Origin of the sequence: Homoserinimonas sedimenticola, from assembly GCF_026094475.1 — a bacterium.
Taxonomy (GTDB): domain Bacteria; phylum Actinomycetota; class Actinomycetes; order Actinomycetales; family Microbacteriaceae; genus Homoserinimonas; species Homoserinimonas sedimenticola.
The window spans coordinates 882,365-931,831 of record NZ_JAPELL010000001.1; the positions used below are offsets into that span (position 1 = coordinate 882,365).

General features: G+C 68.5%; 49 protein-coding genes and 1 tRNA gene (1 of these 50 running past the window's edge). 22 read left to right on the top strand and 28 right to left on the bottom strand.

The genetic code is table 11. The features are described 5' to 3' along the window. The 8 genes from mnhG to OH146_RS04135 form a co-directional block, all read right to left on the bottom strand. Positions 1-205, bottom strand: the 5' portion of a protein-coding gene (gene mnhG, locus OH146_RS04100; protein WP_265157617.1) for a monovalent cation/H(+) antiporter subunit G. The gene continues 182 nt to the left of window position 1, outside the view; the window shows 205 of its 387 coding nt (coding positions 1-205); the start codon lies at positions 203-205; the stop codon falls past the left edge of the window. Then, a complete protein-coding gene (locus OH146_RS04105; protein WP_265160648.1) occupies positions 202-501 on the bottom strand; it encodes an MrpF/PhaF family protein in 300 nt (99 codons plus the stop codon). The genes mnhG and OH146_RS04105 overlap by 4 nt, the downstream gene beginning before the upstream one ends. A 5-nt stretch (positions 502-506) precedes the next feature. Further along, entirely contained in the window at positions 507-1,076 is a 570-nt protein-coding gene (locus OH146_RS04110) for a Na+/H+ antiporter subunit E (RefSeq protein ID WP_265157619.1), read from the bottom strand. Then, positions 1,073-2,671, bottom strand: a complete 1,599-nt coding sequence (locus tag OH146_RS04115; RefSeq protein ID WP_265157621.1) for a Na+/H+ antiporter subunit D — start codon at positions 2,669-2,671, stop codon at positions 1,073-1,075. The genes OH146_RS04110 and OH146_RS04115 overlap by 4 nt, the downstream gene beginning before the upstream one ends. Next, positions 2,668-3,141: a Na(+)/H(+) antiporter subunit C gene (locus tag OH146_RS04120; RefSeq protein WP_265157624.1), complete on the bottom strand. Its 474-nt coding sequence runs from the start codon at positions 3,139-3,141 to the stop codon at positions 2,668-2,670. Before OH146_RS04120 ends, OH146_RS04115 begins: the two co-directional genes overlap by 4 nt. Continuing rightward, positions 3,138-6,059, bottom strand: coding sequence for a Na+/H+ antiporter subunit A (locus OH146_RS04125; protein ID WP_265157626.1), 2,922 nt, complete (start codon positions 6,057-6,059; stop codon positions 3,138-3,140). The genes OH146_RS04120 and OH146_RS04125 overlap by 4 nt, the downstream gene beginning before the upstream one ends. A 103-nt stretch (positions 6,060-6,162) precedes the next feature. Next, complete coding sequence (gene otsB, locus OH146_RS04130; RefSeq protein ID WP_265157628.1) at positions 6,163-6,945, bottom strand: trehalose-phosphatase; 783 nt, start codon at positions 6,943-6,945, stop codon at positions 6,163-6,165. Next, positions 6,942-8,414: an alpha,alpha-trehalose-phosphate synthase (UDP-forming) gene (locus OH146_RS04135; RefSeq protein WP_265157630.1), complete on the bottom strand. Its 1,473-nt coding sequence runs from the start codon at positions 8,412-8,414 to the stop codon at positions 6,942-6,944. The genes otsB and OH146_RS04135 overlap by 4 nt, the downstream gene beginning before the upstream one ends. 150 nt (positions 8,415-8,564) lie before the next feature. Between OH146_RS04135 and OH146_RS04140 the strand changes: the two genes are divergently transcribed. From OH146_RS04140 to OH146_RS04165, 6 genes are all read left to right on the top strand, one after another. After that, positions 8,565-8,753, top strand: coding sequence for a hypothetical protein (locus OH146_RS04140; RefSeq protein WP_265157632.1), 189 nt, complete (start codon positions 8,565-8,567; stop codon positions 8,751-8,753). A gap of 2 nt (positions 8,754-8,755) precedes the next feature. Beyond that, complete coding sequence (locus tag OH146_RS04145; RefSeq protein WP_265157634.1) at positions 8,756-9,115, top strand: hypothetical protein; 360 nt, start codon at positions 8,756-8,758, stop codon at positions 9,113-9,115. Beyond that, entirely contained in the window at positions 9,112-10,110 is a 999-nt protein-coding gene (locus tag OH146_RS04150; RefSeq protein WP_265157636.1) for an aldo/keto reductase, read from the top strand. Before OH146_RS04145 ends, OH146_RS04150 begins: the two co-directional genes overlap by 4 nt. Before the next feature lie 138 nt (positions 10,111-10,248). After that, positions 10,249-10,845: a flavin reductase family protein gene (locus OH146_RS04155; RefSeq protein ID WP_265157638.1), complete on the top strand. Its 597-nt coding sequence runs from the start codon at positions 10,249-10,251 to the stop codon at positions 10,843-10,845. A gap of 46 nt (positions 10,846-10,891) precedes the next feature. Continuing rightward, positions 10,892-11,794 carry a TerC family protein gene (locus tag OH146_RS04160; protein WP_265157640.1) on the top strand — a complete coding sequence of 301 codons (903 nt, stop codon included), beginning with the start codon at positions 10,892-10,894 and terminating at the stop codon, positions 11,792-11,794. A 215-nt stretch (positions 11,795-12,009) separates the two neighbouring features. Continuing rightward, positions 12,010-12,636 (top strand): hypothetical protein, encoded by a 627-nt coding sequence (locus OH146_RS04165; protein WP_265157642.1) that lies wholly within the window; start codon positions 12,010-12,012, stop codon positions 12,634-12,636. Here OH146_RS04165 and OH146_RS04170 read toward each other — a convergent pair. After that, the gene (locus OH146_RS04170) at positions 12,633-13,292 is read right to left on the bottom strand and encodes a DedA family protein (protein ID WP_265157644.1); all 660 of its coding nucleotides are present in this window, start codon (positions 13,290-13,292) and stop codon (positions 12,633-12,635) included. The two genes, OH146_RS04165 and OH146_RS04170, sit on opposite strands and share 4 nt — an antisense overlap. A 118-nt stretch (positions 13,293-13,410) precedes the next feature. Here OH146_RS04170 and OH146_RS04175 point away from each other — a divergent pair, with 118 nt between their 5' ends. Continuing rightward, on the top strand, positions 13,411-14,313 hold the full coding sequence (locus OH146_RS04175) for an SDR family oxidoreductase (protein ID WP_265157646.1): 903 nt from the start codon (positions 13,411-13,413) through the stop codon (positions 14,311-14,313). A gap of 7 nt (positions 14,314-14,320) precedes the next feature. On the opposite strand, the gene OH146_RS13880 is transcribed toward OH146_RS04175, so the two are convergent. Together OH146_RS13880 and OH146_RS04185 are read right to left on the bottom strand one after the other, a co-directional pair. Beyond that, positions 14,321-16,117: a sensor histidine kinase gene (locus OH146_RS13880; protein WP_265157648.1), complete on the bottom strand. Its 1,797-nt coding sequence runs from the start codon at positions 16,115-16,117 to the stop codon at positions 14,321-14,323. A 162-nt stretch (positions 16,118-16,279) separates the two neighbouring features. Next, positions 16,280-16,352 (bottom strand) — tRNA-Lys (locus OH146_RS04185). A gap of 103 nt (positions 16,353-16,455) precedes the next feature. Between OH146_RS04185 and bcp the strand changes: the two genes are divergently transcribed. Next, positions 16,456-16,926: a thioredoxin-dependent thiol peroxidase gene (gene bcp, locus OH146_RS04190; RefSeq protein ID WP_265157650.1), complete on the top strand. Its 471-nt coding sequence runs from the start codon at positions 16,456-16,458 to the stop codon at positions 16,924-16,926. A gap of 50 nt (positions 16,927-16,976) precedes the next feature. Here the strand turns inward: bcp and OH146_RS04195 are convergent, their stop codons facing one another. Then, entirely contained in the window at positions 16,977-17,369 is a 393-nt protein-coding gene (locus tag OH146_RS04195) for a hypothetical protein (protein WP_265157652.1), read from the bottom strand. Between the two features lie 233 nt (positions 17,370-17,602). Between OH146_RS04195 and OH146_RS04200 the strand changes: the two genes are divergently transcribed. Next, on the top strand, positions 17,603-17,851 hold the full coding sequence (locus tag OH146_RS04200; RefSeq protein ID WP_265157654.1) for a WhiB family transcriptional regulator: 249 nt from the start codon (positions 17,603-17,605) through the stop codon (positions 17,849-17,851). Between the two features lie 100 nt (positions 17,852-17,951). Here OH146_RS04200 and OH146_RS04205 read toward each other — a convergent pair whose 3' ends face one another. Genes OH146_RS04205 through OH146_RS04220 form a run of 4 tightly spaced genes read right to left on the bottom strand, consistent with a single transcriptional unit; the run spans position 17,952 to position 22,853 of the window. Further along, on the bottom strand, positions 17,952-19,445 hold the full coding sequence (locus tag OH146_RS04205; RefSeq protein ID WP_265157656.1) for a sensor histidine kinase: 1,494 nt from the start codon (positions 19,443-19,445) through the stop codon (positions 17,952-17,954). A gap of 4 nt (positions 19,446-19,449) precedes the next feature. Then, positions 19,450-20,739, bottom strand: coding sequence for a DUF6716 putative glycosyltransferase (locus tag OH146_RS04210; RefSeq protein ID WP_265157658.1), 1,290 nt, complete (start codon positions 20,737-20,739; stop codon positions 19,450-19,452). A gap of 3 nt (positions 20,740-20,742) precedes the next feature. Continuing rightward, positions 20,743-21,645 (bottom strand): N-acetylneuraminate synthase family protein, encoded by a 903-nt coding sequence (locus OH146_RS04215; RefSeq protein ID WP_265157660.1) that lies wholly within the window; start codon positions 21,643-21,645, stop codon positions 20,743-20,745. Then, positions 21,642-22,853, bottom strand: a complete 1,212-nt coding sequence (locus OH146_RS04220; RefSeq protein ID WP_265157662.1) for an acylneuraminate cytidylyltransferase — start codon at positions 22,851-22,853, stop codon at positions 21,642-21,644. Before OH146_RS04220 ends, OH146_RS04215 begins: the two co-directional genes overlap by 4 nt. 128 nt (positions 22,854-22,981) lie before the next feature. Here OH146_RS04220 and OH146_RS04225 point away from each other — a divergent pair, with 128 nt between their 5' ends. After that, on the top strand, positions 22,982-23,440 hold the full coding sequence (locus OH146_RS04225) for a hypothetical protein (RefSeq protein WP_265157664.1): 459 nt from the start codon (positions 22,982-22,984) through the stop codon (positions 23,438-23,440). Next, positions 23,440-25,086 (top strand): DUF5671 domain-containing protein, encoded by a 1,647-nt coding sequence (locus OH146_RS04230; protein ID WP_265157666.1) that lies wholly within the window; start codon positions 23,440-23,442, stop codon positions 25,084-25,086. Before OH146_RS04225 ends, OH146_RS04230 begins: the two co-directional genes overlap by 1 nt. A 76-nt stretch (positions 25,087-25,162) precedes the next feature. On the opposite strand, the gene OH146_RS04235 is transcribed toward OH146_RS04230, so the two are convergent. Continuing rightward, positions 25,163-26,428, bottom strand: coding sequence for a CpaE/TadZ family protein (locus tag OH146_RS04235; protein ID WP_265157669.1), 1,266 nt, complete (start codon positions 26,426-26,428; stop codon positions 25,163-25,165). A gap of 1 nt (position 26,429) precedes the next feature. Further along, positions 26,430-27,071 (bottom strand): hypothetical protein, encoded by a 642-nt coding sequence (locus OH146_RS04240; RefSeq protein WP_265157671.1) that lies wholly within the window; start codon positions 27,069-27,071, stop codon positions 26,430-26,432. A gap of 112 nt (positions 27,072-27,183) precedes the next feature. Here OH146_RS04240 and OH146_RS04245 point away from each other — a divergent pair, with 112 nt between their 5' ends. Next, a complete protein-coding gene (locus OH146_RS04245; protein WP_265157673.1) occupies positions 27,184-27,465 on the top strand; it encodes a helix-turn-helix domain-containing protein in 282 nt (93 codons plus the stop codon). A 64-nt stretch (positions 27,466-27,529) separates the two neighbouring features. Here OH146_RS04245 and OH146_RS04250 read toward each other — a convergent pair whose 3' ends face one another. Continuing rightward, positions 27,530-28,123 (bottom strand): hypothetical protein, encoded by a 594-nt coding sequence (locus OH146_RS04250; protein ID WP_265157675.1) that lies wholly within the window; start codon positions 28,121-28,123, stop codon positions 27,530-27,532. Positions 28,124-28,297: 174 nt separating this feature from the next. On the opposite strand from OH146_RS04250, the gene OH146_RS04255 reads away from it, so the two are divergent. Next, on the top strand, positions 28,298-28,804 hold the full coding sequence (locus tag OH146_RS04255) for an Rv3235 family protein (protein ID WP_265157677.1): 507 nt from the start codon (positions 28,298-28,300) through the stop codon (positions 28,802-28,804). Between the two features lie 158 nt (positions 28,805-28,962). On the opposite strand, the gene OH146_RS04260 is transcribed toward OH146_RS04255, so the two are convergent. The 7 genes from OH146_RS04260 to mtrA all read right to left on the bottom strand — a co-directional run bounded on the left by OH146_RS04260 (position 28,963) and on the right by mtrA (position 38,369). Continuing rightward, a complete protein-coding gene (locus OH146_RS04260) occupies positions 28,963-29,715 on the bottom strand; it encodes a hypothetical protein (RefSeq protein ID WP_265157679.1) in 753 nt (250 codons plus the stop codon). Positions 29,716-29,726: 11 nt separating this feature from the next. Continuing rightward, entirely contained in the window at positions 29,727-32,585 is a 2,859-nt protein-coding gene (secA, locus tag OH146_RS04265) for a preprotein translocase subunit SecA (RefSeq protein WP_265157681.1), read from the bottom strand. 193 nt (positions 32,586-32,778) lie between these two features. Then, entirely contained in the window at positions 32,779-33,459 is a 681-nt protein-coding gene (gene hpf, locus OH146_RS04270) for a ribosome hibernation-promoting factor, HPF/YfiA family (RefSeq protein WP_265157683.1), read from the bottom strand. A 105-nt stretch (positions 33,460-33,564) separates the two neighbouring features. Then, positions 33,565-34,269 (bottom strand): ComF family protein, encoded by a 705-nt coding sequence (locus OH146_RS04275; protein ID WP_265157686.1) that lies wholly within the window; start codon positions 34,267-34,269, stop codon positions 33,565-33,567. A gap of 108 nt (positions 34,270-34,377) precedes the next feature. After that, a complete protein-coding gene (locus OH146_RS04280; RefSeq protein WP_265157688.1) occupies positions 34,378-36,078 on the bottom strand; it encodes an LpqB family beta-propeller domain-containing protein in 1,701 nt (566 codons plus the stop codon). Continuing rightward, positions 36,071-37,702, bottom strand: coding sequence for an MtrAB system histidine kinase MtrB (gene mtrB / locus OH146_RS04285; protein ID WP_265157691.1), 1,632 nt, complete (start codon positions 37,700-37,702; stop codon positions 36,071-36,073). The genes OH146_RS04280 and mtrB overlap by 8 nt, the downstream gene beginning before the upstream one ends. Beyond that, positions 37,689-38,369, bottom strand: a complete 681-nt coding sequence (gene mtrA, locus OH146_RS04290) for an MtrAB system response regulator MtrA (protein WP_265157694.1) — start codon at positions 38,367-38,369, stop codon at positions 37,689-37,691. Before mtrA ends, mtrB begins: the two co-directional genes overlap by 14 nt. A 137-nt stretch (positions 38,370-38,506) precedes the next feature. Here mtrA and OH146_RS04295 point away from each other — a divergent pair, with 137 nt between their 5' ends. The 7 genes from OH146_RS04295 (at position 38,507) to OH146_RS04325 (ending at position 46,155) form a co-directional block, all read left to right on the top strand. Next, complete coding sequence (locus tag OH146_RS04295; protein WP_265157697.1) at positions 38,507-39,667, top strand: hypothetical protein; 1,161 nt, start codon at positions 38,507-38,509, stop codon at positions 39,665-39,667. Positions 39,668-39,671: 4 nt separating this feature from the next. After that, entirely contained in the window at positions 39,672-40,373 is a 702-nt protein-coding gene (locus OH146_RS04300; RefSeq protein ID WP_265157700.1) for a DUF4129 domain-containing protein, read from the top strand. Then, positions 40,370-41,521 (top strand): DUF4350 domain-containing protein, encoded by a 1,152-nt coding sequence (locus OH146_RS04305; protein ID WP_265157703.1) that lies wholly within the window; start codon positions 40,370-40,372, stop codon positions 41,519-41,521. The genes OH146_RS04300 and OH146_RS04305 overlap by 4 nt, the downstream gene beginning before the upstream one ends. Positions 41,522-41,564: 43 nt before the next feature. Then, a complete protein-coding gene (locus OH146_RS04310) occupies positions 41,565-42,563 on the top strand; it encodes an AAA family ATPase (protein ID WP_265157706.1) in 999 nt (332 codons plus the stop codon). Positions 42,564-42,579: 16 nt separating this feature from the next. Beyond that, complete coding sequence (locus OH146_RS04315) at positions 42,580-43,920, top strand: DUF58 domain-containing protein (RefSeq protein WP_265157709.1); 1,341 nt, start codon at positions 42,580-42,582, stop codon at positions 43,918-43,920. 100 nt (positions 43,921-44,020) lie between these two features. Beyond that, positions 44,021-45,478: a sensor histidine kinase gene (locus OH146_RS04320; protein WP_265157712.1), complete on the top strand. Its 1,458-nt coding sequence runs from the start codon at positions 44,021-44,023 to the stop codon at positions 45,476-45,478. Beyond that, complete coding sequence (locus tag OH146_RS04325) at positions 45,478-46,155, top strand: response regulator transcription factor (RefSeq protein WP_265157714.1); 678 nt, start codon at positions 45,478-45,480, stop codon at positions 46,153-46,155. The genes OH146_RS04320 and OH146_RS04325 overlap by 1 nt, the downstream gene beginning before the upstream one ends. Positions 46,156-46,238: 83 nt before the next feature. Here the strand turns inward: OH146_RS04325 and OH146_RS04330 are convergent, their stop codons facing one another. Beyond that, positions 46,239-47,213, bottom strand: a complete 975-nt coding sequence (locus OH146_RS04330) for a hypothetical protein (protein ID WP_265157716.1) — start codon at positions 47,211-47,213, stop codon at positions 46,239-46,241. A 144-nt stretch (positions 47,214-47,357) separates the two neighbouring features. After that, positions 47,358-48,353: a stage II sporulation protein M gene (locus tag OH146_RS04335; protein ID WP_265157718.1), complete on the bottom strand. Its 996-nt coding sequence runs from the start codon at positions 48,351-48,353 to the stop codon at positions 47,358-47,360. 16 nt (positions 48,354-48,369) lie between these two features. On the opposite strand from OH146_RS04335, the gene OH146_RS04340 reads away from it, so the two are divergent. Further along, positions 48,370-49,227 (top strand): RDD family protein, encoded by an 858-nt coding sequence (locus OH146_RS04340; protein WP_265157720.1) that lies wholly within the window; start codon positions 48,370-48,372, stop codon positions 49,225-49,227. A gap of 40 nt (positions 49,228-49,267) precedes the next feature. Continuing rightward, on the top strand, positions 49,268-49,467 hold a 200-nt coding region (locus OH146_RS04345), incomplete at its 3' end, for a hypothetical protein (protein ID WP_265157722.1).

Here is a 49,467-nt window from a genome sequence, read left to right on the forward strand (position 1 = left end):
TCAGAAGCACTGCCCAGCTGCGCTGCGAGATCGCGATCGCGCTCAGCACGAGCATGAGACCGAGCACCTGGGGCTTGGTCGCCGCGTGCATTCGCGCGAGCACGTCCGGGAAGCGCACGAGGCCAACGCCTGCTGCGAGGGAGAAGAGACCTCCCACGATGAGGAAGACCGCGGCGAGCACATCGAGCACGGAGTCGAGCGTCATCGTCTCTTCTCCCGTGCCGCGGGATTGTGACCGGGCGAGCGGCGTTCAGCGGTCTGCTTCGACACATAGCGCGCCACCGTGATGCTCGCGAAGACCGCGATGAGGGCCAAGACGACCATGATGGGCACCGTCCGGGTGTGGTGGTTGTAGACCATATCGACCCCCAGCACGCAGATGATCGTGGTCACCAGCATGTCGCACGCGATCATGCGGTCGAGGATGGCGGGCCCGCGCACGATCCGGTAGACGGATGCGAGGGCCGCGAGAAGGAAGAGGATGCCGATGGCGGCGAACATGATCGTCACGCTGACTCCTCCGCTCGCTCGCAGCGCATGAGCTCCTCCTTGGATCCGATGACGCGCAGGATCCGGCGCTCCGCCCGGTGCACGATCTGTTTCGCCCTCGTGATCGAGTCTGCGTCGTGGACATCGAGGGAGTGGATGTAGAGCACGGCTCGGTAGCGGTCTGCCTCGATCACGAGCGAGCCGGGCACGAGGGAGATGTTGAGCGAGACAAGCAGCATCACGAGGTCGGATCGGCTCTGCAACTGCACTGCGACGACGGAGCTGTCGGGCGTGCGGCGCGGGTTCACGGCGATCCACGCGACGTGGAAGGAACCCTTGACGACATCCCAGATGAAGGTCACGACGAAGACGAGGGCCCACCATGGGTTGAAACGCCCGGAGAGCTCGACCGGGGGCAGATAGAAGAGGCGCGTCACGATGACCGCGATGAGGATGCCCGTGACGATCGTCAGCGCAGAGAGCGAGCCCCACAGCAGCATCCACAGGACCACCAGCCAGACGAGAAGGGGAAGCTGGCTGACGAGATTGCGGCGCCCCGAGCCGCGCGAGGGGTTCTCGGCCGTCATGGTTGCCCGCTCCCCTCGCTCACGTCGATTTGCGACTCGTCGACGACGTTGGGGAAGACGAGGCTCGTATAAGTGCGCGGGTTCCCCAGGTTCTCGCCGGCTCGCGCGGAGACACCGTAGAGCGGCCCCGCGAAGATCGTCAACGAGACCGTGACGGCGACCATCCCCGCAGTCGACCACGTCATGAGGGCGGGCGAGTTGCGACTCTCCTGCTGCTGCGCTGGTCCGGGCGCCTCACTCAGCTGATCGAGGAGAGACGACTGGTAGGTCTCGACTTCCGACTCCTGGCGCCAGAACGCCATGTTCCAAACGCGAGCGAGCGCGTACAGGGTGAGGAGGGAGGTGAGGGTCCCGCCCGCGATGACGACCCAGATGAGCACGTCGGGCGTCTCGGCACCCGCTCGGAAGAGGGCGAGCTTGCCGATGAAGCCGGAGAACGGGGGGATGCCGCCGAGATTCAGGGCGGGGATGAAGAACAGCACGGCAATGACGGGAGCAGATCGGAGCAGCCCGCCCAACCGATTGATCGAGGTCGAGCCGCCCTGGCGTTCGACCAGCCCGGCCGCAAGGAAGAGGGTCGTCTGCACCGTGATGTGGTGGACGATGTAGAAGATCGTCGCCCCCACACCCGCCACGGTGCCCATCGCGATGCCGAAGATCATGTAGCCGATGTGGCTCACGAGCGTGAAGGAGAGCAGTCGCTTGATATCCGCCTGGGCGACAGCACCGAGGATGCCGACCACCATCGTGAGGAGCGAGACGACCATGAGCGCCTCGTTGATGTCGCTGTCGGCGAAGAGGATCGTCTCGGTGCGGATGATCGCGTAGACGCCGACCTTCGTCAGCAGGCCCGCGAACACCGCCGTGACCGGAGCCGGAGCAGTCGGATACGAGTCCGGCAGCCAGAACGACAGTGGGAACACGGCCGCCTTGATGCCGAAGGCGATGAGCAGCATGACGTGCAGGATGAGCTGGATGTCGGACGGCAGGTCCTGCATCCGGAGCGAGATGTGCGCGATGTTGACCGTGCCGAGCGCCCCATAGATCAGAGCGATCGCGGCGAGGAACAGCACGGAGGAGACGAGGCTCACGATGATGTAGGTCACGCCCGCCCGGATGCGCGCCCCCGTGCCACCCAGGGTGATGAGCACGTAGCTTGCTACCAGAAGGATCTCGAAGCCGACGTAGAGATTGAAGAGGTCGCCGGCGATGAAGGCGTTGAAGACGCCCGCGGCGAGCACCATATAGGTCGGGTGGTAGATGGAGACAGGAGTCTCATCGTCGCCGTCGGCCATGCCCTGTCCCACGGAGAACACAAGCACCGCGAGGAGCACGATCGCGGAGATGATCAGCATGAGCGCCGAGAGCCTGTCGACCACGAGCGAGATGCCAAAGGGTGGCTCCCAGCCGCCGACCGTCATGACGAGCGCGCCCTGGCGGTCGACCTCGATGAGGAGCGCGACGCTGACGGCGAGCACGGCGACGAGGGCGGCCACCGTGACCAGCCGTTGCAGCCGGGTGTGCCGGCCCGCGATGAGGGCGCCGGCCGCCCCAAGGAGCGGCAAGATCACGACGAGGGGAACGAGAGCGGTCACTGCTTCTCCTCCTCGCCTGTCTCGGCCAGGTCGTGCGCGGCGCTGAGCTCGTCCAGGTGATCGACCTCCTGGTCCTGATGGTCCGGGTCGAGGAGTTCCGCCTCGACGTTGGCGTCGCGCTGGGCGATCGCAAGGTCCTCGGCGTCGTCGATGACCTCATCCGCCTTCGAGAGTCGCCACGACCGATAGATCAGGGCCATGAGGAATGCCGACACCCCGAAGGTGATGACGATCGCCGTGAGCACGAACACCTGTGGCAGCGGGTCGGCGATCTGGGATATCTCGGTGCCGTTGTCGAGCACGGGGGCCAGGCCATCCGGGCCCGCCATGATGAGCAGGAGGAGGCTCGTGGCATTGGCGACGAGCAGGAACCCGAGCAGCACGCGCGTGAGGCTCCTCTCAAGCAGGAGATACACGCCCGTGGCATAGAGCACCGCCATCACGATGACGAGGGTGAGGGACGCGGTCATGCGTCGGCCCTCCCCTCGAGCCGCTCATGCGGCGTGCGCGGGTCCTCTTCCTCCTGCTGGCGGTCGACCTCGCCGCCCAGACTTCGGAGCACGTCCAGCACGAGACCGATCACGATGAGGTAGACGCCGACATCGAAGATGGTCGAGGTGATGAACTCGACGTGGCCGAAGAGTGGAAGCTCCCCCTCGATGAACGCCGAGGTGAGAGCATCCGCTCCGAAGAGCAGTGGGACGGCGGCGGAGCCGACCGCGAGCACGAGACCTGAGCCGAGGAGCCGGCCGGCGTCGATCGTCACGGCGGCGCCCAGTTCGTAGCGTCCTCCCGCCAAGTAGCGCGCGACGAGCGCCATGCCGGCTACGAGACCCGCGGCGAATCCGCCGCCGGGTGCGTTGTGACCGCTGAACAGCACGAAGAGCGACACCACCATGATCGAGTGGAAGACGAGCCTGACCGTGATCTCAAGCAGGATCGACCGGTTCTCTGGGGCCAACGTACGCCCCGCGAGGAGCCAGGCAAGGCGCTTCTCGCCCGTCTCGGCGAGAGCGCGAGAGCGGCCGATGGGACGCGAGGGTTCCGTGATGGGGCGCTGCCGCAGGAGCCCCCGCCTGCCACGTGTGAGCCGTGGGCGCACGAGATCGTCAGTGCGGCGGTCGAGGAAGACGAGGCTCGCGACGCCGTTCGCCGCCACAATGATGACCGAGAGCTCCCCCATCGTGTCCCAGGCGCGAACGTCGACGAGGGCGACGTTGACGACGTTGACCCCGTGTCCCAGGGTGCGCGCGAGCTCTGCGAACTCGGGATAGATCGGCTCCGTCGAGCGGGCGGCGAGCGCCGTGACGGCGACGATCGACATCGTGAGCGCGACGACGACCGCGAGTGCTGCCCTCACGGCACGGTGCCGCGGCCTCCCGTGGGCGACGCCGATGCGACGGGGAAGCCTGCGCAGTACGAGCACGAAGGCGACGAGCGTCACCGTCTCGACGAGGAGTTGCGTGAACGCCAGATCGGGCGCCCCCTGCAGCACGAAGAGGGTCGCGAGGCCGTAACCTGTCACGCCCACGAGCACGACGGCGGTGAAGCGCTTGTCGGCTCGGACAGCGGCGACGGCGGCGATCACCATGATGAGCCCCACGGCCGCCTGGGAGGGGAAGTCCCACAGGCGCCACGACGTCGGCCAGGTTTCGTTGAGCACGAGCGAGGTGCCTGCCGTCGCAACGAGTACCAGGAGGATTACCCCGAGATAGAAGGGTAGCGAGCCGCGCTGCGTCGTGGAGGTGACGCGGGCCGCCGTGCGGTCGATGAAGCGCAGAACCTTCCAGTACCCGTCCGCCGCGTTGACCGTCGCGGGCACCATCGCCTGCAGGCGGGCAACGCGCTCGCGCTTCCAGAACAGGGCGGTGCCCAGCAGCAGGGTGAGGGCAGAGAGCCCGAGAGCCGGCTCGAGGCCGTGCCAGAGAGCCAGATGATACTCGTGTCCACCAGCGGGGAACGCGACAGCGTAACCCGCCAAGACAGGATCTGCGACGGATGCCACCAGGCCGAGCCCTATCCCACCCGCGGCCAAGAGCGCGGGCGAGACGAGGGCGTCCCACCGGTCGCGATGCACCTCGGTGTCTTCCACACCCTCCTTGCGGGCGAACGCCCCCCAGAGGAAACGTGCGCTGTAGGCGACCGTGAACACCGAGCCCGTGACCACGCCGAGCAACGCGAGGATGCCGAGAGCATCGCCCTCGAGCAGCGCCGTGAAGACGGCCTCCTTGGCGACGAATCCAAAGGTCGGCGGCAAACCCACCATGGATGCCACGGCGAGGGTCGCGACGATGGCGAGCACGGGGCGCTGCCTGCCCAAGCCGCTCAGGCGCCGCAGGTCTCGCGTGCCCGTCGAGTGGTCGATGAGACCGACGACGAGGAAGAGGGTCGCTTTGAAGAGGGCGTGGGCGAGAAGCAGGGCGAGAGCGGCAAGTGCCGCCGTGCGCGAGCCGAAGCCTGCAATGACGGTCAGGAAGCCGAGCTGGCTGACCGTGCCGTAGGCGAGCAGCAGCTTGATGTCGGTCTGCCGCAGCGAGCGCCAGCCGCCCACGAGCATCGTCACGACCCCCAGTGCGACGAGCGACTCGCTCCAACCGGGAATGTTCGCGAACCCCGGTGTGAGCGCGGCGATGAGGTAGATGCCCGCCTTGACCATGGCAGCCGCGTGCAGGTAGGCGCTCACAGGCGTGGGTGCTGCCATCGCTGCCGGCAGCCAGAAATGGAAGGGGACGAGTGCCGACTTGGACACAGCGCCCACGAGGATGAGGAACACTGCCGTCATCACCGCGCCGCCCTCGGGAGGCGATGCGACGATCTCGCTCAGGCTTGTCGACTCGGCAGCTGCCGCGAGGACGATGAGCCCCACGAACATCGTGAGCCCACCGCCCGTCGTGACGAGCAGGGCCTGCAGGGCCGCCCCGCGGCTCGCCTTCCGATCCGTGTAGTGGGCGATCAACAGGTAGGAGAAGACGGTCGTCGCCTCCCAGAACATGAAGAGCAGGAAGATGTCATCACTGACCACGAGCCCGTACATGGTTCCGCTGAAGGCGATGAAGAAGCCAGCGAAGCGCCCGAGTCCGGGTTCATCTGGGGCGAAGTAGCGCTCGCAGTAGACGAGCACGAGGGCTCCCACGCCTAGCACGACGATCGTCATCACCCAGGAGAGCGTGTCGAGGCGGAAAGAAAGCGCGAGTTCGAGGTGCTGCACCCAGATGAGCGACTCGCGAACGATCTCCCCCTCGAAAACTCGAGGAGCCGCAGACACGGAGACGGCCAGCGCGCCGAGGGGCACGAGCGCGAGCAGCCAGAAGACGCGCGGCCCCAATACTCGGGCGAGCACGGGAGCAAGCAGCGCCGCGAGCGCAAAGAAGGCCAGTGATATCAGCACGTGACCTCCGTCTCTCAGGGCGGGCGGCGCGCGTACGCAAGGAACGTGGCGAGCGGCGAAAGTGCATCCATCCTACAGACGTGGATGCCGTGAGGATTCCGAATCAGGAATATTGGGTCGCGCGCTCCTCCGCGAGAAGGGCCAGGACTCGGGCCACGCCGGACGGGTCCTCGACGCGGAACTCGGCGGAGGTGTCACCGCCGCCGCACTTGAGCGACAGGTCGCCATCGCCGAGTGCGCGGAAACCGTCCTCGTCCGTCACGTCGTCGCCCGCGAACAGCACGGCCGTCGCGCGGGAGAACTCGCGCAGCATCCGCACGGCGTCGCCCTTCGTCGTCGAGCGCACCGAGAACTCGAGCACGTTGCTGCCGTGGCGTTCCGTCGTGTCGGGAAGCTCGGCGACCACGCGCTCGTGGGCGCTCGCGTTGGCGGAGGCCGCGACATCCGCCGCCACCCCGCGGCTGTGCAGTGCGAAGCCAGCGGGCTTGACCTCGACCCAGGTGCCCGGATGCTCGGCCGCGACTCCCTCGAGAATCTCCCGCAGGCGCAGCACGCCAGCCCTCTCCTGCTCGGTCAGCTCGACGCCCGGCTCTGCGTCGAGCCTGGTCTCGACGCCGTGGGACCCACTCAGCAGGGCGGATGCCGGCGGCGCAGCCACCTCAAGGAGGCTCGCCATCGCGCGCCCCGAGATGAAGGCGACACGCGTCTCCGGCAGCGCCGCGAGCCGCTCGACGGCGTCCCTCGCCTCGGGGAGGGCGCGAGCATCCTCGGGCCGGTCGACGAGCGGGGCGAGGGTGCCGTCGAAATCGAGAGCGACCAGCAGCCGCTCGCTGCGCGCCAGCTGGCGAATGGCGGAAGCGAGTCCGGACGAAATGTCGCCGCTCACGACCCGCCCTTGCGTCCGTTCGCCATGAGCACCTCGAGGAAGTCGGAAGACCACTTCGAGACATCGTGATCGAAGACCCGCTTGCGCATCGACCGCATTCGGGTTCTACGCTCCGCCCGCGGCATCTGGATGGCGCGAAGAATCGTCTGCTTGAGGCCGTCGATGTCGTGCGGGTTGATGAGCAGGGCCCGCTTGAGCTCGTCGGAGGCGCCCGCGAACTCGCTCAGCACCAGCACGCCGTCGTCATCGATCCGCGTCGCCGCATACTCCTTCGCGACAAGGTTCATACCGTCGCGTAGTGCGGTGACGAGCATGACGTCGGCCGCCAGATAGAGGGCGATCATCTCCTCGCGCGGGTAGCTCGTGTGGTGGTAGCTGATGGGAGCGTGGCCGATGTGGCCGTAGTCGCCGTTGATGCGACCGACCATGAGCTCGATCTCGTCGCGCAGCTGGCGATAGGCCTCGACGCGCTCTCGGCTGGGGCTCGCGACCTGCACGAGCGTGACATCCTCCACCTCGACGCGACCGTCGGCGATGAGCTCACCGAAGGCCTTCAGCCTGTGGCCGATGCCCTTCGTGTAGTCGAGGCGGTCGACACCCAGGATGACCTTCTTGGGGTTGCCGAGCTCCTCGCGGATCTCCTTCGCCCGGGCCTGGATGTCGGGGCGGCGGGCGAGCTCCTCAAAACCGAGCGCGTCGATCGAGATGGGGAACTGCCGCGCGATGACCGTGCGGAAGGGCTTGCCGCCCGCGATGGGACCGTGCGCCCGCACTCCGGGAGACTCGTCGACGAGGGGGACGTCGATCGTCGAACCCCGTGTGGGGAAGCCCTTGAGCCGGCGCACGGCGCGCGAGAAGTTGTTGGCGTCGGCGAGCCGCTGGAAGCCGATGACATCGGCACCGAGAAGCCCCTCGATGATCTGCGTGCGCCACGGCAGCTGCGAATAGATCCCGTACGGCGGGAAGGGGATGTGGTTGAAGAAGCCGATCGTGAGGTCGGGGCGCGTCTCGCGCAGCATCTTGGGCACGAGCTGCAGTTGGTAGTCCTGCACCCACACCGTCGCGCCCTGCTCGCTGGTCGCGGCCGCGGCATCCGCGAATCGCCGATTGACGCGCACGTAGGCGTCCCACCACTCGCGGTGATACTGCGGATGCGCGATCACGTCGTGGTACAGCGGCCAGAGCGTGTCGTTGGAGAAGCCCTCGTAGTAGAGGCGCACGTCCTCGCGTGACAGGGGCACGGGGACGATGCTGATGCCGTCGCTCTCGAAGGGCTCGATGTCGAGATCGGGCTGGCCCGCCCAACCGACCCACGCCCCATCCATGCGCTGCATGACGGGCTCAAGCGCCGTGACGAGGCCACCCGGGGAGTGCTGCCAGCGGGCCGAACCGTCAGGCTCGATGACCCGATCGACGGGAAGCCGGTTCGAGACGACGACAAAGGTATGGCGTTCGGCTGGGGCAGTCATTAAGGCGTGCTCCGTGTCTGTGACTTGTGTTCCTCGCTCTGGAGGATGAGGACGTGTCCTCCCTGTCAGGGTACCCCCATTGCTGGTCACGGGCTGGGCACTCGGGAGCACCGGGGGTAGCGTGGTCGGCGACCAGAGATGGGAGACCCAATGCGCAAGTTCCTCTTCAGCGGCAGCGTCATCTCCGCCCTCTTCGGCGGCGTGAGCGTCATCAAGCACACGAAAGACGGCCCATACGACTGGCGGCTCATCCTCATCTGGGTGCACTGGCTGGCGGCCGTCGGGATCGCCGTCGGCACCGTGATCCAGAATGAGAAGTCACGCGAACTGGAGCATTGAGCATGGACCGATGGAACGTGGGCCACTACGCGGCGGGGCTGGCACAGCTTTTCATCGCCTTCGTGGCCTTCAGCGTCTTCGCGCTCCTCGTATTCCTGCTCGTGCGCTTCCTGCTCGTCGCCACGAAGGCGGCCCAGATCTATGTGAACCGCCACGAGCCGCACGGCGGGCAGCCCACGAACGGCTACGGGGCGCCCACCCCCGGCCCGGCACCGGATGTCACGTCGGAACCGGCCCCTAAAGCCCCCGAGTCCGACTCTCCCCCGAGTTCCTCCGGCTCCGCCGACGCCTCGAAGCCGTCAACGGCCCCCGTCGCGAAGCCTCCGGCCAAGCCGCGCACGCCCAAGAAGTCGGCGGAGTGAGCCAGCAGAGCACCGAGGCCGCGCTGCGCCTCGACCCCGTCGGCTATGGGGCGATGTCGCTCGGGGGTGCGTACGGACCGATCGACGAAGCATCCGCCCAACACCTTCTCGCCGCCGTGCTCGACGCGGGTGTCTCGCACATCGACACCGCCAACATCTACGGTGACGGCTCGAGCGAGGAGATCATCGGCCGCTTCCTCCGCGGGCGCGACCGCGAGCAGGTCTTCCTGGCATCCAAGACCGGGCTCTCGATGGGGGCAGGTGTCGGCAGTCGCACCATCAGCGGTCGCAGGGAGACCATCCTCGCCAACATCGACGACTCCCTGCGTCGTCTCGGCACCGACCACCTCGATCTCTACTACCAGCACAGGGTCGACCCCGAGGTGCCCATCGAGGACACGGTGGGCGCCTTCGCCGAACTCGTGCAGGCGGGCAAAGTTCGCCATATCGGCCTTTCCGAGGCGACCGGTGAGGAACTGCGGCGGGCGCACGCCGTGCACCCCATCGCCGCCGTGCAGTCCGAGTGGAGCATCGTCAGTCGCGACATCGAGGTGCACGTCGTGCCGACCGCGGTCGAACTCGGCATCGCGGTCGTGCCCTACTCCTCCGTCTCACGCGGCCTCCTGACCGATTCCTTTGATGCGGATGCCGCGGCGCACGACATGCGCAAGGCATTCCCGCGCTTCCACCCCGAGAACCTGCCCGCCAACATCGCCCTCGCGCGGGAGGTCCGGTCGGTCGCGCGACGCCTTGGCCGCGCGACGGAGGAGGTGGCGATCGCGTGGCTTCTTGCCAAGGGGCGCTCCTTTGGCGCGACCGTCTCGGTCATTCCCGGCACCAGGAGCCCCGAGCATCTCGCCAGTAACCTCAGGGCAGCGACGCTCGAGCTCGGCCCCGATGACCTTGCAACGCTCGACTCGATCTCCGCGCGCGTGCGGGGTGCCCGGAGCGGTTCGCCCCAGTGGGTCTCGGGCGGGCGCGAAGGGCTTCTCTGAGCCGGAATGGCACCGAGCCGGCAGAGAAACGCAGCCGGGAATGTCACACAGCGCAACACCGTTAATCCCTTTCAGGCTATGGGGTGAGACTGGGGAGGAACCACGGCACCGCCACCGACTTCAGCAAGGGACGTCAGGATGACTCAGTACTCGGCAAGCAGGACCCACTCGGTCGGCGCCCACGCCGTCTCGCGTATCACCGGTGCCCGGCACGGCGAGGTGGGTGAGCTTGCGGCATCCGATGGTCTGAGCGCGGAGGAGTTCAAGGCAGTCTTCCGCAACCACCCCGCTGGCGTCGCCGTCATCACGGCGGATGCGGGCGAGGGTCCTGTCGGCCTCACCGCGACATCCGTCTTCTCGGTCAGTGCCGAGCCGCCACTGCTGGTGTTCTCGGTCTCGTCACAGTCGTCAGCGACGCCCACCATCCTGCGAGCCGACACCCTCGTGGTGCATCTGCTCGGTGTCGACCAGCTCGATCTCGCGCGTCTGTGCTCCACGAGCGGAATCGACCGTTTCGCTGATCGCTCGCGCTGGGATCGCCTCATCACGGGCGAGCCCTACTACCTCGGCACCGACAGCTGGATCCGCGGTCGCGTCGTGCAGCACATGGAGGCGGGCAATTCGACCGTCATCGCTGTGCACGCCCTGCAGTCTCACCGGGCCGAGGAGCCATCAGCGCCACTCGTGTACCACAACCGCACGTGGCACGGCCTCGGGGATCACTCCACCGTCTGAGCACGGCGGGCGCCTCTTTGAAAGTCGTCCCGCTAGCATCTGGACCGTGGACTTCTCATTCGACTTCACCCCAGAGCTCCTCGTCGCGTTCCTGACGCTCTTCGTACTGGAGATCGTGCTGGGGGTCGACAACGTCATCTTCATCTCGATCCTCGCGAGCAAGCTGCCCGTGGAGCAGCAGGCGAAGGCTCGCAACCTGGGCCTCACCCTCGCGATGGTGACCCGCATCGGCCTTCTCTTCGCCGCCGGCTGGATCATCTCGCTCACCGCCACTCTCTTCGAGGTCTTCGGCAACGAGATCTCGGGGCGCGACCTCGTGCTGATCCTCGGCGGGCTCTTCCTCGTCTACAAGGCGGTCACCGAGATCCACGAGAAGCTTGAGGGCAAGGAGTCGCACGGTGCGGGCCGCGTGAAGACCGTGACCTTCGGGGCTGTGCTCGCGCAGATCCTCCTACTCGACATCGTCTTCTCCTTCGACTCCGTCATCACGGCTGTCGGCATGGTCGACAACATGGTCGTGATCATCGCCGCGGTCGTGCTCTCCTTCGGCCTCATGCTCTTCGCGGCCAAGTACATCTTCGGCTTCGTCAACCGCCACCCCACCGTCAAGATGCTCGCGCTCGCGTTCCTCATCCTCATCGGCGCGTTCCTCATCGCCGACGGCCTCGACGTGCACATCGACAAGGCGCTCATCTACGGCCCCATGGCATTCGCGGTCGGTGTCGAGGTGCTCAATCTGCTCTACCGTCGCCGCCAGGCGAAGCTCGCAGGCGAGGAGACCGAGCCGGTGCACCTGCGGCACAGCTACTCGAAGGCGGACCCGACGGATGCTGTTGCCGCAGCATCCACTCGGTCACCCGATGCCGGTGCAGTCGGTCTCTCCCGCAAGCCGATCACGGTGCATGGGACACTCAGAGACACGACGAAGGACATTGGCGGCGCCGGTTAGTTCGCGGAGGCTGCCTGGCTCTCGATGGCCTTTCATTTGCGGATTCGATTGAGGGGAGGATGCTCGTGAACGCACTGGCGAGAGCGCAACGAACCCAGCCCGGCTCTGTTGTGCGCTGGGATCGCATCGAGCGCGAGGCGTTCGCCGCGCATCCGCACGTTCTTGATGGCGAGCCACAGAGGAAGCGGACGCGCACTCTGCCTTGGTGGCATTGGGTGTACGTAGTCCCGATCTCGGTGATCGCGGCCGTCGTGCTCGGCTCGCCGATCTGGGGGTACGTTGCGATTGCGGCTGACGGGTCTCGCTTTGCCACTGCGGCACCCGACTCCGACCCCGCTGCGACCATACCCGTGGCCGGAAGCATGTTCCTGGCAACCTTCCTTTCCCTTGCGATCCTGGCGATCGCTTGGCTCGTTGGAGGACGCCGTTTCGATGGCTTCACCTTCGGGTATTCGCTGGTCGCGCTCGTACTCGCCCTCATGGCATCGTTGTCGATCTCCGCGCGGGGACGCGCTGCCGAAGTCGCGTCGTGGGAGTTCTGGGTCATCCCTCCGATCGCGTCGGCCGCCCTTGGCGCCCTGCTTGCCCTCGTGATGTTCGTGCTGAGATTGCGGCACCAGGCGAGCGACTCACTGTCGTTCAAGGCCGCCAACCTCCTCGCCGACCGGAGGGATCGACTCGCCAGCATCAGCGCCGATGAGACGGCGCGGATACGCTCCGACCTCGAGGCGGCGATCGCCGACTTGGAGCAGCGCGGTGTCATCACCCCTGCAACGGCAGCGCGGGCCCGTGAGATCGAGCTAGGCGGGCTCGGATTACGGATGCCGCGCAAGGCCCGCTAGTCACCCTGTTGTGCGCGCCGGCGCCGGATGCGCCGGATCACGAGCCATCCGACGACGCCGACCAGCGCCGCGACGACAGCCGCGTCAAGCACCCAGGAGTACTGGTCGATCAGCTGATACTGCGTGCCGAGTAAGGCTCCTAGCCCGACAAGGAGCCCGTTCCACAGTGCAGTGCCCGCGATCGTGAACAGGCTGAAGCTCGCGACCCCCATCTTCTCAGCACCGGCAGGCAGAGAAATGAGGCTGCGCACGCCCGGAAGAAGCCGCCCGAAGAACACGGCGGGCCGCCCGTGCCTCTGGAACCAGCGCGAGGCCTTCTCGAAGTCCTCACGGTCGACGAGAGGGAGCTTCGATAGGAGGCGGATGGAGCGCTCCTCCCCGATGCGCCGCCCCAGAGCGTAGAGCGCCAGCGCGCCGAGGTAACCGCCTGCCGTCGCGGCGATGAGAACGAAGACGAAGTTCATGCGCCCCTGCTGGGCGAGGAAGCCCGCGAGCGGGAGCACAACCTCGCTCGGAATGGGCGGAAACACCGTTTCTACGAGGGTGAGCACACCCACGCCGACCTCACCGAGCGTCTCGAGCACGGTTGCGGCGGCACCGACGAGACCGCCGAGGTCGGTTGCTGACTCACCTTCGGCCTGGAGTGCAGTCATCATGTGGCCGCAGGCTACCTCGGAATCCTAGGCCCGCTTTCACCCACCACTCGGGCTTGCGGGCTACCGTGCCTGGCTACGTGATCCCTCATCGAGACCACACGATCAAGAGGAGACGAGAATGGCACCCACACCAGACCAGCTGACCTTCACCGATCCGGTGACCCGCTACCCCAAGGTGGAGCCACCCAAGCAGGATCAACCCGAGCCGGGCCTCGACGCCGATCTGACGCCGCAGGTCGACCACGGTGAGAGCACCTATCGCGGGACGGGTCGCCTCGAGGGGCGCCGCGCACTTGTCACCGGTGCGGATTCGGGCATCGGCGCGGCCGTCGCAATCGCCTTCGCCCGCGAGGGCGCGAATGTCGCCATGTCGTTCCTTCCCGAAGAGGAGGAGGATGCTCGGCACGTCGCATCCGTCATCGAGGAGTCCGGCCGCACCGCCGTGCTCATCCCTGGGGACATCTCCGATTCGGCCTTCTGCCGTGAGCTCGTGGCCCAGGCCGTCGACGGGCTCGGTGGACTCGACATCCTCGTCAACAACGCGGGACGGCAGATCTTCTGCGAGAAGCTCGAGGACCTCAGCGACGAGCAGTTCGACAACACCTTCAAGACCAACGTCTACGCGATGTTCTGGATCACGAAAGCAGCGCTGCCGCACCTTCCTGCCGGATCCTCCATCATCAACACGACGTCGATCGAGGCGTACATGCCGGCACCGATCCTCATCGACTACGCGACGACGAAGGCGTCGATCAACGCCTTCACGAAGGGTCTCGCCCAGCAGTTGGCGCCCCGCGGCATCCGAGTGAATGGTGTCGCCCCCGGGCCCATCTGGACGCCCCTGCAGGTCACCGAGGGACAGCCGAAGGAGAAGCTGCCGGAGTTCGGCTCGTCGACCCCGCTCGGTCGCGCCGGGCAACCCGCCGAGCTCGCGCCCGCCTATGTGTTCCTCGCCTCGCCCGAGTCGAGCTATGTCATGGGCGAGACGCTGAACGTGAACGGCGGTATGCCCTCACCGTGAGAGGCGGCTATTCCGCCAGTTGAGCCGCGAGGGGCTCGGAAGGCGTCGGCGTCGCGGCACTGACGGGCAGTGTGATGTAGAAGGTGGTGCCCTCGCCGACCGTCGACGTGACGGCGATGTCTCCGTCGTGAGACTGCACAATCTCACGCACGATCGAGAGACCCAGCCCCGTGCCGGGCACGATGTTCTCTCGTGCGGTCGAGGCTCGGAAGAAGCGCTCGAACAGGCGCGGCAGCTCGTCGGCGGGGATGCCGATACCCGTGTCGGCGATCGTGATCGTGACCGCGCGCATGCCCTCATGAAGCACTCCGACCATGACCTCGACGTGCACCGTGCCGTTCGCCGGGCTGAACTTCACGGCGTTCTCCATGACGTTCGTGAAGACGCGCTCCAGCTGGCCCTCATCGCCCTCCACGATCACGAGGTCGTCACAGTCGATATCGATGCCCACGCCGCGAGAGGCCGACAGCGGCCTCAGCGCCAGGGCGGCGCGCCTGAGCATCGGACCGACCTCGACGGCGGCGAGAGCAGGGGCGGCCTTGCCCGCCTCCATGCGCGCCATCATGAGCATGTTGCCGACGAGGTTCTCGAGCCGACGCGCGCTGCGTTCGGCGACGCGCAGCAGGTCTTTCGCCTCACCAGGGATGGGCCCCCCAGAACCGTCCAGCACGAGCTCGAGAAAGCCGAGGATTGACGTTAGCGGCGTGCGCATCTCGTGGCTGACAGTGCCGATGATGTCACTCTTGGACTTGTCGAGTTCCTTCAACCGCTCGACGACCTGCTCCTGCCCTTCGATGAGACGCGCAAGAGCCGCCTGCCGGAACATGACGGGGATCGCGGCGAGCGCGACAGTGGCTGCCGCGAGAACGAGAGCGACCGCGGGCACAGTCACCTGGGTGCCGAGCACGAGGACCCCGAGACCGGCCAGCACTGCGAGAGCGGGAATGGGGAGCACCCGCACCATCGAGGCCTTCGCGCGAGGCTGAGGTTCGCATTGGCCGACGCCGATGACCCACCATGCCGCGAACGTCACGGCGGCGCACCAGAACACGTCGAGAGGCGTCCCTCCCAGATAGGCGTCGTTGTAGTCGAGCAGCGCGTAGGCGATATCGGCCCCGGTGAAGAGCAGAAGGCCGACAACGAGGAACAGCCAGCGGGGCCCCATCCGGAGCACAGGCGAGGCGGAGACCGCCACAATGACGGCGATGAGCAGGATGTCGAAGAGGGGGTACGCCGCGGTGATCGCCCCCTCGAGGAATGACCCCCCAGTCACCGCATACTCGAAGAGTGGAGAGAGAATGACGGCGAGCACCGCGGATGCCCCGAGCACGGCGATGAGACTGTCGAAGGCCACGGAAGCAGTCGCCTTGCGCGACTGGCGCCGCACGAGCACGACGAGGGCCGCGAGCGTGAGCGGGTAGTAGAACAGGTAGCCGATGTCGGCGAGTGCGGGAGATGGCAGGTACCCCGTCTCATCCATCGCCAGCATGTAGTGGGTCTCGCCCAGGCTGTTGAAGGTGATGCCGATCGCCGCCAGGGTCACGTCCCATCGCGCGAACCTGGTCTGCACGGCGACGATCCAGAAGATCGCTGTCGCAAACCACTCAATCGTCAGGGTCAGGATGATGTCGACCGAGGCCGGCTGCGGTGCGCCGGGCAGCAGAAGCACAGCGAGATAGCCGACGTTGGCCACAATCGCGACGCCCATGAGGGCACGGATGACGCGGTCAAGCGCCCCCGCGGCGCGCGGCTGATTCTTCGCGGGTGGCCGCGAGGCGTCCACACCGGTCGTAGCTGAACGCACCGCATTGGCATGAGGCATTTTTCCCCCGAACTAGTAACTCCCCATTGTTGCTCAAGTCGGAGAAGCCGTTGTACCCCAGTTCAGGTGGCGTTTTGTACCCCACCCAGGGAAAGGCGGGAAAGAAGAAGCCCCACGCTTCACGAGAAGCGCGGGGCTTTGCTGTACACCCCCCGGGACTTGAACCCGGAACCCACTGATTAAGAGTCAGTTGCTCTGCCAATTGAGCTAGAGGTGCATGGCGGCGAAGCGAGCTTCAGCGCCGAGGAACAAGATTAGCATGAGTAGCGGGCGTCGTCGAAACCGCCCCCTCCCCCGATCATTCCCCCGCAAGGAGAACCATGCCCGAGACCCTGCCCGCCGTCGGAGACACCGCCCCCACCTTCACCCTTCCCGACCAGGACGGTTCCGAGGTATCGCTCTCCGATTTCGCCGGCCGCAGGGTCATCGTGTACTTCTACCCTGCCGCGAGCACGCCGGGCTGCACGACGCAGGCGTGCGACTTCCGCGACAGCTTGAGCTCGCTGGCATCCGCCGGCTACGCCGTGCTGGGCGTCTCGAAGGATGAGCCCGCCAAGCTGCAGAAGTTCCGCGATGCCGAGGGCCTCACCTTCCCTCTCCTCAGCGATCCCGGACTCGAGGTGCACAAGGCCTACGGCGCGTGGGGCGAGAAGCAGAATTACGGCAAAACGATCGAGGGCACGATCCGCTCGACCTTCGTCATCGGGGAGGACGGCACGATCGAGCACGCCCTGCGCAACGTCAAGGCCACGGGGCACGTCGCCCGCATCCGCAAGCTCCTCGAGGTCTGACCGTGGAGATGCGACCCCGGAGACGTGAGCCGGGGGGCGGATGCTTCGCCCTACGCCGGGCGGGCGGTTGCCGCCAGCACGGGCCGCGTGAAGGCGAGCACGATCGCGACGATCGAGGGGGCCAGTAGAGCCCACGCCAGGTCGGGACGCGCCGTCTCCCCCTGCAGCAGCCCCACTGCCACTGCGATCTGAAGCAGCTGCCAGACGACGACGCCTGCGCGCACCCAGGGCGCCCCGCGGAGCGTGTTCAGCGTGAGCGCGAAGAGCCAGGCCGTGGCGATGAGGGCAATGACGAGCAGGGCGATCGCGGAGGCGTAGGACGTCGGGACCTCGACGACCAGCTCGATGATGAGAAACACCGAGATCCCCCCCAGAAGGAGGCACTCGAGACCGACTATGAACGCGAGCAGGAGGAGCGCGAAGGGCCGACGACCAGCGTTCACCGGGGGTTCATCGCCTAGCACATCAATATTTCGCTCTGCGTTCACAGTGTTTCCTTAGGGAAAAAATCGTTGATCTTCGACAACCGATATGAGAGTCTATTGGAGGCAAATTTCAGCCCTCACAGAGCAGTGAGCAGTTGCCGAGAAACCCAATTCTCCCCCTTTTCACCCGAGGTTTTTCTGTATCGCTGCGCGATCTGTGAAGGGTCGCGCTCACCTAAGGAGCAACACGCATGGATTGGCGCGATTCCGCCGCATGTCTCACGGCTGACCCCGAGCTCTTCTTCCCGGTCGGCAACACCGGTCCCGCCGTGGACCAGATCGAGAAGGCAAAGTCGGTCTGCGCTCGCTGCAGCGTGACCGAGATGTGCCTTCAGTACGCCCTCGAGACCAACCAGGACTCGGGAGTCTGGGGCGGCCTCAGCGAGGACGAGCGCCGCGCGCTCAAGCGCCGCGCCGCTCGCGCCCGCCGCGCCTCCTAGACGCAACACTCTCCACACACGAACACCGGCCCACTAGAGATGGTGGGCCGGTGTTTTGCGTCTGGTTCGAAGTCCTGCGCCCCGCGGTCGCGCCCGCCGGTCAGTCTCGCTCGATCCAGCCGAGCGGGATCTCGATCGTCACCTCGGTTCCACTGCCCATAAGGGTGTGCCAGTCGATCGTTCCGCTCAGCTCGCCCTGGATGAGGGTGCGGACAATCTGCGTGCCGAGGCCGGCACCCACTCGGCCCTCGGGGAGGCCGCTTCCGTTGTCGCGCACGCGCACCCGAAGCATCTCGAGCGTGCGCTCGACGACGATCTCGACCTGCCCCTCACGGTCGGCGAGACCGTGCTCGACGGCATTCGTCACGAGCTCGGTGAGGGCGAGGGCGAGCGGCGTCGCATAGGCGCTCGGCAGCTCGCCGAAGCTCCCGTCGAACTTCGCGGTCGCCTTCGTGCCGTGGTTGGAGGCGACCTCCGCGATGAGGCGCAACACGCGCTCGAAGACAACGTCGAAGTTGACGTTCTGGGTCAGGCCCTCGCTGAGGGTGTCATGCACGACCGCGATCGCTTCGACGCGGCGCATCGCCTGGCTCAGAGACTCCCGCGCCTCCTCGCTGTGCGAGCGACGCGCTTGGATGCGCAGCAGGGACGCCACGGTCTGCAGGTTGTTCTTGACCCGGTGGTGGATCTCGCGGATCGTGGCATCCTTCGTGATCAGTTCACGCTCCTGATGCCGGAGCTCCGTGACGTCACGGCAGAGCACGATCGCGCCGACGCGCTCGCCCCGCTCTCGGATAGGAATGGCGCGCAGGGTCACGGTGACTCCGCGCGCCTCGATGTCGGTGCGCCAGGGTGCGCGGCCCGTGACGACGAGCGGCAGTGATTCGTCGACGATGAGCTTGCCCGCCAGCAGTTGCGTCGTCACCTCGGCGAGGGACTCCCCCTCGAGCTCTCCCGAGAAGCCCATGCGGTTGAAGGCAGAGAGGCCGTTGGGGCTCGCGAAGGTCACGTCACCATCGACGTCGAGACGCACGAGACCGTCGGATGCTCGGGGTGCGCCCCGGCGCGGCCCCGCCGGCGCGGCCAGATCGGGGAAATCGCCGCTCGCGATCATGCGGAACAACTCGTTGGCGCATTCATTGAACGTCAGCTCCTGCCGACTCGGGGTGCGCGCCTCGCTCAGATTCGTGTGCTTCGAGATGACGGCGATCGGATGCTCGGTCGTCTCGGGTGCGCTCGCCGAAAGCCTGCGGAAGACAGGTACAGCCCGCACCCGCGTGGGCGTCTCCTCATACCAGTCGGGTGCCGAGGAGTCGACGATCTGCCCGCTCTCGAAGGCATCCGTCACCTGCTTCTTCCACTCAGGCTTGACCGGCTGCCCCACGAAGTCGCGGTAGAACAGCGTGGCAGAGCTCGAGGGTCTCGCGTGCGACACGGCGATGAAGCCGCCATCGGCCGAGGGCACCCAGAGCACGATGTCGGCGAAGGCGAGGTCGGCCAGCAGCTGCCAGTCCCCGATGAGCAGGTGGAGCCACTCGATGTCCGCCTCACTGAGGCGACCCTGGGCACTGACGAGATCGGAGAGCGTCGACACGCTTCTAGGGTAGTCGGCGCGCGAGCTCTGGCTGACGCGCCTGGGGAGGGGCGGATGCCGCATCCGCTGGTGACCGCAGCAGTCTCGCGATCTTGCGCCACCGCCGTACCAGCCAGCGGGCAGGGGTGCCGATCGCGACCGCGACCACACCCGACAGGGATCGGTCAAACTCGCCGAGGGCACGGCGCCGGTCCCAGGCGTGGCGGAGGGCACCGCCGAGCACCCGCTCGCGCGGGATCCGCCACGGGAGCTCTCCGCGATCCCTCGCCGCCACAAGCTCCTCGACCCTCTCGAACCAATCGTCGAACTCGCGCCCGTGCAGGTAGTTGTCGTGCACCCAGCTCTCGTCGGCACGGCGGAAACGTGCCGCCACGAGGTCGTCGCTGCCGGCGAGCAGGCCACTCCCCTCGAAGACCGTGTTGATGAGTCCGGGCATCACCCCGAAGTCGTCGACCAGCAGCACGGGGATGCCTGCGGCAACCGCCTCGACGGCGGCCGTCGAGCTGACCGTGACGAGGGCGCTCGCCCCGGCCAGGTGCGCCGACATGGGGCCGCCCGCGACGACGAGGTTGTCGGGAGCCGGCGGCGACAGCTCCCCCATGATGGATGCGAAGTCGTGCTCCTCCGCGTGCGTCTGCGCCTCCCCCGGCGCCGCCCGCACCTTCACGACGACACGCCGCTCGGGATGCCGGCGTGCGCACTCCGCGAGCCACCCGAGCAGAAGCATCCGGTCGTCGCGCTCGCGCGGCACGATCGCCTGGGCCGCGAAGATGATGTCGCCCCCGGGGTCGCCCGGGGCGGGGTTGTCGGGCACGAAGGGCAGCGTCGAGAGGGCGAAGCGCTGCGGATGCCCCATCTTTCGAGCAAGCTCCGTGAAGTCGCGCACCTCGCGCCTGCTGTGCAGCACGATGAGGTCGGCATGCGCCCGGTAGACGATGGCCTTGCGGGCGGCGGGAATCGTGATTCCGGGCAGGCCCGTGATGAAGACGGGCCGCCACAGGGCCCGGCGCACGGCGCGGGCGATGACCCGCACGACGGGGCCGCGCACCGCCGCGAGCACCACATCGGGGCCGCGCTCGTCGATCAGGGCGGTCAGCTGTGCGAGATCCGCGAAGGTCACATCGGCGGGGGCGAAATCGGTGCCAACGAGAGCCGTCTCGAGCTGTGCGTCGCTCGGCTGGACGGGCGAACGCAGCACGACGAGCTCACGACGCCACGCGGCAGGCAGCCGCGATGCCAGGGCGGCCCCCCATTTGACGTAGGAGTCGGAGTCGCCGATGACGAGCATCCTCATGCGTCAGCCTGTCACGGAGGCGACGGGGGCGTCCTGCGGCACGACGCGGCGCAGCTTCGCGAGGGGCGCGAGCTCACCCGGGAAGACTCGCTTGACGCCGTCGCCCATCGCCTGCTCGATCACACGGATGTCGCGCACAAGGTGCTCAAGGCCCTGCGGCTCGAGGGACGCGGCGTGGTCGGAGCCCCACATGGTGCGATCGAGCGTGATGTGCCGCTCGACGACGGTGGCGCCCAGCGCGACCGCCGCGAGAGAGATCTGCAGCCCCCGCTCATGCCCCGAGTAACCGATCGGCACGCCCGGATAGCGACGGCGGAGCGTCTCGATCGTGCGAAGGTTCGCCTCCTCAGGCGGCATGGGATACGTCGAGGTCGCGTGCAGGAGAACGAGCTTCTCGCGGTCGAAGTGCGAGACGGCGTCGTCGATCTCGTCGATCGTGGACATGCCGGTCGACAGGATGATCGGCTTGCCCGTCGCGGCGAGGGCGGCCAGCAGCTCGTGATCAGTCACGGAGGCGGAGGCCACCTTGTGTGCGACAACTCCGAGGTCCTCCAGGAAGGTGACGGAAGGCACGTCCCACGGCGAGGCGAACCAGTGCAGGCCCCGCATGGTCGCGTAATCTCCCAGCTCGATGTACTGCTCGCGATCGAACTCCACGCGGTAGCGGTACTCCAGGTAGGTCATGGTGCCCCAGGGGGTCTCCCGCGGCATCGACTTCATGTGCTCGGGCGTCGAGATCTCGGGCGTGCGCTTCTGGAACTTCACCGCCTGCGCGCCCGCGTCGGCCGCGACATCGATGAGCCGCTTGGCGAGCTCGACGTCCCCGTTGTGGTTCAAGCCGATCTCGCCGATCACATAGACGGGCGATTCGGGGCCGACGGGGGTTCCTGCAATCGTGACGGTCACGGTGTCTCCTGGAGGTGATCGGATGCTGCGGGGCGCGAGACCCCGTGCATGCTCGCCTCGCGGCGCTCCGCCGCGAGGAGGACAAGATCGGCGAGCTCGCGCACGGCCCCGTGCCCACCGCGCGAGGTGAGAACGAGCCGCGCGGCCGCGAGCACGTCGGGGTGGGAATCGGCGACCGCGACGGGCCAGCCGACGGAGGCGAGGCATCCGAGGTCGTTGACGTCGTTGCCGAGGTAGGCGACGCGCTCAGGGTCGAGCCCGCGCGCGCTGATCCACTCCCAGAGCGCGACAACCTTGTCGCGGGCCCCCTGCACGACGTCCACGTCGAGCTTGCGGGCGCGGGCACTCACGACAGCGTTGCGCTCGGTCGAGAGGATGAGCACGGGAACACCTGCGCGGCGGAGGAGATCGACGCCCATGCCGTCGGTGCGGGTGACCGTGACCCGCTCGACACCATCGGCGGAGATCACGACCCGGTCATCCGTGTGCACGCCGTCGAAGTCGGTCACGACAGCATCCACGTCGATGGGAAGGGACGGGTGGCTCTCCCACACGGGCGCGATTGCGCACGCGAGATCGAGCTCTTCGACCGTATCGATCTCGAGGGCGCCCCTCGCGTCAACGGGCACGATGCCGATCCTCCCGAAGAAGCGGTGGCGCGCCTCGATGAAGCCGCTGCCTCGCATGGCGTAGAAGGCGCCGGACTCGCGATACTCCGGCTCGCGCTGTTGGCGGGGAAGCCGCACGAGCGCGTCGTGGTTGACGCCCTCCGCCCCGCCGCCTCGAATCCGCCAAAGAAACTCGTGCGTCTCGACTCCCGAGAAGACGCAGTCGCGGTAGCCGCTCATGACCTCCGCGACGGCGGCGTCGAGGTCTCCGGGGTCGATGAAGGGCGAGGTCGCCTGCACCATGACGAGCACGTCGGGCACCTCGCCCAGGGACTCGATCACGTGCAGCAGCGCCGACTCCGAGCTCGCGGTGTCGCCCGCGATCTCAGCGGGCCGGTCGATGACCTCGGCGCCCGCCGCCGACGCGACGCGGTCGATCTCATCGTCGTCCGTCGTGACGATCACGCGGTCGATGCGTTGGGCGGCGCGCGCCGCCAGCACGGCCCTGGCGACGAGAGGGACCCCGCCCACCTTGCGCAGGTTCTTGCCGGGGATTCCCTTCGAGCCGCCCCGCGCCGGCACCACCGCGATGACGCTCACAGGCCGCCTCCTCGTCTCATTCAGTGGACGCTATGTCCCGTGAGCGACGCCGCCGTTGCCGCGAAGTGAACGCCGGGCGGCGAGCGGATGTCGTGACGCCGCCGCATGCGGTGAGCCATGATTGGCCCATGGATGCTGCCCGCCGCTACGATCCCGTGCTCCTCTCGATCCTCGGGATCATCGCTCTTCTCGTCGTCCTCGCCATCGCCGCGGTGCTCCTGCGCGGCGGCGAGGACTCCCTCGAACCCGGATCCCCCGAGGGTGTCGTGCAGGAGTTCGCCTCGGCCATGATCGACGGCGACCGAGAGCGCGCCCGCGCCCTGGTCAGTGACGAGGCCTTCGATGACTGCGGCGGCTTCGGCGGACCGCTTCCCGAGCCGGGCACGCGGGTGACCCTGCGCGGCGTCAGCACGGGCGAATCCTCGGCGAGCGTGCGCGTCGGCATCAGCACCGGCTCCAGCGGGGACGTCTTCGGCGGCAGCTACGAGGAGAGCGGCGAATTTGTGCTCGTCCGCGACGGATCGCAGTGGCAGGTGAGCCAGACGCCGTGGCGCTTCGACCTCTGCAGCCTGGAGGAGGTCGAGTGATGCCGCAGCGAGCCGACCGGGCGCCTGGAGGCATCCACACTTTGCGCCGCGTCATCATGCTGCTGCTGCTTGCGATCCTTGTGAGCGTCGCCGCGGCGGGAGCAACCGGTCTGCTCGGGATCGTGCTCGACCCCGGCACGGTGCTCGAGGACAACGGCTACTTCCTCGCGCAGTCGGTCGCCTCGGTCGTGATCGCGGCCCCGCTCGGCGCCCTCGTCTACTGGCTCACCCTGCGGTGGCTCGCGCGGTTCGACGACCGCCGCTCCGTGCTGTGGCCCGTCTATCTCGCGGTCGTCGGCACGGTTGCATTGCTCGTAGGACTCACCGCCATGCTGGCAACACTCGCGGACGCCGTGAGCGGCGAGTGGCGGCCGGACTCCTTCGCTCTCGGTCTCGTGTGGCTCGCGGTCTGGGCGTGGCATGCGTGGATGTGGCACAGCCCCCGTCATGCTCCGACTCGACTCGCCGCAGTCAGCCCCTCCCTCGCGGTGCTCGTCGGCATCGGCTTTGCGATCGCCGGCGTAGTCTCCGCTCTCGGCGTGCTCTTCCGATCCGCCCTCCTGGGCTCGACCAGCCTCCTCGTCGGAGCGGACCACTGGTGGATGCCCGTGCTGCAGCAGCTGGTCTGGGCGGCGGGCGGAGCTCTCGTGTGGGCTTGGCACTGGTGGGGTCGCGGCATCCGCAGATCCTCCGCCGCTTTCGCCCGCTTCACCCTCGTCGTCGTCTCCGGGTTCCTCGCGGCGGCCGTGACTCTCGGTGGCCTGGCGAGCCTTGCCTATTGCGTGCTCGCGCTCACGCTCGGCGTCGACGGCTCTGCCTTCGCCATGGCGCGCGAGTCCCGCGACCTGCTCGACCAACTCGCCACCGCCGTCGCGGCAGCCGTGAGCGGCGTGCTCGTGTGGGCCATGCATCGAGCAGCAGTTGCGGATGCCACGACCTCCGTGCGCTGGTCGGCCCGGCTCGTCGCCTCAGGGGTCGCGCTCGCCTTCGCGGCATCCGGTTTCGGCGTTGTTGTCAACGCGGGACTTGCCGCCCTCTCCGGCTCCCTCGCGGGGGACGAACGCTCGCTCCTCTTCGGCGGCCTCGCCGCCCTCGTTGTCGGGGCGCTCGCCTGGGTCGTGCTCTGGCGCCCGCACGATCCGGGCGACGAAACACCGGGCGAGAGCTGGACGGCCTTCGCAGGCCGCCGCGCCTACCTTGTCATCGTCTTCGGCGTGAGCGCCCTCGTGGCAGTCGTGACCCTGCTCGTGATCGCCTACGGCATCGTCCAGTCCGTCATCGGGGTGCCGTGGTCGGAGAGCATCATCGAATCCATTCGGCAGCCGCTCGGCCTGCTCACCGCGACCGCCCTCGTGGCTGTCTATCATTTCGTCGTCTGGCGCAGGAGCGCCCCTTACCCGGGTCTTGAGCGTGCAGCCGCACGCATCGAGCACGTCACTCTCGTCGCCGCGGGGGTGACCGATGCGCTCGTCGAGCAACTGCGCACGGCAACCGGTGCGAAGATCACCGTTTGGGCGCCCCACGACGAGTACCCGCCGGCGGATGCCGCCGCTCTCGTCCGTGCACTCGACGAGGTCCGCGGCGAGCATGTGCTCGTCGTGACGACCTCGGGAGGGGTCGAGGTAGTCCGTCTCGCCGCCGAGTGAGTGCTGCCCGTCTGCCCATCCAGCCGGGCTGGAGTGCGGCGGGTGGGCACAATCGGGCAAGAGCGCGGCGAATGGTTCAGTCGGGTCGGGCTCCTGCTGGCTGGGCCGCGGCGGCCTGTCTGCGTCGCAACAGGGGGACCCGCCGTCGCTGCGACCTTCGCTTCGACGCCGAAGGCAGGATGCGCTCCTGCACGAGAGTGCTGATGGCGACACGGGCGGGCGATCGGGCGGCGACATCGTAGAGGGTCGCCCCCTCCAGAACGGCGGCGTCGAAGGCGGCCTGGTCGTGCGGAACCATGACGGGTGCCACGATGCCACCGAATCGCTCAAGCGACTGCGTGACCTGGCGTGCGGGTGCCGCCCCGATCACGGCGGCGCGCAGCCGGTTCATGACGACGAGGACGCGGTCGGTGAGGATCGCATCGAGAAGGTCGACATGGGCGCGGAGAAATCGGGAGAGGCCGACGGGGTCGGCGGAGCCAACGGCGACAACCTGGTCGGCGCAGCGCAGCGCCTCCAGCGTGGCGGCGTTGCGCCTGGGCGCGAAGACATCGCTGCTGATCTCCTCATCGTTCTCGAGGTTGAAACCCGTGTCGACCACCGTGTAGTCGACCCAGTCCCGGCACGCGTCGAGTGCCCCAGAGACTCGGCTGGCGGAGAGTTCGGGCCAGCGGCTCGGCCTGCCGATGCCTGTGAGCACCCAGAAGCTGCCATGTGGGGACGAGTAACGCTGGGCGATGCGTTCGAGTTCGAGCTGTGTGAGGGCACCGGAGCCCGCGAGTCGACAGGCCGCCGCGAAGCCCGGGGCTTCATCGAGGAGGCCGAGGGTGGGCGCGATGGAACCGCTGTAGGTGTCGACATCTGCGAGCGCGACCGTGTGGCCGGCCGAAGCGAGCTCCGCCGCGATGTTGATCGCGAGGCTCGTGCGACCCGGCGAGCCCGCAGGTCCCCAGACGGCGACGACCCGTCCCCTGCCGCTCGGCGCCGTGGGGGCGGAGGAGCGCAGCGGAGTGGCGAGAAGTGCGGCGTCGATGCGAGCCCAGTCGGCGTCACCGTCGACCACCTCGTGCAACCCGAGGGTGATCGCGTGGCGCCTGCCCGCGTCCGTATCGTTGATGGCGACGACTCGGACGCCCAGGCGGTCGGCTTCTGCGAGCAGGCGCGCCGTGAGGTAACGCTCAGCCGAGGAGACGATCGCGAACTCGACGGCCGCCGGTTCGAGCAGCGAGGCGAGCTCGTCGGCACTGCCACAGCGTGCGACGACCTCATGACCGTGATCGAAGGCCTCGTCGACGAGGGCGTCCTCCCTCGCTGCAGGGACGGCGAATGCGATGCGCGCCACGTCAGCTCCCGAGAGCGACGGCGGAGGGCACGAGCGAGAGCGTGTCGCCGGCCGCCCTCGACTGCAGGATGCGAGCAACACTGTCTCTCGGGACGACGAGCTCCACGCCGAGCACGGGCTCCCCGGCGATCATCCCCTCGTTGTCGGTGACGGCGACAACCGTGACCTTGCTCGCGATGATGCCGGGTGCTTCCTCCTCGTCGACGGACTCCCGGGCCGCCCAGACATCGACCACTGTTCCCTCCCCCAAGGAGCGGGGAAGCTCACCCGCGATCGGGATCACGAGAGAGGCCCAGTCCTCGCTCAGCGCGTCGCCGACGGCGTCAGCGGGAACGAGCTCTCCCGAGCCGACGACCCGTGTGACGATGACGCCCTCGCTCGGGACTCGTCCCGGCGAGAGGTAGTGTTCGGTCGCGGTGCCGAGCCGAACCTGCGTCTCGATCAGCTCCTCGGCGGTCACGACGTCGCCGATCGCGAGCATGGATCGGGCGGCATAGACGGTGACGGTGCGGTCGGCGGCGGAGACGATCGCGACCACCCCGGCAACGGATGCTGCGACCAGCACCACGCCGATGGCGAGCCGCGGGTCGAACCATCGCGACCGCCCCGCGCGTTTCCGGTCGTGGGCGCCCAATGAACTCATGCGACTCCTTACGCTCTGACCTGTCGCGTCCATGGTGGGGTCAAGCGAGCACGGGCGCCGAAAGTTATCCACAGGCAGCGGTTACCGAGGTAACGGGGCGCATAATCGAAACATGACCGGCTCCGACGCCCACGAGGACGACACTCGCCTCGGTCGATTCCTCACGATCGCCGATGTTGCGGAGATCCTCAATATCTCCGCAACCCAGGCCTACGGACTTGTGCGCTCCGGCGAGCTGCCCGCCATCAAGGTCGGCGCCGCGGGGCACTGGCGGGTCGAACGAACCGTGCTCGAGTCGTACATCGAGGCAAAGTACGAGGAGACCCGGCGCCACGGCCTATGGACGCAGTCGGAGTTCGCAGACATTCCGGAGCTATCGATCGGTCCTCGCTGATCCAGCGCGACCCAAATTCACCGCGCTGCCCGCGCCTCACTGAGTCAGCCGTCTCTCCCGAGAGTCAGCCGGTCCTGACGAGCTCGATCGCCGAGAGCGGGATCAGCCGATAGTGCGAGACCTCTCGCTCGCGCCGCGGAACCCCTGGTTCATGCACCGCGAGATCGAGGTGATCCCGCGCGACGCGGTCGATCGTGCCGTGCACGGTGCCGCCTGCGACGAGCGCGATCTCGAGTGCGCAGCGACGCCGGGCGAGGTCGCGCAGCACGTAGCCGAGCCCTAGGCGAGCCGAAAGCCCCTCGGCCCCTCCTGCCTCTCCCGCGCTGAGCGCCACCTGAGCACGGGAGAGCACGAGGCCCTGCACCGCCGAGAAGGGCACGATTCCGTGGCCGCGCGCGCCGGCATCCCCTATGACTCGTCCGGACACCCAGTCGCGCCCGACCGTTACGGGCAGCAGGTCGACCGGCCGCCCGGAATGGAGGAGGATGCGAACCGAGAGGAGGTCTTCGCCCGGCGAGCTGAGAGCGAGAAGCCGATCACGCAACGACAATCGCGCGAGTCTCAGCCGCTCCTCCTCGACGCGAAGTTCGGCCTCGTCGGCGCGGAGTTCCCCTTCGAGCTGGCTCTCGAGGTCGTCGAAGAGGTTGTCCCAGCGCATGCAGCGACGTTAGAGCCTCGCAGGGCGCACGGCACGAGTTATCCACAGCCCCGAATCGGGGGCGTGGACTATTGCTCACCTGGGTGCTTTAGTTGCCGTACCCCCGAACGGGGGTAGACGCATCCGCCATTCCGGCCGCACCCCCGACGGCCGCCCCGTCCCGACGGAGCTCCCATGACGCACGCCCACGCACTCTCCCCACAGCAGCAACCGGTCGGCTCGCCCGGCGCACGCCGTGCCACCGAGCGGCCGGTGGCCTCGCCCAGAATGCCCAGCAAGGTGATCAGGGCGCCATTCGAATCGGATGCGTTCTTCGGTGCGCAGCCGACCGCATCCGCGTCCCTGCCCGACCCGAACCCGCTTCTTGAGAACCTCACACGCTGCGTCATCGAGATCCTCGCAGGGGCGCGCGACCTGCAGCAGATCGCACGCTGGGTGACGGATGAGGTCTACCGCAACCTGCTCAAGCGTGTCGTGCTCTCCGATCGGGCAAGACGCGCTCGTGGCGAGAAGGCGGCGCGGCCGAACTTTACGATCGGCAGCGTGGTCGCCGAGGCGCCCCGCGACGGCGTCATCGAGGCGGTCGTCATCGTGCATGGTCGCGCCCGCAGCCGCGCCGTCGCCATCCGGCTGGAGGGGCTCGACTCCCGCTGGCGCGCCACCGCAATCAACGTACTCTAACGGCGGCCTCCGTCGACTCAGCGCCGTCCAACGCGCTGCCGTCGAATGCGCTGCCATCGAACGCGCTACCGTCGAAGGCGCTGCCATCGAACGCGCTGCCGAGGGCAACGGCAACTGCGCCCGCCGCGCCACGTGTATTCGCGGTGCGCCCGGCAGCCTCACTCCGCGCTGGAGTATCCGTAGGAGATACCGACGATTCCGCCCGCCGCATCGAAGGCGAGGGCGAAGCGCGTCGTCACGGGAATCTCTGCGCGCCCGTCCGCCGGACGGAAGCGCGAGAGCGCCTCGACGCGCACGAGGATGGAGGTCGGCCCCGCCTTGCCGCCCTGACCCTCAACCCGGACCACCTCGATCTGAGTCTGGGCAGAGCGCGGCCCACCATCCCTCGCCAGAGCGGGGAGGCCCTGCAGTAGCAGGTCCTCGGGGGGAGCGAAATCGACGAAGCGATACGGTGCTGCTGCCTGCCAGCGGGCAAATGCTCCCTCATCGCTGGTGTCGAGCAGGGCTGAGTCCAACGCCTCCTCCACGACGAACGTCACGGTCCTGCGCTGTGCCTCCAGCGCATCCTCCCGGGTGAAACCCCACTTCTCAAGCGAGTCACTCACCACGACGGAGTCGTCGAGCAGCATCGCGGCCGAATCGGGCGACGGCGAGACGGCGCAATACTCGCCGCGCGCATCGCTCACGAGACCCGCCGCCACGACGTCCTTCCCCGCGACGAGTTCGCCGATGGGGCACGAACCCGCAGCCCCCGAAGCAGCGGAGGGCGTCGCCCCCGGCGCCGAGGAGGAGTGCTGCGGCGCAGCCGTGACCGAGACATCCGTCTCCGAGACATCCGCCACCGCGCCGCAACCCGCCAGAAGCAGAGCGACGGCGAGAAGGCCGAGGCGGCTGCCGCCCCGAACGCGCACGAGCGGGCGCGCTACTTCTTCTTGCCCTGCGCGCGCCGCTGTGCCCGGTTCACGGGAGGCGTGCCTGCGGTGTCCTGCTGGCCGAAGGCACCACGCTGGCCCGCCTGCTGTCCTCGCCCCGCCTGCGGCCTGGGGGCTTGCGGTGAGGGCGGAGGTGGCGTCGCCGCTCCGCCGCCTGCGAAGGCCGGTGCCGCCTGAGCGCGCTGCCGCGCGGTCGAGGCCGAGTCGACCTGTCCCCTGGCGTTGCGCACCTCGACTTCGCCGCCGACGTCGCTGCTCGGCGCCGAGTACTTGAGACCCTGGGCCGGGGCGGCACTGCCGCCGAGACCCTTCGCCGAGACCGTGGGCGCGGAGGCGGTCGCGCCCGAGGGCGTGACCTCGACCTCGAGGTTGAACAGGAAGCCGACCGACTCCTCGCGGATCTGGTCCATCATCGTCTGGAAGAGGGCGAAGCCCTCCCGCTGGTACTCCACGAGCGGGTCACGTTGTGCCATCGCGCGCAGCCCGATGCCGTCCTTGAGGTAGTCCATCTCGTAGAGGTGGTCGCGCCAGCGACGGTCTATCACCGAGAGCACCACGCGGCGCTCGAGCTCGCGCATCGCATCGGAGCCGAGCGACTCCTCCCGCTTCTGGTAGGCGAGCTTGGCGTCGGAGAGGATCTCCCGCAGCAGGAAGTCGTGGCTCACCTTGCCGCGCGTTCCCGCCTCCTGGATGACCTCCTCTGGCGTGATGGAAATCGGGAAGAGGGTGCGCAGCTCGGTCCAGAGCGCGTCCAGATCCCAGTCGTCGGCGTGGCCCTCCGCCGTATGCACGTTCACGACCTCACCCACGACATCCTCGAGGAACTGCTGGGCGCGCTCGTGGAGATCGTCGCCCTCGAGAATGCGACGACGGTCGTTGTAGATCGCCTCGCGCTGCCGGTTGAGCACGTCGTCATACTTGAGCACGTTCTTGCGGATCTCGGCGTTGCGAGACTCCACCTGCGCCTGGGCACTGCGGATGGCACGGCTCACAATCTTCGACTCGATCGCGATGTCGTCCGGCACGTTCCCGCGGCCCATGAGTGACTCTGCCGCCTGGGAGTTGAAGAGGCGCATGAGGTCGTCGGTGAGCGAGAGATAGAAGCGGCTCTCGCCCGGGTCGCCCTGACGGCCGGAGCGACCGCGGAGCTGGTTATCGATGCGCCGCGACTCGTGACGCTCCGTGCCGAGCACGTAGAGACCGCCGACCTCGATTACCTTCTCTGCCTCGGCCTTGACCTCGGCACTGACGCGTTCGAAGACCTCGTCCCACGCCGCCTCGTACTCCTCCGGCGTGTCGACGGGGCTCAGGCCGCGCTGGTTCATCTCGGCGACGGCAAGGAACTCGGCGTTGCCGCCGAGCATGATGTCTGTGCCGCGGCCCGCCATGTTGGTCGCGACCGTGACGGAGCCGAGACGCCCCGCCTGCGCGACGATCGCGGCCTCACGGGCGTGGTTCTTGGCGTTGAGCACCTCGTGCTTGACGCCGCGCTTCGCCAGCAGCTTGGAGAGGTGTTCGCTCTTCTCGACGCTCGTCGTGCCGACGAGCACCGGCTGGCCCTTCTTGTGGCGCTCGACGATATCCTCCGCGACCTGCTCGAACTTGACCTGCTCGTTCTTGTAGACGAGGTCGGGCTGGTCGATGCGCAGCATGGGCTTGTTGGTGGGGATCGCGACGACGCCGAGCTTGTAGGTGCTCATGAACTCGGCGGCCTCGGTCTCGGCCGTTCCCGTCATGCCCGAGAGCTTCTTGTAGAGGCGGAAATAGTTCTGCAGCGTCACGGTCGCCAGGGTCTGGTTCTCGGCCTTGACCGCGACACCCTCCTTCGCCTCGATCGCCTGGTGGATGCCCTCGTTGTAGCGGCGGCCCGCGAGGATGCGGCCCGTGTGCTCATCGACGATCAGCACCTCGCCGTTCATGACGACGTAGTCCTTGTCCTTCTTGAAGAGGGCGACGGACTTGATGGAGTTGTTGAGGAAGGAGATGAGCGGGGTGTTGGCCGACTCGTAGAGATTGTCGATGCCGAGGTGATCCTCGACCTTCTCGATGCCCGGCTCGAGCACGCCGACAGTGCGCTTCTTCTCGTCGACCTCATAGTCGACCCCCGGCACGAGTCGCTTGGCGATCGAGGCGAACTCCGTGAACCAGCGGTTGGCCTCGCCCGAGGACGGGCCCGAGATGATGAGGGGCGTGCGCGCCTCATCGATGAGGATCGAGTCCACCTCGTCGACGATCGCGAACTGGTGGCCCCGCTGCACCATGTCGCTCGCCTGCCACGCCATGTTGTCACGGAGGTAGTCGAAGCCGAACTCGTTGTTGGTGCCGTAGGTGATGTCGGCCTCGTACTGCTCTCGGCGCTCCGCGGGAGATTGGCCTGCCACGATGCATCCGGTGCTCATGCCGAGGGCACGGTAGACGCGCCCCATCAGCTCCGACTGGTAGCTGGCCAGATAGTCGTTGACGGTGATGACGTGCACGCCGCGCGAGGGGATCGCGTTGAGGTACGCCGCAAGGGTCGCGACGAGCGTCTTACCCTCACCGGTCTTCATCTCGGCGATGTTGCCGAGGTGCAGGGCCGCTCCACCCATGAGCTGCACGTCGAAGTGCCGCATGCCGAGGGTGCGAACGGCCGCCTCACGCACAGCCGCGAAGGCCTCGGGAAGCAGGTCGTCGAGAGACTCGCCGTTCGCGTAGCGGGTGCGCAGCTCCGTCGTCTCGTTGCGGAGCTCGTCGTCCGTGAGCTCCTTGAAGTCGCTCTCGAGGTCATTGACCGCGGCGGCGTACCGCTGCAGCCGGCGCATCGTGCGTCCCTCGCCGACGCGCAGGACGCGCTCTAGAACATTAGCCACGGATAAGCTCCTCAGGATCTCGTCGGGGTGTGCCACACGTGGACTCGCGACGGGGATCCCCATCGACACCCGCCGGCGGCGCGCAGGCACAGCACCGTTAACCGTAGCAATCCTAGCCCTCGGGTTTCTGGAGACGGCGCGGGCGGGCATCCGCTGTGGGATGCCCGCCCGCACTGTCACTCAGGCGTGTCGCTCAGGCGCGTGCCCGGCGCCCTCCGCTCGCCTCGTGCTCCTCGGCGTCCTCGAGGGAGATCACACCGTAGTCCCAACCCTTGCGGCGGTACACCACGCTCGGGCGGTCGGTCTCCGCGTCGATGAAGAGGAAGAAGTCGTGCCCCACCAACTCCATGTGGTCGACGGCCTCGTCAGTCTTCATTGTGGCCGAGGGGAATACCTTCTTGCGGATGACGACAGGGCTCCAGTCGTCGTCTCCCGGCTGGGGCGGCTCCTGCACGGGCACGGAACCCGTCGTCACCTTCTCGATCACCTCCGGACTCGCTGGGGTGATGTCGACGACGCTGAATCCATCAGCGGATGCCTCGCGAAGGGATGTGGGCCGGTGCTGGCCGCGGTGCACCTTGCGCCGGTCATTGGCCCGACGGATGCGCTCCACGATCTTGTTGAACGCGATATCGAAAGCGGCGTATTTGTCGGCACCCGCCGCCTCGGAGCGTACGAGCGGACCTGGCCCCACGAGCATGAGCTCGACCCGGTCATCCCCGTTCTGCGCGTTCTTCTCGCTGTGCCGACTCACCTTGATCTCGAAGGCAAGCGCCTTGGGCACGAGCCCGGCGACCTTCTCCGCCTTCTCCGTCGCATAGTCACGGAAACGATCCGTGATCCCCACATTGCGTCCGTTGATGGAAATTTCCATGGCGACCTCCCGGTTCTGTGGCGACGCACTCATCGCGAACCAGGCGATCAAGTGCGCCTCTTTTGATCACCGTAGTGCCGCCGACCTGTGCGTGTCACGAGAAGATCACGGCATGCCGCTGCGCGCGTGCCCGCGCAGCGGCGTCGCGGCGAGAGCCACCGCGCCGACGACGATGCCGCCCGCCGCACGGACCGCCCGTGCCGCCTCCTCGAGGGTCGCCCCCGAGGTCACGACATCGTCGACGAGGAGCACACGGCAGCCCTCGAGGCTGTGACGCGCGGCGAAGGCGCCCGCGATGTTGTCGCGCCGCTCCCGCACCCCGAGCAGCTTCTGCGCGCTTCCCCGCGACGCGCGCCGCAGCATCCGCTCGACGGGGCGCTGCAGGGAGCGTCGCGCGAGCATCCGCACGGGGTCGTATCCGCGGCGCCGCGCCGAAGACGCACCCTGGGGAACGCAGCAGACACGGATGTCGCGGCTCCCGGCTGCGGCCGCATCCTGAAGCGCGCTCTCGATGGCGCACAGCAGGGGCGCGGCAAGAGCGCGCACGAGGTCGGTGCGGCCCTGCTCCTTGAACGCCAGGATGCAGCGCCTGGCGACGCCCTCATACGGCAGCCCGGCGGTCACCGGTACGGCGCCGTGCACGGGCTCCAGGACGCGGGTGGAAAGGGCGGCGGCGAGCGCAGGGCGGCAGTCGGGGCAGAGAGCGCGGTCGGGCGCCCCGCAGCCCGCGCAGCTGACGGGCAGCAGCACCGCGAGGGCGTCGAGGGCGGCCGAGGAGAGCAGCTCTCGAGAGACGGCGAGGCGTGGCATCCGACAAGCATGTTCGGGGCGGCCACTCCCCCGCCGACGAGGAGCACTGGAGAGTGCACTGCGCCGGAGATCCCGCGCTGGGAGGGAGCGGATGCGGGGCGCGGGTCGTCAGCGCTGCGTCGCGATGAACTCCGCAGTGATCTGGGTCGTCTGCCAGCCGCTCGGTCGGCGGGCCGCCACGACGCCATCCTCCCCGAGCACGCGAAGGCCCGTCTCACCGTTGCCGCCGACGATCTGCACGCCCGAGTCAGGGCTGCCCAGGCTCTCGCGGCGACCGCCGACCTGATGCGCCAGCACGAGGGTGTCGTCGCCCGACTCGCTCAGGGTCACGACCGTCGTCTCGTCCATCCACGCGAGATCGACCGCCGTGCCACTGTCGAGCGAGGCATCCACGACGGGGACCCCGAGGCCCAGGGGCGCATTGCTCGCGTTCACGTCGCGCATGATGGCTGAGACCATGAGGCGGGGGCCCGCAGGCGTCGCCAGGAGGATCGCGAGCCGCGCGCCGTCGCGCGAGACTTCGATCGCGGCAACGCGCGCGTCGGGAGGCAGCGCCGTCGTCACGTCGTAGGCCGTGCCGTCGAAGGCGAATGCGCGCAGGGCCGTCGGCGACCCAGCCGGCACTGACCAGGTGTAGCCGTAGATGTCGAGAGTGGGGGCGATGAGCCCCGCGCGGGCGTCGAGCAGCGCCGGATCCCCCTCCCGACGCACGACCCACACCCCCTCCGCGTTGAGGACGGCGATGGCGCTCCCGCCGCTTGCGAGGGTCGCGGCATCCGGTGCAAGTGCCGCCACCTGCTCGCTCAGGCCGTCGATGAGCGAGATCTGCCCGTTGGCGTAGTAGCCGAAGCTGCCGTCGTGGAGGATGAGGGGGCGGTTGTCAACGGGCAGCTGCGGCTGTGGGAGGCCGGGGCCGGGGTCGGGGATCGAAAGCTCGGTGCCGTCGACCGAGATGACGGTCGAGGTAATGAGGCCCAGGCTCGACTCGATCTGAAGGCGCATGCGCTGCCGCTGCAGAGGCGAGGCCTCGAGCGCTTCGCTCGTCAGGTCGACGTAGGCGGTCGTGCCGTCGATCGCGACACGCTTGGGCGAGGAGAGCTGCGTGCCCGCCGGGAAGGAACTGGTGGCCGCGCCCTGCAGCCACGGAGGAGGGCCTGCAAGCAGCGCCGAGACGACCCGCGTCGCCACCCCGGTGCCGGCGGGGAACCAGCGCAGGTCGGGCACGAGGGCCGCGCCGCCCGTGTCGAGGAAGTAGAGGACGTTCTCACTGAAGACGTTCTCGAAGGAGCTCTGCGAGAGCACGATGCCCCCAGGGGCCGCACTGATGCGCCACTCGCCGTCCTCCTGCACGAACTCGTAGTGCAGGGTCGCGGGGGCGGGCGCGAACTGACGGTAGGTGCCCGCCGAATCGACGGATGCCGTCGCCGAGGTCACGACATAGTCCAGCGCCGTATCCGAGACGGGCACGATGCTCGATCCGCCGTTGTGGACGAGGACGCTCTCGCGAGGATCCCAGTCGTCGAGGAAGCTCGAGCTCAGGAACTGCCGCGCCACGTCGTAGTCGCCCGAGCTCTTGAAGGCGGCGATGAAACCGCGCAGGATCTCCTCGGCCGTCGCACCCTCCGCCGGACCCTCGACAATGTACTCCGTGCCGCCCGGATCCTGCTGACTGACCTCGCTCCCCGTCACGACGTCCCCGCTGTAGGGGATGCCGCCGCAAGCCGCGAGCAGCGGTGCGAGCAGCGCGAGAACCACCGCCGCACCGGTGGCACGGCGGGACCTGCGGACGGGGCGCGGGAACTCAGTCATGGGCATCCTCGACTCCATTGTCGCCCGCGGCAGCCGGGGGAAGACCGAGAGGCGACTCGCCGACCTCCCCGCCGTGTTCCCGCGGCAGCACAAGGCGGAAGCAGGTGCCTTCCCCGAGCTCTGACCAGGCGTCGAGCGTTCCCCCGTGCAGCGCCGCGTCCTCCTGCGAGATCGCGAGTCCGAGGCCGGTGCCACCGATCGTGCGCGTGCGCGAGGGGTCGGCCCGCCAGAAGCGGTCGAAGACACGCTCCAACTGCTCAGGGGTCATGCCGATGCCGTGGTCGCGCACCGTCAGTGCGATGACAGAGCTCGTGCTGTCGACGGTCACCTCGATCGGCTTGCCCTCACCGTGCTCGATCGCGTTGCCGAGCAGGTTGCGGAGGATGCGACGGATGCGACGGGGGTCGACCTCCGCGTCGAAGTGGCCGCCTGGCGCGACCACCGTGAGCTCAGATCCGCGCTCGGTCGCAAGCGGCTCCATCGACTCGACGGCGTCCTCGACGAGACGGACCAGATTCGTCGGTTCGAGTTCGAGCTCGACGGCGCCCGCGTCGTAGCGGCTGATCTCGAGGAGATCGGCGAGGAGGAGCTCGAAGCGCTCGACCTGGGTGTGCAGCAGTTCCGCCGTCCGGGCCGTCGTGGGCGGGAAGGCGTCACGCTGGTCGTAGAGCACGTCGCCCGCGAGCCGGATGGTCGTGAGAGGCGTGCGCAGTTCGTGCGAGACATCGGAGACGAAGCGCTGCTGCATGCGCGACACCTCCGCGAGCCGGGTGATCTTCTGCTGCAGGCTGTCGGCCATGCCGTTGAAGGAGCGGGCGAGGGTCGCGATGACGTCCTCCCCCCTCTCGGGGATGCGCTCCTCGAGTTGACCCGCGGCGAGTCGCTCACTCGCGGCAGCGGCGAGTCGCACGGGCGCGACGACGAGGCGCACGACGATCCACGTGACCGCCCCGATGAGGAGCACGAGCGAGGCGAGCCCGATGATGAGTGTCTGCTGCACCGAGTCGAGCGTCTCCTGCGCATCAGCGAGGTCGAAGACGAGGTAGAACTCGTAGTTGCCGGCGGAGGGCACCGAGACGAGGGAGCCCGCGACGAGGCCGGGCTCGCCGGAGGGCAGCGTGACGGACTGCAGGTAGACACGCCCCGTGTCCTCGCGGACGACCTCGCGCAGCTCGCGACTCAAGAGCGAGACATCGAAACCGCGGCTCTGCGTTGACGGCATAACGAACTGAGTGCTTTGCCCCGGCACCCGCAGGAGGGCGGACCCCGTGCTGCCCGGGCTCGTCGTCGATGAGAGGATGCGGTCCTGCACGCCTACGCTCAGGGTGTCGAAGTCGACGCGGGTCGCGTCGTCGGCGGCGAGAGCATTGCTGAAGTAGTCCTGCGCGAGGAGCGTCGCCCGCGCGTGCTCGGCCTCGACCTGGTCCCGGCGGGCCGTGAAAAGGTTTCCCCCGATGACCGCCGACATGTAGGTGCCGATGACCATGACAGCGAGCCCCGAGAGCACGACCGTGATCGCGACGGTGCGGAACTGCAGGGATGACCGCCACGTGTGCACGGCGGAGGCGCGCAGCATCCGCCATCGCACCGCGATCAGCGACGCGGGACTGTCAGCGGCTGGCACCGGCCCGGTATCCGACCCCGCGCACGGTCGTCACGATCGACGGGTTGTCGGGATCCTGCTCGACCTTGGCGCGGAGGCGCTGCACGTGCACGTTCACAAGCCGGGTGTCGGCCTTGTACTGGTACCCCCACACCTGCTCGAGCAGCATCTCGCGCGTGAAGACCTGCTGCGGCTTGAGGGCAAGGGCCAGGAGGAGCTCAAACTCGAGGGGTGTGAGGTTGATGACGGTGTCGCCGCGGCGCACCTCATGGCCGACGACATCGATCGTGACGTCGCCGATGCGCAGGGTGTCGGCCGTCGAGTCGGGGGTCGGCCGCAGGCGGGTGCGGATGCGCGCCACCAACTCCTTGGGGTTGAAGGGCTTGACGACGTAGTCATCGGCGCCGCTCTCGAGCCCGCTCACGACATCCGTCGTATCGGACTTGGCGGTGAGCATGATGATGGGTGTGCCCGACTCCGCGCGGATCTCGGCGCACACCTCGATGCCGTCCTTGCCTGGAAGCATGACGTCGAGGAGAACGAGGTCGGGGCGGGAGGAGCGGAAGGCCTCGAGCGCCGAGGTGCCGTCGGCACAGAACGAGGGAGTGAAACCTTCCGACTGCAGCACGATGCCGATCATCTCGGCGAGCGCGGTGTCGTCATCGACCACGAGGATGCGAGCGTTCATCAATTCGTCTCTGATCGGGCATCCCGTGCCACTCGGGATGGTGAGGCTTTCGCACAAGAGTAGTCGAGTATGCCAGCATGAAGGGCGGATGCCGCGCGCGTACGCCGCACCCGACACTCGAGCAAGGGGGAACCACCGTGGTCGACGGAACCGACAGCCACGGAACGCCATCCGCGAACCCGTGGACGCCGCCCGTCGAGGCGGCCGCCAGCGGCCCCGCCCCGTCCCCCTATCGCCCCGCCGCCAACACGCCTCCCCCGTCGTGGACGCCTCCCTCCCAGCCTGGGCTCGTGCCCCTGCGCCCCATGACCCTCGGCGCGATTCTCGGCGCATCCTTCCGCACCCTCCGCCGCAATCCTCGGCCGCTGCTGGGTCTCGCGCTCTCGACGCAGTTCCTCGTCGGCATCATCACGGCGGCCGTCATGGGAGCCGCCTTCTTCTGGATGTTCTCGCGCCTCGAGAACGTGAGCGCCGAGAACCTCGAGGAGGTCACGGCGGGGGGCATCTTCGCGCTCCTGCTCTCCAATCTCGTGCCCCTTCTCCTTGGCACAGCCCTCGTCGCGCTCCTGCAGGGCATCGTCGTGCTCGAAGTCGCGCGCGCGACGATCGGCGAGAAGCTCACCCTCCGCCAGCTCTGGGGCCGTGCGCGCGGTCGACTCTGGGCATTGATCGGATGGACGCTCCTCCTCATTGTCGCGGCGGGCGTCGCCATCGCGGTGCTGGGCGGCCTCATCGCCCTCTTCGTCGTGCTCCTCGGGGTCGTCGGGGTCGCAATCGGGGTAGGCATCGGCATCCTCGGCGCCATCGGACTCGTTGTGCTGGGGGTGTGGCTCGGCACCAAGCTCTCTCTCGTGCCGAGTGCCCTCATGGTCGAGCGTCTTCCCCTGCGCGCCGCAGTCTTCCGCTCCTGGCAACTGACCGACCGACACTTCTGGCGCACCTTCGGCATCCAAGCCCTCGTCGCGGTCATCCTGAGCGTCGCCGCCCAGGTCGTCTCCACCCCCGTCTCGTTCCTCATGCCGATGCTTTCGTTCATCGTGGACCCCAACGGCACCAATCAGGAGTTGGGCCTCGCCGTCGTCATGGGCGTCTACGCGCTGTTCCTCGCACTCCTCATCGTCATGACCTCGATCACGACGGTCGTGCAGTCGGCCACGAACGGCCTCATCTACCTCGACCTGCGCATGCGCAAGGAGGGACTCGAGCTCGACCTCTCCCGGCATGTGGAGGAGCGGGATGCCGGCCTGAGCGACCTGCAGGACCCCTTCCTGCCGAGAACCTCGCCCTCACGATCGTGACAGCATGACGCGCGCACTGCTCTCGACCGTCGATCGCGCGGCCGCGCCCTTCGAGATTCCCGTCGAACCCGACGCCCCGGAGGCGCGCGAGTGGCTCCTGCGGGAACTGTCGAACCGCGAGTACCTGGAGGCCCAGCCGAACTGGTTCGATCGCCTCGCGACCGCGCTGTGGGAGTGGCTCACCTCGCTGCGGATCGAGGCAGGCCCCGGCGGCCAGGGGCTCGGGGTGCTCCTCGTGGCCCTTCTCGTGCTGGCGCTGATCGTGGCGGCGTTCATCATCTTCGGCAGGCCCGCGCTCTCCCGCCGCAGTCGGGTGACGACAGAACTCTTCGGGGCCGAGGACACCCGGGATTCCCTCACACTACGCCGGGCTGCCGAGAGTCACGCCGCCCAGAAGCGCTGGGATGACGCCGTGACCGACATGTTCCGCGCGATCGCCCGGGGCCTTTCGGAACGCACCGTCGTCTCGACACTGCCCGGCACGACCGCGCAGGACTTCGCGGCGCGGGCCGCGAAGGCATTCCCCGACCACGGGGGCGAGCTCGCGGCATCCGCCGACGACTTCGACGGCGTGCGCTACCTCGAGCACCCGGCGACGGCGGAACAGTACGAGCGCGTGCGGGCGCTCGAGGCGAGCATTCGGGCAGCCCGGCCCCGCCTCGAACCGGGAGTAATGGCCGCGGGCGCGCAGGAGCCCGGCGCATGACCGTCATAACCTCGACCGTGCGCACGACAGCCCGCCGCTGGCTCTACTGGGGCGTCTTCGGGGCCGCCGCCCTCGTGATCGGACTCATCACCCTCTTCGCGAGCGGCGCCAACCGCCCCCTCGGCGTGCCCCTCGACCCCGACAGCGCGGGCCCCGCCGGCGCACGGGCGCTCGTGCAGGTGCTGCGCGAACAGGGCGTCGCGGTCAGCATCACGGAGACGCTCGAGAGCACCCGTGAGGCGATAGGCACGGATGCCGCGACCGTCGTGCTGCACGACCGCGCGGGAATCCTCGGCGAGACTTCCCTCAACCTAGACGGCCTGGGCGAGCACCTCGTGCTGATCGAGCCCGGCTACGACGCGCTTGAGCAACTCGCGCCGGACGTGGCGGCTGCCGGCTCGGTCTCGGGCGAGCTCGAGGCGGACTGCACGGTGGGCGCCGTCGAACGCGCGGGCACGGTGACGGGCGACGGCCTGGGTTACCGCTATCACGGTGACGATGCCGCGGTTGATGTATGCCTCGACAGCGGGGACGATGTCGCCTCGCTCATCCGCCTGGAGCGCGGCGGACAGACGGTGAGCGTGCTGGGGGCGGGCGCCGCCCTCAGCAACGAGCGCATCACCGAGGCAGGCAACGCGGCCCTCGCCCTCGGCCTCCTCGGTGAGCATGCCCAGCTGGTCTGGTACGTGCCGGGGGTCGGCGACCTGCCCGGTGAGGATGCCGCCTCCCTCACGCCCACCTGGGTCACCCCCGTGCTCGTGCTGCTCATCCTCGTGACCGTTGCCGCCGGTGTCGCCCAGGGGCGCCGACTCGGCCCCCTCGTCGTCGAGAACCTCCCCGTCGTCGTGCGGGCGACCGAGACGATGGAAGGGCGGGCGCGCCTCTATCAGCGCTCCTCCGCGCGGCAGCGCGCCCTCGACGCCCTGCGCGTCGGCACCGTGCAGCGTCTCGCGAGTCGCCTCCGGCTGCCGCGCACGGCGGGAGTGCAGGAGTTCGTGGACCTCGCCGCGGCCACCGCGAACAGGCCGGCCGCGTCCGTGCGGGAGCTCCTCGTCGACGCCGTGCCCCGCTCCGACAGTGAGCTCGTCGAACTCTCCGACCGGCTCCTCGAGCTCGAGCGCGAGATCGCGAGGGCCACCGCGCCATGACCCATGACATCCCCCGACCCGACCCCGATCGAGGAGAACACCGATGACCGAAGAGACCACGCAGGCGCCCACCACGTCGGCGGCAGCATCCGCCCCCGGGCTGCGGGACGACTTCGCTCGCGTCCGCGCCGAAGTCGGCAAGGCCGTCGTCGGACAGGACGGTGCCGTGACCGGGCTCATCATCGCGCTGCTGGCGGGCGGCCACGTGCTGCTCGAGGGCGTGCCCGGCGTCGCCAAGACGCTGCTCGTGCGCACCCTCAGCCGCACGCTGTCGCTAGGCACGAGCCGCATCCAGTTCACGCCCGACCTCATGCCGGGTGACGTGACGGGCTCGCTCGTGTACGACGCGCGCTCGGGCGACTTCGAGTTCCGGGAGGGGCCCGTCTTCACCAACCTGCTGCTCGCCGACGAGATCAACCGCACGCCCCCCAAGACCCAGTCGGCCCTCCTCGAGGCCATGGAGGAGCGGCAGGTCAGCGCGGACGGGCAGACGCGCCCCCTCCCCTGGCCCTTCCTCGTCGCGGCCACCATGAACCCCGTCGAGTACGAGGGCACCTACACGCTGCCCGAGGCGCAGCTCGACCGCTTCCTGCTCAAACTCGTCCTCGACGTGCCCGAACGGGACCACGAGATCGAGGTGCTCGTGCGCAGCGCCGCCGGGTTCAGCCCCCGCGATCTCGACGCCGCCGGTGTGGGCGCCGTGCTCACCCCCGAGCGCCTCGCCGCAGCGCAGCGCGAGGTCGCCGCGGTGGGGGCCAACGCCGACGTGCTCGGTTACATCGTCGACCTCGCCCGCGGCACACGCCAGAGCCCCTCCGTCAAGCTGGGCGTGAGCCCGCGTGGCACGACCGCCCTCCTCGGGGCGGCCAAGGCGTGGGCGTGGCTGAGCGGCTTCGACGCGATCACCCCCGACCACGTGCAGGCCATGGCGCTGCCCGTGTGGCGGCACCGTCTGCAGCTGCGCCCCGAAGCCGAGTTGGAGGGCGTGACTGCGGATTCGATCCTGCGCTCCGTGCTGCAGCAGGTGCGGGTGCCGATCTGATGCGGATGTCTCGCTAGTGGCACTCTCGATGCGCTTCGCCGCGCTGCTCGCCGTCGGCATCGTGCCGATCGTCGTACTGACGACGCTGAGCGACGGTGCCATCTCCCCGACGTGGACGACGCTCGCGTGGTTGGGACTCGTGATCGCGGCGGCCGCGATCGACCTTGCCGCGGCCGCCTCTCCGCGCCGCCTCATCGTCGAGCGCGAGCTTCCCGACCGCGTGCGGCTCGGCGAGCCCGTGCAGGCCCGGCTGCTCATCACCAATCCGGGCCGGCGCACCGCCCGAACCCTCGTCCGCGACGGCTGGCAGCCCTCCGCGGGGGCTTCCCCAGCGCGCGGACTACTCACGGTTCCGGCCGGCGAGCGCCGCGCGCTGACACTCACACTCACCCCGTTCCGCCGCGGGGAGCGCCGCTCCGAGCACGTGACGGTGCGTTCCTTCGGGCCCCTTGGACTCGCAGCCCGTCAGGCGAGCATCGGAGCACCAGGGGCCATCCGGGTGCTGCCACCCTTCCACTCGCGACGCCACCTTCCCTCACGCCTGGCCCGTTTGAGGGAACTCGACGGTCGTACGAGTGTCATGATCCGAGGGCAGGGTTCCGAGTTCGACTCCCTGCGCGACTATGTGCGCGGCGACGACGTGCGGTCGATCGATTGGCGCGCGACCGCTAGGCGGCACGATCCGACGACGGGTATTGGCCAGCGACTCGTCGTGCGCACGTGGCGCCCCGAACGGGATCGCCGCATCGTGATCGTGATCGACAGCGGCCGCACCTCCGCCGCGCGCATCGCGAATGAGGCCCGCATCGACACGGCGTTCGAGTCGTCCCTCCTGCTCGCGGCGCTCGCCCAGCGCGCGGGCGATCGCATCGACACGCTCATCTACGACCGGCGGGTGCGCGGACGCGTACAGGGCACGACGGGCAGCGACCTGCTGAGCCGCATGGTGACGGTCATGGCGCCCGTCGAGCCGGAGCTGATCGAGATGGACTGGTCCGCCGTGCCCGGCCTCGTGGCATCCGTCACCAACCGTCGCTCGCTCATTGTGCTCATGACCTCGATCGACTCTCCCGGCGCCTCCCGGGCTCTCCTCGGGATGCTCCCCCAGCTGACGCGTCGGCACAGAGTGCTGGTCTGCTCCGTGACCGACCCCGCCGTGGTGGCCGCCTCGCGCTCCCGCGGCGACCGCGAGGAGGTGTTCCGGGCGGCGGCAGCCGAACGCTCAATGCTCGACACGGCACGCGTCGCGGCGGCGATCCGGCAGCTCGGCGGCGACGTCGTCACGGGCCCCCCACCCGAGCTGCCCCCCGCCCTCGCCGACCGCTACCTCGCCCTGAAGGCGGCGGGCCTGCTCTGACGCGGCGCGCCCGGGGCGGAGAGCCGAGAGACGGTCGGCACGGCACGGATGCCACGGCTCCGGTCCCCACAGAATCGTTTGCGGCCCCCATAATGGGCACGTGAGGTTGCAGCGGATCATCGATGCCCTCCGATCCGTGCGCTCGCGCATCCTCACCTCCATCCTCCTCGTCACGGCACTCGGAATGACGGTCGCGGGCAGCTCCGCCTACCTGCTGCAGCGGGAGCGCGTACTCGCGGGCATCGATGAGAGGCTCACACAGACGGTCGAGGGCCTCCAGTTCATCGCCGATGGCGGCGAGACGGGCCAGCAGATCCCCACGACGGTCGCCGGGTTCCTCATGCAGGCGATGCAGCGGGTGCTCCCCGACCACACCGAGAGCACGGTCGGAATCATCGACGGGCAACCCGCGTTCGTCCCCTCCTCTGACCTCGCCTTCCGGCTCGACGACGATGAGGAGTTCATCGCGCGGGTCATCGCCGAGGCACATCCCGACCGGGTCGTCATGGGAACCGTCGAGGCCGAGGCCGGGCGCCTGCGCTACGCCATCATCCCCATCGCGATCGAGGGCGACCCGAGCGAGGGGCTCTACGTGAGCGCCTACAACCTCGACACCGAACTCGCCTCCATCTCGCAGGCCTTCGGCACCTACGCGATCATCGCCGGGGCCATGCTCGTGCTCGTCGGGCTCGTCGGCTGGGTCGTTGCGGGCCGTCTCCTGCGCCCCATCCGCGCGCTCTCCGAAACGGCCGACAGCATTACCGACACGGATCTCTCCCGTCGCATCACCGTGATCGGCCGCGATGACGTGAGCGACCTCGCGCGCACTGTCAACCGGATGCTGGAGAGGCTTGAGGCGGGCTTCCAGAGCCAGCGGCGCCTCCTCGACGACGTCGGCCACGAACTGAAGACCCCTCTCACGATCATGCGCGGGCATCTCGAGCTGCTCGACCCGAAGCGTCCGGAGGACATCGCAGAGACGCGCGAGATCGCGATCGACGAACTCGACCGCCTCACGACGCTCGTCGGAGACATCGCACTTCTCGCGAAGAGTCGCACCCCCGGCTTCGTGCATGCCGACGACGTGCCCATCAGCGACCTCACCTCCACTGTGTTCGCCAAGGCGCGGATGCTCTCGACCGCCCATGAGTGGTCCCTCACGGCACGCGCCGACACTCATGCCCGGCTCGACAGTCGCCGCATCACGCAAGCGTGGCTGCAGCTCGCCGAGAATGCCGCGAAGTACTCGCCGGAGGGCAGCGCGATCGAGATCGGCAGCGCCACCTCCGCCGACGATCAGGGCCGCGCGACCGTCGACCTGTGGGTGCGCGACTACGGGCCGGGCATCCCGCCCGAACATCTCTCGCGCGTCTTCGACCGTTTCACACGCGCCGACGAGGGGCGCGGCGTCGAGGGCTCAGGGCTGGGGCTCTCGATCGTCGCCGCCATCTCAGAGGCCCACGGGGGCACCGCCTTCGCCGTGAGCGGCGGCGTGGGCACCCGCGTCGTCATTCGTCTGCCGCGCAACCCGCGGCATCCGAGGGGAAGGAAGAACTGATGGCACGCATTCTGGTCGCGGAGGATGAGGAGCGCATCTCCTCCTTCGTGGAGAAGGGCCTGCGCGCCGCCGGGTTCGGTGTCGCGATTGAGAGAGACGGCCCCGGCGCACTCGCGGCGGCCCGCAGCGGGCAGTTCGACCTCATGGTGCTCGACATCGGCCTGCCCGGCTTCGACGGCTTCACTGTGCTGCAGCAGCTGCGCGCCGAAGGCAACTCGATGGCCGTCATCATCCTCACGGCACGCGACTCTGCCCAGGATGCCGTGGCTGGCTTCGAGGGGGGCGCAAATGATTACGTCTCCAAGCCCTTCCGCTTCGACGAGCTACTCGCCCGCGTGCGTGTGCGCCTGCAGGACACCCAGACGGAGACGCCGCGCGCCGACAGCCTCACTTTCGTGGATCTCGAACTCGACCTCAAGACCCGCCGCGTCCGCTCCGGCGGCGTCGAGGTCGACCTCTCCGCCCGCGAATTCGCGCTGCTGGAAGAGTTCCTCCTGCACCCCGAGCAGGTACTCAGCCGGGAACAGCTACTCAGTCGCGTCTGGGGCTTCGACTTCGATCCGGGCTCCAACGTCGTCGACGTGTACGTGCGCTACCTGCGCCAGAAGATCGGTCGCCACCGTCTCGAAACGGTGCGCGGCATGGGGTACCGGCTGACGAGCCGCCAACCGGCCTGAGCAGTGTGGAGGGCCGACGGACCCGAATCCGTCGGCCCTCATCCGAAGCGACCACCCCGTTGGCCGCTTCGCCATGGCGGAGGCTATCTACGTCCTCCACCACGCCTATCGCCCGAGTCGTTGCCTCGGCCTTCGCCGCGGTCGCTGCGGTCGCGCCCACCGTCACCGCGATCATCGCGGTCACTGCCTCGCCCATTGCCGCGTCCGTTGGAGCGGTCGTCGCCGCGGCTGTCGCCCTGCCAGCCTGGCTGTCGCTCAGACTGGGGAGCCGGGGCCGGCGCGGGAGGGGCGGGTGCAGGTGCCGGTGCAGGTGCCGGTGCAGGTGCAGGAGCAGGAGCAGGAGCGGGCTTCGGCTGGGGCGGGGAGACCTCGCGCTCCCCCTGGCGCCCCTCGTCGACGGCGGCACCGGTCTCTTCCCCACTGTTTCCTCGGCGTGGATGCTCACTGTCGCGGTCGATCGCATCCCAGTCGATCTTGCGCCAGACGCTGCCCCAGTCGACCGCGCGCCAGTCGACGCCGCCCCATCCGAGGCTGCTCCAGTCCTTGCTGCCGCTGCTGATACCAGCGCCCGCATTCGCGCGCGCCTCCGACGGCGACGCAGCGGGGCCGCGTGCTTGATGCTGAGCGGGCGCGGAATCCTGAGCGGGCGCTCGGCTCGGTGCAGACGCCTGCCCCGCCCTGGGCGCCTGATCCTGAGCGCGCGCCGACACCGAGGGGGCGTCGTCCGCTGGCGACACATCGGCCTCGGGCGCGGCGGGCGTCGGCGCGGCGGGCGGCACGCGGACCGCCTCGCGAGCGGAGGACCGCGGGGTCGTCGCTCGAGCGTCGGGCGAAGCATCCGCCCCCGGGTTTACTGACTCATCGCTCGCGGACTCATCGCTCGCGCTAGACGCGGGCAGCCTCTTGGATTTGTCGGCGGATGCGCCCAGGGCGCTGCCCGTCACACCGTCGACGCCGAGGATCTCGGCCGGGTCGCCGCTGCGCATGTTCCCGGCAACACTCGCGATGCCGCCTGCCAGGAGGCACGTGCTGAGCATCGCGCTTCCGATGATGGTCAAAGTCTTGTCGTGGCTCTGCACAAGGGATTCCTCTCGCGTCGTTGCGTCGGGCGGGTTGTGCGTGATTGCCCATCGTGTGCGGAGTCCATGAGACGGCAAGGGCCTCCGCATGAGAGGCCTCTCATGTGACGGATGTCGCGGGGTTCAGCCGGCGACGAGGCGCCGTGCGCCCGCCTCGAACTCCTCGAGGTCGCCCGTTTCCCCCGCAGCGAAGGCCCGGCGCCCCACGAGCCACTGGTAGGCGAGGAAGACGGCCAGCGCCGCCGCGCCGATGCCGATCTTGAGCGCCCAGGGCCAGTCCTGGCGGGTCACATAGCCCTCGATGACCCCCGAGAGCAGCAGGCCCAGCGTGACTCCCACCGCAACGGTGATGAGCGCACGCCCCTCTTCGGCGAGGGCGGTCGCCCGGGATCTCGCCCCCGGTGCGACCCACGACCAGAAGATGGCGAGGCCCGCCGCGGCAGCGACGAAGATCGCGTAGAGCTCAAGCTGGCCGTGCGGCGCGATGTAGAGGAAGAAGATGTCGAGGCGCCCGTTCTCCGCCATGAGCGCGGCCGAGAGCCCCAGGTTCTGGGCGTTCGAGAAGACGAGGTAGGGCACGAAGACACCCAGGATGCCGAACGCTATGCATTGCACCGCAATCCAAGCATTGTTCGTCCAGACGAGACCTGTGAACGATGAGGGTGGATGCTCCGAGTAGTAGGCGACGAAGTCCTCCTCGGCGAACTGCCGCCGGAACTCGTCGGAACCGAAGCTCGCAAGCACCCCGGGCGTCTGGAGCGCCCAGAAACCGAACAGTGCCGAGATGAGCACGGTTGCCCCCGCCACCGCGAGCGAGAGCCAGCGGATGCGGTAGAGAGCGGCGGGCAGCTGCAGCATGAAGAAGGTGGGCACCTGGCGCAGGACGTTCGTGCCAGCCCCCGTGAAGCGAAGCCTTGCCCGCGAGAGCGCGAGGGAGAGCCGGTCGGCCTGCACGGAGGTCCCCGTCGCCGTGCGCAGGGCGGAGAGCTGTGTTGCGCCCGCCTGGTAGCGCTCGATGAGGGCGTCCGCCTCGGGCCCCGAGAATCGACGCTTCGCCCCGAGGCGGGCGAGCTCGTCCCACTCCTCGCGGTGTGCTGCGGCATAGGCGTCGATATCCATCTGCTTAGATACTGGCATGTCGAGGGATTCCGCCGCAGCATCCGTCGCGGTCGTTCCTCCCGCCGAAGAAGAGCTCATCACCGGCGAGGCGGTCGCCCTCTTCCTGCGCCCCGCCGACTTCATCCTGCGGGCGGCGGGAGCCATCATCGACTGGGTCGCCTACCTCCTCATCTTCTTCGGGGTGCTCCTCGTCATCTCCTCGCCCATCGTCACCACCTTTTTCGACGAGGCGACCCTCACCGCCATCACGGTCGTGATGCTCGTCATCTGCGTCGTCGGCATTCCCACAACCGTCGAAACCATCACGCAGGGGCGCTCGCTCGGCAAGCTCGCGATCGGCGCCCGGATCGTGCGCGACGACGGTGGATCGATCTCGTTCCGGCACGCCCTCATCCGCTCCCTCGTCGGCGTCGTGGAACTCTTCATGACGATGGGCGGCATCGCAACCATCACCGCCATCCTCAATCCCCGCTCGAAGCGTCTAGGCGACCTCCTCGCGGGCACCTACAGTCAGCACGAGCGCGTCGCCAAGGAGACACCGCCCGTCTACGGCGTGCCCGTCGAGCTCTCCGACTGGGCGCTCACCGCCGATGTGGCGCGGATGCCCGGGGCTCTCTCCCAGCGCATCTCCCAGTTCCTGCGTCACGCCGCCGGCCACGCCGAACTCTCGCGTCGGCGCATCGCGGAGGATCTGGCGGCGGAGGCGAGCCGCTACGTCTCCCCCGTGCCCGAGTGCGATCCCGAGACCTTCCTCGCGGGGGTCTCCGCCGTGCGCCGTGAGCGCGAATATCGCGCCCACCGCGGTGAGCAGGAACGCATCGCCGCCCTCGAGCCCGTGCTCAGCGGCCTCCCCCACGGCTTCCCCGACCGCTAGTCGGGCCGAGGCGGCGAGCCGCGGGCGCTGGGCGCTGGCAGTGGCATCCGCTGCAACAACGCGCCGTTTCGCGGCGAGCCGCGGGCGCTGGCCGTGGCTCGCCGCAACAGCGCGCCGTTTTCTGCTCAGCGCGGCCGCAGAAAACACCGCGCAGTGCAGAAAACACCCCGCCGTGCAGAAAACACCGCGCCGTGCAAACACCGCGCAGTGCAGAAAACACCCCGCCGTGCAGAAAACACC

Coding starts and splice junctions, on each gene's coding strand:
- OH146_RS04120 (WP_265157624.1), bottom strand. CDS start 3,141: ATGACCGCGTCCCTCACCCTCGTCATCGTGATGGCGGTGCTCTATGCC.
- OH146_RS04250 (WP_265157675.1), bottom strand. CDS start 28,123: ATGCGCTGGGACAACCTCTTCGACGACCTCGAGAGCCAGCTCGAAGGG.
- OH146_RS04210 (WP_265157658.1), bottom strand. CDS start 20,739: ATGAGGATGCTCGTCATCGGCGACTCCGACTCCTACGTCAAATGGGGG.
- OH146_RS04310 (WP_265157706.1), top strand. CDS start 41,565: ATGACCGAAGAGACCACGCAGGCGCCCACCACGTCGGCGGCAGCATCC.
- OH146_RS04170 (WP_265157644.1), bottom strand. CDS start 13,292: ATGATGACTGCACTCCAGGCCGAAGGTGAGTCAGCAACCGACCTCGGC.
- OH146_RS04175 (WP_265157646.1), top strand. CDS start 13,411: ATGGCACCCACACCAGACCAGCTGACCTTCACCGATCCGGTGACCCGC.
- OH146_RS04105 (WP_265160648.1), bottom strand. CDS start 501: ATGTTCGCCGCCATCGGCATCCTCTTCCTTCTCGCGGCCCTCGCATCC.
- OH146_RS04325 (WP_265157714.1), top strand. CDS start 45,478: ATGGCACGCATTCTGGTCGCGGAGGATGAGGAGCGCATCTCCTCCTTC.
- mtrA (WP_265157694.1), bottom strand. CDS start 38,369: ATGAACGCTCGCATCCTCGTGGTCGATGACGACACCGCGCTCGCCGAG.
- OH146_RS04200 (WP_265157654.1), top strand. CDS start 17,603: ATGGATTGGCGCGATTCCGCCGCATGTCTCACGGCTGACCCCGAGCTC.
- OH146_RS04240 (WP_265157671.1), bottom strand. CDS start 27,071: ATGAGTTCATTGGGCGCCCACGACCGGAAACGCGCGGGGCGGTCGCGA.
- OH146_RS04340 (WP_265157720.1), top strand. CDS start 48,370: ATGTCGAGGGATTCCGCCGCAGCATCCGTCGCGGTCGTTCCTCCCGCC.
- OH146_RS04305 (WP_265157703.1), top strand. CDS start 40,370: ATGACCGTCATAACCTCGACCGTGCGCACGACAGCCCGCCGCTGGCTC.
- OH146_RS04275 (WP_265157686.1), bottom strand. CDS start 34,269: ATGCCACGCCTCGCCGTCTCTCGAGAGCTGCTCTCCTCGGCCGCCCTC.
- OH146_RS04155 (WP_265157638.1), top strand. CDS start 10,249: ATGACTCAGTACTCGGCAAGCAGGACCCACTCGGTCGGCGCCCACGCC.
- OH146_RS04225 (WP_265157664.1), top strand. CDS start 22,982: ATGGATGCTGCCCGCCGCTACGATCCCGTGCTCCTCTCGATCCTCGGG.
- OH146_RS04300 (WP_265157700.1), top strand. CDS start 39,672: ATGACGCGCGCACTGCTCTCGACCGTCGATCGCGCGGCCGCGCCCTTC.
- bcp (WP_265157650.1), top strand. CDS start 16,456: ATGCCCGAGACCCTGCCCGCCGTCGGAGACACCGCCCCCACCTTCACC.
- OH146_RS04145 (WP_265157634.1), top strand. CDS start 8,756: ATGGACCGATGGAACGTGGGCCACTACGCGGCGGGGCTGGCACAGCTT.
- OH146_RS04335 (WP_265157718.1), bottom strand. CDS start 48,353: ATGGATATCGACGCCTATGCCGCAGCACACCGCGAGGAGTGGGACGAG.
- hpf (WP_265157683.1), bottom strand. CDS start 33,459: ATGGAAATTTCCATCAACGGACGCAATGTGGGGATCACGGATCGTTTC.
- OH146_RS04245 (WP_265157673.1), top strand. CDS start 27,184: ATGACCGGCTCCGACGCCCACGAGGACGACACTCGCCTCGGTCGATTC.
- OH146_RS04255 (WP_265157677.1), top strand. CDS start 28,298: ATGACGCACGCCCACGCACTCTCCCCACAGCAGCAACCGGTCGGCTCG.
- OH146_RS04140 (WP_265157632.1), top strand. CDS start 8,565: ATGCGCAAGTTCCTCTTCAGCGGCAGCGTCATCTCCGCCCTCTTCGGC.
- OH146_RS04135 (WP_265157630.1), bottom strand. CDS start 8,414: ATGACTGCCCCAGCCGAACGCCATACCTTTGTCGTCGTCTCGAACCGG.
- OH146_RS04230 (WP_265157666.1), top strand. CDS start 23,440: ATGCCGCAGCGAGCCGACCGGGCGCCTGGAGGCATCCACACTTTGCGC.
- OH146_RS04280 (WP_265157688.1), bottom strand. CDS start 36,078: ATGACTGAGTTCCCGCGCCCCGTCCGCAGGTCCCGCCGTGCCACCGGT.
- OH146_RS04110 (WP_265157619.1), bottom strand. CDS start 1,076: ATGACGGCCGAGAACCCCTCGCGCGGCTCGGGGCGCCGCAATCTCGTC.